Source organism: Phytohabitans kaempferiae (assembly GCF_042433955.1).
In the GTDB taxonomy this organism is placed as follows: Bacteria; Actinomycetota; Actinomycetes; order Mycobacteriales; family Micromonosporaceae; genus Phytohabitans; species Phytohabitans kaempferiae.
Window position 1 is genome coordinate 1 of sequence record NZ_JBHLUH010000081.1, and the last position, 57,671, is coordinate 57,671.

48 protein-coding genes, 2 tRNA genes and 3 pseudogenes are annotated in these 57,671 nt (G+C 69.5%); 33 read left to right on the plus strand and 20 right to left on the minus strand.

Annotation, left to right across the window (positions count from 1 at the left end; translation table 11 throughout):
• From ACFFIA_RS37455 to ACFFIA_RS42555, 5 genes and pseudogenes are all read left to right on the plus strand, one after another.
• Window positions 1-348, plus strand: a 348-nt coding sequence (locus ACFFIA_RS37455) for a histidine phosphatase family protein (RefSeq protein WP_377260758.1), incomplete at its 5' end; no start/stop codon positions are given.
• A 158-nt stretch (window positions 349-506) separates the two neighbouring features.
• Window positions 507-740 (plus strand): annotated as a pseudogene (locus tag ACFFIA_RS37460) (DUF2637 domain-containing protein); the annotation flags it as partial.
• A 104-nt stretch (window positions 741-844) separates the two neighbouring features.
• Window positions 845-1,021 carry a hypothetical protein gene (locus ACFFIA_RS37465; protein ID WP_377260896.1) on the plus strand — a complete coding sequence of 59 codons (177 nt, stop codon included), beginning with the start codon at window positions 845-847 and terminating at the stop codon, window positions 1,019-1,021.
• Between the two features lie 177 nt (window positions 1,022-1,198).
• Window positions 1,199-2,800, plus strand: a complete 1,602-nt coding sequence (locus tag ACFFIA_RS37470; protein ID WP_377260761.1) for a replication-relaxation family protein — start codon at window positions 1,199-1,201, stop codon at window positions 2,798-2,800.
• A 173-nt stretch (window positions 2,801-2,973) separates the two neighbouring features.
• Window positions 2,974-3,141 (plus strand): DUF7662 domain-containing protein, encoded by a 168-nt coding sequence (locus ACFFIA_RS42555; protein WP_446686994.1) that lies wholly within the window; start codon window positions 2,974-2,976, stop codon window positions 3,139-3,141.
• Window positions 3,142-3,229: 88 nt separating this feature from the next.
• On the opposite strand, the gene ACFFIA_RS37475 is transcribed toward ACFFIA_RS42555, so the two are convergent.
• The 3 genes and pseudogenes from ACFFIA_RS37475 to ACFFIA_RS37485 all read right to left on the minus strand — a co-directional run.
• Window positions 3,230-3,439, minus strand: a complete 210-nt coding sequence (locus ACFFIA_RS37475; RefSeq protein WP_377260763.1) for a hypothetical protein — start codon at window positions 3,437-3,439, stop codon at window positions 3,230-3,232.
• A gap of 20 nt (window positions 3,440-3,459) precedes the next feature.
• On the minus strand, window positions 3,460-3,915 hold the full coding sequence (locus ACFFIA_RS37480; RefSeq protein ID WP_377260892.1) for a DUF5753 domain-containing protein: 456 nt from the start codon (window positions 3,913-3,915) through the stop codon (window positions 3,460-3,462).
• A 206-nt stretch (window positions 3,916-4,121) separates the two neighbouring features.
• Window positions 4,122-4,346: pseudogene (locus ACFFIA_RS37485) on the minus strand (helix-turn-helix domain-containing protein); the annotation flags it as partial.
• Window positions 4,347-4,575: 229 nt separating this feature from the next.
• On the opposite strand from ACFFIA_RS37485, the gene ACFFIA_RS37490 reads away from it, so the two are divergent.
• The 3 genes from ACFFIA_RS37490 to ACFFIA_RS37500 are packed head-to-tail and all read left to right on the plus strand — an operon-like array spanning window position 4,576 to window position 6,256.
• Window positions 4,576-4,908, plus strand: coding sequence for a hypothetical protein (locus ACFFIA_RS37490; protein WP_377260766.1), 333 nt, complete (start codon window positions 4,576-4,578; stop codon window positions 4,906-4,908).
• Window positions 4,886-5,407, plus strand: a complete 522-nt coding sequence (locus ACFFIA_RS37495) for a DUF6879 family protein (RefSeq protein ID WP_377260769.1) — start codon at window positions 4,886-4,888, stop codon at window positions 5,405-5,407. Before ACFFIA_RS37490 ends, ACFFIA_RS37495 begins: the two co-directional genes overlap by 23 nt.
• Before the next feature lie 9 nt (window positions 5,408-5,416).
• Window positions 5,417-6,256 (plus strand): helix-turn-helix domain-containing protein, encoded by an 840-nt coding sequence (locus tag ACFFIA_RS37500; protein ID WP_377260771.1) that lies wholly within the window; start codon window positions 5,417-5,419, stop codon window positions 6,254-6,256.
• A gap of 28 nt (window positions 6,257-6,284) precedes the next feature.
• Here ACFFIA_RS37500 and ACFFIA_RS37505 read toward each other — a convergent pair whose 3' ends face one another.
• Window positions 6,285-6,896: a hypothetical protein gene (locus ACFFIA_RS37505; RefSeq protein WP_377260774.1), complete on the minus strand. Its 612-nt coding sequence runs from the start codon at window positions 6,894-6,896 to the stop codon at window positions 6,285-6,287.
• A 539-nt stretch (window positions 6,897-7,435) separates the two neighbouring features.
• The gene (locus tag ACFFIA_RS37510) at window positions 7,436-8,476 is read right to left on the minus strand and encodes a toll/interleukin-1 receptor domain-containing protein (RefSeq protein ID WP_377260776.1); all 1,041 of its coding nucleotides are present in this window, start codon (window positions 8,474-8,476) and stop codon (window positions 7,436-7,438) included.
• 862 nt (window positions 8,477-9,338) lie between these two features.
• Between ACFFIA_RS37510 and ACFFIA_RS37515 the strand changes: the two are divergent.
• The 10 genes and pseudogenes from ACFFIA_RS37515 to ACFFIA_RS37560 form a co-directional block, all read left to right on the plus strand.
• A pseudogene (locus tag ACFFIA_RS37515) lies at window positions 9,339-10,199 on the plus strand (recombinase family protein); the annotation flags it as partial.
• Window positions 10,150-11,208 (plus strand): recombinase zinc ribbon domain-containing protein, encoded by a 1,059-nt coding sequence (locus tag ACFFIA_RS37520; RefSeq protein ID WP_377260779.1) that lies wholly within the window; start codon window positions 10,150-10,152, stop codon window positions 11,206-11,208. The pseudogene ACFFIA_RS37515 and the gene ACFFIA_RS37520, both read left to right, overlap by 50 nt.
• Before the next feature lie 458 nt (window positions 11,209-11,666).
• Window positions 11,667-11,804: a hypothetical protein gene (locus ACFFIA_RS37525; RefSeq protein WP_377260782.1), complete on the plus strand. Its 138-nt coding sequence runs from the start codon at window positions 11,667-11,669 to the stop codon at window positions 11,802-11,804.
• Entirely contained in the window at window positions 11,797-12,924 is a 1,128-nt protein-coding gene (locus ACFFIA_RS37530) for a hypothetical protein (RefSeq protein WP_377260785.1), read from the plus strand. The genes ACFFIA_RS37525 and ACFFIA_RS37530 overlap by 8 nt, the downstream gene beginning before the upstream one ends.
• Window positions 12,925-13,330: 406 nt before the next feature.
• The gene (locus ACFFIA_RS37535; protein WP_377260788.1) at window positions 13,331-14,548 is read left to right on the plus strand and encodes a toll/interleukin-1 receptor domain-containing protein; all 1,218 of its coding nucleotides are present in this window, start codon (window positions 13,331-13,333) and stop codon (window positions 14,546-14,548) included.
• A 62-nt stretch (window positions 14,549-14,610) separates the two neighbouring features.
• Window positions 14,611-16,815 (plus strand): hypothetical protein, encoded by a 2,205-nt coding sequence (locus tag ACFFIA_RS37540; protein WP_377260790.1) that lies wholly within the window; start codon window positions 14,611-14,613, stop codon window positions 16,813-16,815.
• Window positions 16,816-16,823: 8 nt separating this feature from the next.
• Complete coding sequence (locus tag ACFFIA_RS37545) at window positions 16,824-18,509, plus strand: hypothetical protein (protein ID WP_377260792.1); 1,686 nt, start codon at window positions 16,824-16,826, stop codon at window positions 18,507-18,509.
• Between the two features lie 6 nt (window positions 18,510-18,515).
• The gene (locus tag ACFFIA_RS37550; RefSeq protein WP_377260795.1) at window positions 18,516-19,193 is read left to right on the plus strand and encodes a vWA domain-containing protein; all 678 of its coding nucleotides are present in this window, start codon (window positions 18,516-18,518) and stop codon (window positions 19,191-19,193) included.
• A gap of 2 nt (window positions 19,194-19,195) precedes the next feature.
• On the plus strand, window positions 19,196-20,071 hold the full coding sequence (locus ACFFIA_RS37555; protein WP_377260797.1) for a protein phosphatase 2C domain-containing protein: 876 nt from the start codon (window positions 19,196-19,198) through the stop codon (window positions 20,069-20,071).
• Window positions 20,072-20,123: 52 nt separating this feature from the next.
• On the plus strand, window positions 20,124-21,710 hold the full coding sequence (locus ACFFIA_RS37560; protein WP_377260800.1) for a hypothetical protein: 1,587 nt from the start codon (window positions 20,124-20,126) through the stop codon (window positions 21,708-21,710).
• Here the strand turns inward: ACFFIA_RS37560 and ACFFIA_RS37565 are convergent.
• Window positions 21,698-23,035 (minus strand): helix-turn-helix domain-containing protein, encoded by a 1,338-nt coding sequence (locus ACFFIA_RS37565; RefSeq protein WP_377260803.1) that lies wholly within the window; start codon window positions 23,033-23,035, stop codon window positions 21,698-21,700. The two genes, ACFFIA_RS37560 and ACFFIA_RS37565, sit on opposite strands and share 13 nt — an antisense overlap.
• A gap of 452 nt (window positions 23,036-23,487) precedes the next feature.
• Between ACFFIA_RS37565 and ACFFIA_RS37570 the strand changes: the two genes are divergently transcribed.
• The gene (locus tag ACFFIA_RS37570; protein WP_377260805.1) at window positions 23,488-23,739 is read left to right on the plus strand and encodes a hypothetical protein; all 252 of its coding nucleotides are present in this window, start codon (window positions 23,488-23,490) and stop codon (window positions 23,737-23,739) included.
• An 822-nt stretch (window positions 23,740-24,561) separates the two neighbouring features.
• On the opposite strand, the gene ACFFIA_RS37575 is transcribed toward ACFFIA_RS37570, so the two are convergent.
• Complete coding sequence (locus ACFFIA_RS37575) at window positions 24,562-24,879, minus strand: hypothetical protein (protein WP_377260807.1); 318 nt, start codon at window positions 24,877-24,879, stop codon at window positions 24,562-24,564.
• Window positions 24,880-24,930: 51 nt separating this feature from the next.
• On the opposite strand from ACFFIA_RS37575, the gene ACFFIA_RS37580 reads away from it, so the two are divergent.
• Window positions 24,931-25,572, plus strand: a complete 642-nt coding sequence (locus tag ACFFIA_RS37580) for a hotdog fold domain-containing protein (protein ID WP_377260809.1) — start codon at window positions 24,931-24,933, stop codon at window positions 25,570-25,572.
• A gap of 189 nt (window positions 25,573-25,761) precedes the next feature.
• On the opposite strand, the gene ACFFIA_RS37585 is transcribed toward ACFFIA_RS37580, so the two are convergent.
• Complete coding sequence (locus tag ACFFIA_RS37585) at window positions 25,762-26,841, minus strand: glycoside hydrolase family 19 protein (RefSeq protein ID WP_377260811.1); 1,080 nt, start codon at window positions 26,839-26,841, stop codon at window positions 25,762-25,764.
• 266 nt (window positions 26,842-27,107) lie between these two features.
• Between ACFFIA_RS37585 and ACFFIA_RS37590 the strand changes: the two genes are divergently transcribed.
• Window positions 27,108-28,316: an MFS transporter gene (locus tag ACFFIA_RS37590; protein ID WP_377260813.1), complete on the plus strand. Its 1,209-nt coding sequence runs from the start codon at window positions 27,108-27,110 to the stop codon at window positions 28,314-28,316.
• Between the two features lie 176 nt (window positions 28,317-28,492).
• On the plus strand, window positions 28,493-29,944 hold the full coding sequence (locus ACFFIA_RS37595; RefSeq protein WP_377260894.1) for a M20/M25/M40 family metallo-hydrolase: 1,452 nt from the start codon (window positions 28,493-28,495) through the stop codon (window positions 29,942-29,944).
• A gap of 95 nt (window positions 29,945-30,039) precedes the next feature.
• On the opposite strand, the gene ACFFIA_RS37600 is transcribed toward ACFFIA_RS37595, so the two are convergent.
• Together ACFFIA_RS37600 and ACFFIA_RS37605 are read right to left on the minus strand one after the other, a co-directional pair.
• On the minus strand, window positions 30,040-30,441 hold the full coding sequence (locus ACFFIA_RS37600; protein WP_377260815.1) for a PPOX class F420-dependent oxidoreductase: 402 nt from the start codon (window positions 30,439-30,441) through the stop codon (window positions 30,040-30,042).
• Window positions 30,442-30,476: 35 nt separating this feature from the next.
• Window positions 30,477-31,781: a DUF1906 domain-containing protein gene (locus ACFFIA_RS37605; protein WP_377260817.1), complete on the minus strand. Its 1,305-nt coding sequence runs from the start codon at window positions 31,779-31,781 to the stop codon at window positions 30,477-30,479.
• Between the two features lie 145 nt (window positions 31,782-31,926).
• Here ACFFIA_RS37605 and ACFFIA_RS37610 point away from each other — a divergent pair, with 145 nt between their 5' ends.
• The 3 genes from ACFFIA_RS37610 to ACFFIA_RS37620 all read left to right on the plus strand — a co-directional run bounded on the left by ACFFIA_RS37610 (window position 31,927) and on the right by ACFFIA_RS37620 (window position 36,177).
• The gene (locus ACFFIA_RS37610) at window positions 31,927-32,877 is read left to right on the plus strand and encodes a DUF8832 domain-containing protein (protein WP_377260819.1); all 951 of its coding nucleotides are present in this window, start codon (window positions 31,927-31,929) and stop codon (window positions 32,875-32,877) included.
• Window positions 32,870-35,098 (plus strand): heavy metal translocating P-type ATPase, encoded by a 2,229-nt coding sequence (locus tag ACFFIA_RS37615; RefSeq protein WP_377260821.1) that lies wholly within the window; start codon window positions 32,870-32,872, stop codon window positions 35,096-35,098. The genes ACFFIA_RS37610 and ACFFIA_RS37615 overlap by 8 nt, the downstream gene beginning before the upstream one ends.
• A gap of 413 nt (window positions 35,099-35,511) precedes the next feature.
• Complete coding sequence (locus tag ACFFIA_RS37620; protein WP_377260823.1) at window positions 35,512-36,177, plus strand: slipin family protein; 666 nt, start codon at window positions 35,512-35,514, stop codon at window positions 36,175-36,177.
• A 679-nt stretch (window positions 36,178-36,856) separates the two neighbouring features.
• Here the strand turns inward: ACFFIA_RS37620 and ACFFIA_RS37625 are convergent.
• The 3 genes from ACFFIA_RS37625 to ACFFIA_RS37635 all read right to left on the minus strand — a co-directional run bounded on the left by ACFFIA_RS37625 (window position 36,857) and on the right by ACFFIA_RS37635 (window position 43,218).
• The gene (locus ACFFIA_RS37625) at window positions 36,857-38,524 is read right to left on the minus strand and encodes a hypothetical protein (RefSeq protein WP_377260826.1); all 1,668 of its coding nucleotides are present in this window, start codon (window positions 38,522-38,524) and stop codon (window positions 36,857-36,859) included.
• 142 nt (window positions 38,525-38,666) lie between these two features.
• The gene (locus ACFFIA_RS37630; protein WP_377260829.1) at window positions 38,667-42,062 is read right to left on the minus strand and encodes a beta-L-arabinofuranosidase domain-containing protein; all 3,396 of its coding nucleotides are present in this window, start codon (window positions 42,060-42,062) and stop codon (window positions 38,667-38,669) included.
• 223 nt (window positions 42,063-42,285) lie between these two features.
• The gene (locus ACFFIA_RS37635; protein WP_377260831.1) at window positions 42,286-43,218 is read right to left on the minus strand and encodes a serine protein kinase RIO; all 933 of its coding nucleotides are present in this window, start codon (window positions 43,216-43,218) and stop codon (window positions 42,286-42,288) included.
• A gap of 211 nt (window positions 43,219-43,429) precedes the next feature.
• Between ACFFIA_RS37635 and ACFFIA_RS37640 the strand changes: the two genes are divergently transcribed.
• From ACFFIA_RS37640 to ACFFIA_RS37660, 5 genes are all read left to right on the plus strand, one after another.
• Window positions 43,430-43,870, plus strand: coding sequence for a dihydrofolate reductase family protein (locus ACFFIA_RS37640; protein ID WP_377260834.1), 441 nt, complete (start codon window positions 43,430-43,432; stop codon window positions 43,868-43,870).
• A 363-nt stretch (window positions 43,871-44,233) separates the two neighbouring features.
• Complete coding sequence (locus ACFFIA_RS37645) at window positions 44,234-45,058, plus strand: hypothetical protein (protein WP_377260837.1); 825 nt, start codon at window positions 44,234-44,236, stop codon at window positions 45,056-45,058.
• A gap of 5 nt (window positions 45,059-45,063) precedes the next feature.
• The gene (locus ACFFIA_RS37650) at window positions 45,064-45,459 is read left to right on the plus strand and encodes a GntR family transcriptional regulator (protein WP_377260839.1); all 396 of its coding nucleotides are present in this window, start codon (window positions 45,064-45,066) and stop codon (window positions 45,457-45,459) included.
• Between the two features lies 1 nt (window position 45,460).
• Window positions 45,461-46,084, plus strand: coding sequence for a GOLPH3/VPS74 family protein (locus tag ACFFIA_RS37655; protein ID WP_377260841.1), 624 nt, complete (start codon window positions 45,461-45,463; stop codon window positions 46,082-46,084).
• A 251-nt stretch (window positions 46,085-46,335) separates the two neighbouring features.
• Window positions 46,336-46,749, plus strand: a complete 414-nt coding sequence (locus tag ACFFIA_RS37660) for a hypothetical protein (RefSeq protein WP_377260843.1) — start codon at window positions 46,336-46,338, stop codon at window positions 46,747-46,749.
• 8 nt (window positions 46,750-46,757) lie between these two features.
• Here the strand turns inward: ACFFIA_RS37660 and ACFFIA_RS37665 are convergent, their stop codons facing one another.
• From ACFFIA_RS37665 to ACFFIA_RS37680, 4 genes are all read right to left on the minus strand, one after another.
• A complete protein-coding gene (locus ACFFIA_RS37665) occupies window positions 46,758-47,648 on the minus strand; it encodes an IS1096 element passenger TnpR family protein (protein ID WP_377260845.1) in 891 nt (296 codons plus the stop codon).
• A gap of 15 nt (window positions 47,649-47,663) precedes the next feature.
• Window positions 47,664-49,136, minus strand: coding sequence for a helicase-associated domain-containing protein (locus ACFFIA_RS37670; RefSeq protein WP_377260847.1), 1,473 nt, complete (start codon window positions 49,134-49,136; stop codon window positions 47,664-47,666).
• A gap of 21 nt (window positions 49,137-49,157) precedes the next feature.
• On the minus strand, window positions 49,158-49,490 hold the full coding sequence (locus ACFFIA_RS37675) for a helix-turn-helix domain-containing protein (protein ID WP_377260850.1): 333 nt from the start codon (window positions 49,488-49,490) through the stop codon (window positions 49,158-49,160).
• A gap of 1,521 nt (window positions 49,491-51,011) precedes the next feature.
• Window positions 51,012-51,084 (minus strand) — tRNA-Lys (locus tag ACFFIA_RS37680).
• A 243-nt stretch (window positions 51,085-51,327) separates the two neighbouring features.
• Between ACFFIA_RS37680 and ACFFIA_RS37685 the strand changes: the two genes are divergently transcribed.
• Both ACFFIA_RS37685 and ACFFIA_RS37690 read left to right on the plus strand, forming a co-directional pair.
• On the plus strand, window positions 51,328-52,560 hold the full coding sequence (locus tag ACFFIA_RS37685; protein WP_377260853.1) for a L,D-transpeptidase: 1,233 nt from the start codon (window positions 51,328-51,330) through the stop codon (window positions 52,558-52,560).
• 137 nt (window positions 52,561-52,697) lie between these two features.
• Complete coding sequence (locus tag ACFFIA_RS37690; RefSeq protein WP_377260855.1) at window positions 52,698-53,936, plus strand: L,D-transpeptidase; 1,239 nt, start codon at window positions 52,698-52,700, stop codon at window positions 53,934-53,936.
• 22 nt (window positions 53,937-53,958) lie between these two features.
• Here the strand turns inward: ACFFIA_RS37690 and ACFFIA_RS37695 are convergent.
• Together ACFFIA_RS37695 and orn are read right to left on the minus strand one after the other, a co-directional pair.
• Window positions 53,959-54,031 (minus strand) — tRNA-His (locus ACFFIA_RS37695).
• A gap of 92 nt (window positions 54,032-54,123) precedes the next feature.
• Window positions 54,124-54,714, minus strand: coding sequence for an oligoribonuclease (gene orn, locus ACFFIA_RS37700; protein ID WP_377260857.1), 591 nt, complete (start codon window positions 54,712-54,714; stop codon window positions 54,124-54,126).
• 64 nt (window positions 54,715-54,778) lie between these two features.
• Between orn and ACFFIA_RS37705 the strand changes: the two genes are divergently transcribed.
• Complete coding sequence (locus ACFFIA_RS37705) at window positions 54,779-56,011, plus strand: glycosyltransferase 87 family protein (protein WP_377260859.1); 1,233 nt, start codon at window positions 54,779-54,781, stop codon at window positions 56,009-56,011.
• Between the two features lie 272 nt (window positions 56,012-56,283).
• Here ACFFIA_RS37705 and ACFFIA_RS37710 read toward each other — a convergent pair whose 3' ends face one another.
• Complete coding sequence (locus tag ACFFIA_RS37710; RefSeq protein ID WP_377260861.1) at window positions 56,284-57,567, minus strand: hypothetical protein; 1,284 nt, start codon at window positions 57,565-57,567, stop codon at window positions 56,284-56,286.
• Between the last annotated feature and the right edge of the window lie 104 nt (window positions 57,568-57,671).

Consider the following 57,671-nt stretch of genomic DNA (forward strand, 5'->3'; position numbering starts at 1 on the left):
GACTTCCTGGCGGACCGCACGCCGGTGCCCTCCAGCGGACAACGCGACCGGTACCCGAGCCGATGGCTTGCCTGGCTCGACGGCGTGCCCGACGATGAGCGCGACGAGGACGCCGTGGCCCTGCGAGCCGCCGTCGAGCACCTCGGTGTCACCGGCGATAGCGACCGGCACGAGCTGTTGATCACGCACAACTTCGTGATTGGCTGGTTCGTCCGCCACGTGCTTGATGCCTCGCTCTGGCGTTGGATCGGGCTCAACCAGGGCAACTGCGCGATCACCATCGTGCAGTGGGACTTCGATCGACCACCGAACCTGGTCAGCTTCAACGACACCGGGCACCTGGCGTAGCGGTACGGCCCGACGGCTACGAGTGGACGCCGACAAGGGCTGCGGCAACGAGTGTAGCGAGCGTGCGCGATGAGCGCCGCCGATCGAGCAATCGCCATCGCGGCCGGGGCCACGGCGTAGTGCTCGCCGGCGTTGCCGGCGCGATCTCGTACTCACACATGGCCGAGCTGGCTCGCCTTCACGGCGAGACCGGCTGGCGGGCGCACGCGTTCCCGATCTCGGTCGACGGGATGGAGATCGTTGCTTCGCTGGTGTTGTTGCGCATCGGCGGGCCGGGACGCGGGCGGGCCGGCTGGTTGCCGTGGGCGGCGCTGGCGGCCGGTACAGCCGCCAGCGTGGCCGCGAACGTCGCCGTTGGGGCGTCCGATCCGGTCGGGCGGTTGGTGGCGGGCTGGCCGGCGGTGGCGTTGCTGGTATCGATCAAGTTGCTGTCCGGGCTGCTGGATGCCCGGTCCCCTGGTCCCGCTGATCCCGGACCATCCTCACCGGCGGGACCGTGCCGGAGTCGCTGGAGGAAGCCGCCCGCGTGGTCCGGGACCAGTTGGTCGCATCCGGGACCACGGTCAACCGTCGCAACCTGGCGGCCGGTCTGCGGGCTGCCGGTCACCGCGTCCGCAACGACCGGCTCGGTCATCTGATGCGCGTGGTGGATGGGGGTGGTGACCATGACTGATCTGTCAGCCGCGTTTCCCGCTCCTTGCCGTTTGCTCTGGGACCCGAACGGCAAGGTCGGGGCGCCTGTCAGCGCTGGTTGGCGCCGTTGTCCGGCCTGCGGGCGGACCGGCGACTGACACTTGTTGTGTCACCAGAAGTACCCCTTATGGGCCTGCGGCGGGTTGGCGGTGGCGCCATGCCTGACCGCTCGTACCTCACCCGGCTGCGGGCCTCCGGCGGCCCGTCGCACGAGCTGCTCGTCCTGCTCCACCAGCACCGGGTGATGACCACCGACCAGCTCGCCCGCGCGACCGGGACGCCAGAGCGGACCGTTCGGTACCGGCTGGACCAGCTTCACGACGCTCGCCTGGTCGAGTGTGTCCGCCCGGGACGGGAGGCCGGCTCGGCGCCTCGGCACTGGTGGTTGCGCCCGGCCGGTGCTCGGCTCGTATCCGGTACGGCGGCTGCCGATGGGCGTCCCTCGGGGATGTTCGTCGCGCACGCCGCGGCTATCACCGAGGTCTGGTTGGCAATGAAGGAGCAGGTCGAGGTGACGGGCTGGCTCACCGACCGCGCGGGGTGGCAGGAGTGGGAACGGGCCGGCCTATGGTCATCGAGCCGCTTTCGCCTCACCCCCGATGCCGTCGCGCGCGTCACGCTGCACGACGCGGCCAACGTAGTCGCCTTCATCGAGGTGGACCTGGCCACGATGACCCAGACCCTGCTGAAGCAGAAGCTCGCCCGATACCTTGCGTACGTCGAAGACCGTGCCTGGGAAGGCGTATATCCGCATTGCCCTCCCTTGCTGCTGCTCACCACGACGGCGACACGGGCGGCGACGTTCGCCCGCACTGCGACGCAGGTCATCGGCGAACCCTTCGCGCCCGACGATCCGGCGGCCGGGCTTGTGGTGGCCGCCTGCGGCCTCGTCCGCCAGCCGGCTCGTGCTGTGATCGAGCCGTGCTGGATGCTGCCCGAGGCGGCAGCCGCGGAGCTGACACTGGCCGAGATTTTCGCCGAGCGCGTTGACGCCTTGGACGCCTCGGAGAGGTGGCATCGGCATCAGGAGACAGTGGTCCGCCGCCGGGCTGACATTGAGGCGCTGCGGGACGTGCAGTCCTTCACCGCGCTGGCCGACTGGCTCGGCAGTGGTCTTGCTGCGGAAGCCCTCAAGACGCTGATTGGCACCGAACCGTCAGAATTCCTCGACAGCGACCCGGACCTGGCCTTGCGGGCAGTCGACTGGGCCGAGCAGCGGCGTCGTGTCGACCGCTTCACGGCGCGGGAACGGGCTCGTCCGCTGGTCTCCACATTGGAGTCCTTGCACACCGGGGTGCTGCGGGACCAGGCTCGCCGGCTGCTGGCCGCCGAGGAACACCTGGCCGAGGGCGATCCGCGGGTGTACCGACTCGCGACCACCCTGGCCGGCGGAAAGCTCGCCTCGAAGGAGGAGATCGCCCTGCTGAATCTGCCACCGGCTCGCAGGCGCGAGGAGCTGCAACGTGAACTCTTCGGCGAGTACCTGATCCGCCGGACCGCCGTCGTCGATCGCAAGTGGAGCGGCTTCAGCCGGCGAGACCGTCGACGCATCACGCGCGAGCAGCTTGCTGCCGCCTACGACGACGATCACCTGCTCGTCTGCGAGACCTGCGAACTCATGTATCCGCAGGACGAGCCCGACGTGCCATACGTCGCCTGGTGCCGCTATTGCGATGGCGCCCTGCTCGACTGGCCTGACCGAGACAGGGTGGTTCCCGTGTCTCAGCGCGTGGCTTCGATCCGGAGTTTTCTCGACTGATGCGCTGCTCTCCTATGCTCGGACTGCCGTCGTCGTGAATGCCTACGCATCCGATGCGAACCACGACGGCGAGGCCAGGAGCGACTCTGCCATGGCGAAGTACGGTCCCCTTACCGCATTCCTTCAACGGCAGTCGGACGACAAGGACATGATCCGTATGTCCTTCCAGCGTCTTGAGGAGATCATCGCCGCTGCCGCCGAGTGCCCACTACCTCCGCACCTGGTGGGGCAACACCGTAAACGAGACCCGCGTCCAGGCTCACGCCTGGCTGACTGCGTCGTGGCGCGTGGAATCGGTCGACCTCGCACGCAAGCTTGTGACCTTCACCCGCAGTGCCTGATCTATAGCTCGTGACCCGCCGCCGTCCCCGAGGTGCCTTCGCGGCGCCGAACACGGACGGCGGCGGGTGGTTCCTGCTTGGTCGTCACCTACCGGTTGGCCGCGCGGTAACCGGTGATGAAGGCGTACGTGAAGTCGATCAAGATCTCTGCCAGCTCTTCGCACTGCTCGGGGGTGACGGTGGTGTTGTGCTTGTCCGCCCACGCCGCCACGCGTTGGGCGACGGCCGCAATGGCCACCTTGGACGCGTCCGTGCTGGGTAGCGGCGTGACGGACGCGCCAGGGATGTCGAGGCTCACGAAGCGAATCCCTTCTTCGGTCAGGCGATGTGTTCGGCGGTCTTGGTGATCAGTTCGAGGGACTGGGCAGGGTCGAGGGCGAGGCTCTTGAGGTTGTCGAAGGCGGTGTCGTACCGTTCGGCCGCGCTCGCTTCGACAACCGCGCGGCCAGCGAGCTGGTCGAGCAAGGCGACCGGCGGGTTGGGGCGCTGCATCCGGCAGACCGTGAACGGCCCGTCCATGCCCTGGTGTGGCCCGCTCTGGCTGGGCAGGACCAGTACGGTGAGGTGGGGCAAGGCAACGAGGCGGGTGAGCTGTTCGAGCTGGGCCTGTAGCACCATCGGGCCGCCGATTGGCCGCGAAAGTACGGACTCTTCGAGGATCGCGGTGTAGCGGATCGGGGGCTTGTCGTTGAGCACGAGCTGCCGTGTCGCGTGTTCGCGTAGCAGGTTGTCGATGCGCAGCATCGGCGTCTGTTCACCCTCCATGTGCCGGATGACCCCTCGGCGTAGTCCCGGCTGCGCAGCAGGTCAGGGATCAGGCTGGTGGCGTAGGCGCACAGTTCGGCGGCGCGGGACTGTAGCCACCAGTGGTCGATGACTGGCCGGTCGTTGAAGCCAACGGTGGTGGAGTCCTTGACCCCGTCCAGCTCCCACTGGCCCAGCCGCCAGGCGTTGCGTGCCAGGTTGACCAGCTCGTCGCGTTCGGACTCGTCATAGATGCCGTAGACGTCGAGGAGGGCGCTCACGTGGTCGCGGCGAAACGGCCACTCGGCCCGTTCGTATCTGGCGAGGGTGCTGAACTCGACGCCCACGTACTCTGCGATGTACTTGAGCGTCAGGCCGCGCTCCTCGCGCAGCTTGCGCATGCGCTCGCCGAGAAACTGGGCGCGCATGGTGGGCAGGAACTGCTTTCTCTCGGTTGGCATGCTGAATCTCCTAACGTGCAAGGGATGAGGCAAGTCGACGCGGTTCCCGGGCGCCTCGGTGACCCACGTCCGTTCGCTTGGCCACGACGCTAGGACCGTTGGGAACGCCCGGCCAAGATGTTTGCTCCAGTTTGCTCAGCCCTGGATGGCTTGACTGGTAGCGGATTCCTACCGCACCATCGCAACCACCAAAGCAAATGCGAGCAACAGACCAAGGGGAGGCCCGACCATGCAACTCAGGTTCCTCGGCAAGCAAACGCAGGGTGGTGGCTCACCAACCCTGTTCGCCACCGATCGAGACACCTACGTCGTCCAAGGCTGGAAGGTCCCCGACGACGCCACCAGCATCGAGATCCCAGCCGGCCTGCTCCGGCACCTGGAGCACGGCACACGACTGGGCGTGCCCCTGCACGACACCGGCCGTGACAGCTACATACTGTCCGGGGCAGCCGTAACCGACCCCGAGGCGCTGTCCCAGATGGACATCCCCGGCCACGAGTCCTGCGTGGAGGTCGGCAAGGAACGAGAAGGTGACCGTCATGAAGCTCTTCCCCACGGGTGAGGCGTTCGACAACCTCTTCCGCGGCTTCCGGCACACCGCGTTCCACCTAGAGGTCGAGGACACGTACCACACCCCGGAGGAGAGCGGCCCTTTCAAGCTGTTTCTCGACGGCCAACCGGACGACTTCGCCTGGCACCGGCCCTGGCTCGACCTCATCGAGGACGTCACCCAAGCCGGCCGCAGCGTCTCACGCGTCAGGGTGGTCACCGTGCCACACGTCGACTACACCCGCTGGGGCCTCACCGTGGCACCGCTCAACATCGCGGCCGGCGAAGACATCCGCTGGCTGCCTCGCAGCCTCACCACAGACGTCGAACTACCACCCGACGACTTCTGGCTCTTCGATGACGAACGAGTGGTCTTCACCGTCTTCGAGGAGGACGGCCGCTTCGCCGGCGGGGCCGAAACCACCGACCGACACATCGTCGACAGATGCCGCGAGGTCCGCGACAAGGTGTGGGCGCGCGCCATCCCGCACGACACGTACGTCGCGAGCTGAGCGCGATCCTTGTCCAGCTCGATCCATCAGGCCAGAGAGGCCCTGGGCAGCCGGCTCCGGGACCTCCGCAAGGACGCTGGGCTAACCGGCATGCAGCTCGCACTGCTTGCCGGTTGGCACAGCTCCAAGGTCTCAAAGATCGAGTACGGGAAGCAGGCGCCCTCGGAGGACGACATCCGCGTCTGGGCCCGCCACTGCGAAGCCCCAGACCAGGTCCCCGACCTGCTGGCCACGGTCCGCAATATCGAAGCGATGTACGTCGAGTGGCGCCGCATGCTCAACACGGGCACTCGCCGGCGCCAGGAGGCCTCGATCGCCCTTGAGGCTGAGACCAAGCTGTTCCGCTGGTACGAGCCGGTTCTCGTACCCGGAATCCTCCACACCGCCGAGTACGCCGCTGCCGTCCTTTCTCGCGTGATCGACTTCTACGGCATCCCCGACGACTTGGAGGCCGGCGTCGCCGCCCGAATGGAGCGGCAGCAGATCCTCTACCGCGGCGACCACCGCTTTCACTTCATCCTCGCGGAGCAAGCTCTGCACACGATCGTCGGCGACACCAACGTCATGATCGGCCAACTCGACCGGCTGATCACGATCCTCTCCATGCCCCGTGTGAGCCTAGGAATCCTGCCGGCCCGGCACACCTACCAGGTGCCGACCAACCAGTTCATCCTGTTCGACGAGCGTCTCGTCCACGTCGAAGCCATCTCCGCCGAGATAGCGGTCACGCAGCCGCGGGAGATCGCCCTCTACGCGAAGGCTTTCCGTGACCTATCGCAAGCAGCAGTCCACGGTCGGACCGCCAGGGACCTGATTGCGGGAGAACTGGCCACTTTAAACCCCACATAGCAGTTCTCGAGGCTCTGAGCGACTACTACTACGGCTGCGGAGCTGACTGCGACATGATCGTGAACACCTGAGGGAAGACCACGGTCACGACCTGCTGGTGCCATCTGGTCATGAGATCAACCACGTCATCAGTAGCTCCCTCGCGTGGCCTGAAACCTGGATCGTCCGTCAGAGTGAGATCGAACTCATGGCTCACCTCGTCGCCCATACCGTCGTCGCGGCCATTTATACGAAACAGGACTGAGCCGTCGGCAACGGTGCCGTCGCCAGGCAGCAGGCGACGCTTGGACGGGCCGTTGCTACCCCAATAGATCAGCTCTGGCCACCACCCCATGATCGCGAGCCTGCGATGCTTGTCGATATTCCACAAGCCGTCGAGCCTAAATAGGTCGTGCCATTGAGCGCGGTCCTCGTAGGAGCCGTTAAGGACAACCCAGGACCGAGTGGCCATCTCGTCGTCGAAGAACGGTTGAACCTGACGGACGGCTTGCCGGGCGCGATGGTCGTACAGCGCAGATCGCTTGCCCTTGAAGAACGCGTTGAAGTCGCTCGGCGTGGCTTTGATCGGAAAGGTGGAGGCTTGCTCCTGGTCACGCGTGAGACTTCCGGCCTGGGTACGCTTGGCCACCTCGAATGCCAAGCTCTCCAGGGCGGCTCAGGTTGCTGAGGATGTCGCCGACCGTTGTGTTCATCGAGATCGGGATAGGCCGCTGAAACTTGAGGCGATACGCCAAACGTTCGGGCACGTCCGTCGGCTCCGGCGTAAGGGAGTATGGCTTAGTGGCGCGGAATCGGCGACAAGAGCGCGTAGGGACTCTACGTGCTCGCCCGCACGGTTGGCTTTCGCCCACCATGACGACGCTGGATCACTCCAGGTTCGACCGAAGGTCACGATCACTCGCTCATCATGCCACCAGGAGCTGCGGAAGACTCGCGACCTCACCGTCGGCTGTCGGACCCCTCCTCGCCACGATCACGGCGTCCTGGGCTGCGGGCGCCCGAACGCCAGGTTCATGCTGGCCGCCCCGAACCCCGCTTTCGGGTCGCCCCGGTAGCAAGGTCCTCAGGCCACCATCGCTCCTTGGTGGATGTACCGAAGCCTCGCGACAAGGCTTAGAAGCACGCCTCCAGACGACCTGCGGAAACGAGATTCGGGCTGTGGTTGCACGGTAGCGCGTATTAGTCGACGCGCGGAGCTTCGCTAGCCTGCATGTTGGACAGGCGTTCGACAAGGCGCGTCGCCAACTCAGGCGATATGCGGTCATCGAAGTTCTCGATATGAACATTCCCCAAATCCTCAGACGCCACATCGCCGAATTCGTCCTCGTCCGGCGGCGGTATTTCGAGCACAGGGAAATTTGAGTCGAAGGTGGCCCTCAGAAGATCACGATGCTCCTCAAGCGACTCCGGCAATTCAGGATCTTGTTCCATGTCCGTCGAAAGCAGCAAGTACAAGCGAAAAACAGATTGCAATTCCTCATTAGTTAAAGGCAAATACTGGGCTATCTCAAGACAAGCAGACGATATACGCTCCCAAAGCTCGACCTCTCTGGTGGGATGGGCATCTCGCTTGAATCCATCCAGCCATTGATCCATCGTCAAGGGGTGCACCGCGAGGAGGGCAGCTCGTATCAGGCGAATTCGTCCGACGAGATCTCTCGGAAGGGTATCATGGCGATGCGGCGCAGCCATGAGCTCGGTGATTTGAACCGTTTTCTTGGTGGCCCGTCGTCGAGCTAGCTCATATGCCGCCCGTCGATGGAGACGAGTGAGCAACTCCGGGTTCACGACTTCCAGAATCTCAACACACGCCTCAAGTATGTGCGTGGCAACGGGGGGCGAAGAAATAGCTATAGCCTTCTTGTCGGCAAGCGGCGGACTGTAGGCCAGAATATCGTCGACTTCGACACCAAACCACGCCGGCAAGACGACCTTCGGACCAGCCAACTCTCGTGCGGTAAGGCCTCGTAATTCATACTCGGTCCATCGCTTTTGCAGGAAAGCTTGAGATATTATGACCACGCCAAACCGAGATCTAGCGAGGCCCTTGTCGATAGTTCTAGTGAGACTATCGCCCGCCTTTAATTCAAACTGATCCCACCATACACGTAGGCCGAACTCCGAAAGAGTGTCGACCAAGGGCTTCACCAGTCCATTTCGATCCTCACTCGCATACGAGATGAAGAGGTCCCATTGGAACTTGGAATCGTCAGATGACATCGAGACTCCTTATCATCATCGCCGCTGTCACTCAGGCATGAGGTTCCGGATTAAAGAGCGCTTCCCGTTCTCGATCCACTTTCAACCGAGCCTGGTAATAGACCTTACCAACCGAAGACCAGGCCAGCGGCAACGTCACCGCCCGTGGCGGGTTGATTGATCAACTGCACTCCATGCCCCCACAGAACACGAACTCGCCGTGTTGTAGCGCAATCGATGGCATCCCAGTCTCCTGCCCAGTGCGCTGTAGCACCGACGGCGCGGTGCCGGCTCGTCCACGCAGACAACCAGCGTCGCCGATCGTGATCACCGCCCGTGGCGGCCCTCGTAAGCTTGCCAGCCCGATTACCCTCAGCGCACCCGGCTTCCTCCGGTGATACCTGAAGAGGCTCCACGCGCCTTGACAAACGGCCCGGATGGAGCGTTCATCGAGTGGCGGGGGTCGATCGGTTGCGACAGGCACCGACCGTGACCAGCCCGAACATCTGGGCTGTACCGCCGCGACCGAGAGATCCGTCGAGTCGCATGGAGGCGTATCGCGGCAGCCGAGGATGAGCAGGAGCTGCCGGTTGGGAAGACCGTGGCTCACCGCTCACCCCGGTCGCGATCCCGCCGGCTGACCAGCTCGGTCGAGATCGTCCGCGTCCGAGGCCCGGACGCGGCACATCTGGCCGAGGTCCAACTCGAAGCGATCAAGGAGGTTCTGTCATGGGCGCGAAGCCAACAACGCACGGAAAGGCCGCACGACGAGGACTGGGCGGCGTGATCACCGCCGAGCCGGCATGCCAGCTCGACGCTAGGCCGCCCGGCCTCCATACCCGCACACCACACCCAGCGATACCACCTTGACCAAGGAGCGTTTATGCACCCGCCAGAACCTGGCAAGGCCAGGCACCCAGCAGCCAACGTCCACCGCCAGGACCCGACCCGGCCCAGGGTCGCCGTAGCGTTCCTGGCCCGAGTCTCCACCGACGACCAGCAAGACCCGACCCTCTCCCTGCCCCGCCAGCTCGCCAACTGCGAAGGCGCGCTCCCCGAGGGCTGGGAGATCTCTGCCTACTTCTGGGACATCGAGTCCGGCCGCACCGCCCTGGAACGCCGAGGCCGCGGACGCGCCCACGAGCACATTGACGTCCCGCTCCCCCGCGACGGCGGCCTGCAAGACCTCCTCGCCGAGGCCGAACACCCACGCCGCCGCTTCGACGCCGTCATCTGCGAGTCCATCGACCGGCTCGCCCGCCGCACCTACATCGGCACCCGCATCGAGCACGACCTGGAACAGGCGGGCGTCCGCCTCTACGCCGCCGACGAGCCCATCGACCCGCGCGGCAAGCGGTCGACCGGGCTGCTGACCCGCCGGGTCAAGCAGGGCGTGGCCGAGTGGTACGTCACCGACATGCTCGAACGCGCCTGGGACGGCTTCAAGGTCCACACCGGCCAGGGCTGGAACATCGGCAAGCCGCCATACGGCTACGCCGCCGACAAGATCCAGCACCCGGTCCCGGCCAAGGCCGCCGAAGGGCAGACCAAGACCCGCCTCATCCCCGACCCGCAACGCGCGCCCGTCGTCGGCTACATCTTCCGGCTCCGAGTCGTGGAGCGGCTCGGCTACGACGCCATCGCCGCCCGCCTCAACGCCGACCCCGGCCAATACCCAGTGCCGGAGCCGACGAGTGCCAAGCGACGGCGAGGCACCTGGTCCGGCTCCGCCGTACGGGAGATCCTGCACAACCCCAAGTACACCGGCTTCATGGTCTGGAACCGCCGCGCCACCAAGCAAGGCGGCAGGGTCAAACCCGCCCTCGGCGTGGGTCTGGTCCGCCGAGCCCACCCACGAGGCGCTCGTCAGCCGCGAAACGTTCGAACAAGCGGCCCTGGTCTCGCAGACCAAGCGCAACTCCCGCGCCGCAGCCGGACCGAACACCGCCCACCGGCAGACCAAGCGCGGCTACCTGCTTCGCTCGTATGTCCGATGTGGAGTCTGCGACCAGCGCATGTTCGGCAAGACCCGGCACGGCCGCGCCTACTACAACTGCTACCCGGCCAACAACAACGCCGACCGGCTCAGCCTCTACCCCGCCGACCACCCCAAGGCCATCTACGTACGCGAGGACGCCCTCACCGAAGCCCTCGACCACGTGATCGCCACCCGCGTCTTCGGGGCAGACCGCCGCGCCTTTATCCGCGACGGGCTCGCGAGGAAGAAGCCCGACACCGGCAGCCGGCGCAAGGCGCTCCTCCGAGCGCAGATCGATGACCTGACCGCACGCCAGGACCGGCTCATCACCGAGTTGGAGACCGCGGACGACCGGGCCTTCCGCGACCGGCTACGCCAGCGCTTCGACGTCCTCGAAGCCGAGCGCGCCGACAAGACCGCCCAGCTCCACGACCTGGAGACCACGGCGAAGCCAGAACCCGCCCAGGAGATTGACCTGCTCGACGGTCTGCCCATCCTCGACGACATCGCCATCACCCAGGCGCCCGAGGCGATCCAGCGCAAGCTCTACGACGCCTTCCAACTCCAGATCCACTACGACCGCCCCGACCAGGCCCGCTTCCGGCTCGTCCTCACCGACGACACCGCCGACGCGCTGGCCGCCGCCACGACCGGCGGGATCGTCACCGACCTGGCCACGGCCCGTGCCCATAAGGATCGGACCCCGCCGGGGGCACATCTGACAACCGCATTTCCGCTGGTCAGCGCGTTCCCTTGCGCTTGCCTACGCGACTGACAACGCATAATGTCTGGTCAGCGGACCGGTCTGCGCGCAGGTTCGAACCCCGGTACGCGAGGTGTCAGGCGGAACGCGGCGGACGACACAGGCAATGCTCGGACGCCCCAAGCCGACTAACAGGCGGCTACCGACGAGCCGACGGATGCTCCTCTGGCCTGCACTGTTAGCTGTTGTCAGGTACTGACAGGTGCGGACCGCGTTCGAACCGCCTGACCACCACCGTCTGAGTAGCAGCCGTGCAGTACAAGTGCTGGTATCTCTCCAGGTCCGACAGCGAGAGGCTCACACGACGTCTCGCGATGAGCACGTCGGCGAGGCCCGTGCCGATGCGGCGCAGCCCAACCATCGAGGTTCGATTCGTGAACGTCTGGCTGACCACCTCGGCCTGCGGCACGGGTGCATGAGCTGCAACGCCGCCTGCCCGGCCCCGCGGGGTGCTGGAGAGCGAGCATTACTTGCCGGTACGCGGCCCGGTGCTGCCCGGCCACCCCTGGGACAACAACAGCCCGCTGGACCGCAAGGAGTACCTGCTACGCGTGCTCCGCCGCGTGCCGGGAATGATCGGAGGCATGGACTTCCGCGCGCATGCGTAAGCGCGGCCGGGGTGAGGGGGGTGACTATATTGGTAGCCGCCCTCACCCAGCGCCGGGGAGTATTATGCGACCGCTTATCGCCGTAATCGGAAGTATGGAACCCGGGCGGGTGTACGACCCGCCTGCGGAAGACGCCGTTCAGGTGGACGAGGCAGCCGCCGCGATGGGGCGGGAATTGGCGGCGAAGAACTGTCGGATTGTTGTCTTTTCGAGCCGCCCCCAATATGTAGAGCGCGCCGTGGTGCGCGGTTTCGTCGAATCTGGCCAGGCGCGCCCCGGCTCGGTGGAGGTACGCGCGCGGTTCGGCGCCGATACCGCGTTCGAGGAGATGAACCGGCACCCTGAGGCGTTCGCGGTCCGCCCTGAGCCGGCCGGCGACTGGGAGGTGGCGTTCTATCGGTCGCTGCTCACTGTCGACGGCGTGCTGCTGGTCGGCGGCGGCCGGGCCACGTTCGCGGCCGGGCTCATCGCCCTGTCCCGGCGCGTCGCCATCGCGCCGGTGGCCGTCTTCGGCGGTGCCGCGCTTCGGATCTGGCGCCGGTTGGAGGGCAGCGGCACGTACGCAGCTGAGGACGATATCGCGGCGCTGGCACAGCCCTGGGCAGCCGACAGCGCCGCCGGTGTGGTCGCCGTGCTCCTCGCTCAGCACCAGCGGCGGGTGGCCGCTGAGGCACTCAGCCGCCGGGGCGAGGCGTCTGCCCGGCGGCGCACGGTGGCGGCGCTGGTCGCCGCCTTGGTGCTGCTTCTGCTGGCCCTGGCGACCATCCCGTTGGCCTTCGCCCTGCCCATAGGCATGTGGACCGGCCTGACGGTGCTGGTCACAGCCGCGCTCGTGGCGTCTATCTGGGGCGCGGTGATCCGTAACGCCTACGACGGCGGCGCTGAGTGGCTGCGCGCTGCGGCGCTCGGTTCGGCGGCCGGCAGTATCGCGTTCCTGCTTTTTGTCGCGGCGCAGATGGCCACGAATCCAAACCTCCTCACGGGGGACGGCGCACGGCGGCTGATCTTCTTCGTCCTCGCGATCGGCTTCATCGGTGGCTTCACCTCCGAGGTGGTCTACCGCAAGCTGCGTGACCAGGACGTGACGCAGACGCCGGTGCTGCCGCCGCCCGGCGTGTGACCAGCCAATGTTGCTCGCCGGTGATCGCTCCGACAGAACAGCTCGGCCCGTGGAGGTGACCGCGACCGTCGTCCACCTGGCGGCTGCCATTGATCAACGGCGGAGGCTTCGTCCCATGATCGGCGGAGTGGAGCGGGTCATCCGATCCGCCGACCACGAATGGGCACGCACGGTGAGAGAATAGGCACGAGGCGCATCAATGATCGGCATTTCCCGCCGTCCTGCACGCGCGGTTTCCCGTTGTCCATCGCGCCGGCACCGATACCCACTTGTTCCGCTTTCTTGACTTTGAGACGATGGGCATCGCTCCGGCGGCTACGGCCGGTGAAGTCGCGCGTTAAAGCGCGCCAAAGGGCGCGCTCATCACAACGATCGAGCCGAGTGCAATCAATGTGAGGACTTCCAGGTGTCGGACATCTTTGTCAGTTACCGGACCGACGACGAGACGGGCGTCGCGATTCTCCTCGACGAGAAGCTGTGCGAGCGGTTCGGCCCGGAGAGGGTCTTTCGGGACAACCGTTCCATCGGGCTGGGTCGCGACTTTCGGCCGGAGCTGTGGGGCCACCTCGCGAAGAGCACAGTGTTTCTCGTGGTCGCCGGACCGAGCTGGCTTGCCCGGGACGAACAGGGCCGGCGCCGCATCGACGACCCCGACGACTTCGTCCGCCGCGAGATCGGTTGGGCGCTGAAGATCGGCCTGCGGGTGGTGCCGGTCCTCGTCGGCGATACGCCCCAGCTCCGCGCCGACCAGCTTCCCGACGATATCGCCGAGCTAGCCCACCGGCAGTACCGCCGGCTCAGCAGCCGGGGCATGCAGCGCGAGATTCCGCTGCTGATCGACGACCTCGCCGCCATTCTCGACGCCGAGGCGGCCACCTTACCGCCCAGACCCCGCCCGACCGACCCGGGCGCGGAGGCACCACGGCGCGGCACCGTGGCCGTGCTCCGCCCCGACTCCCTCGACCCGGCCGCCGCGGCGGCGCATGTGTCGGCCTTGCGCGACGCGATCGACCTCGCCGCCGACGACGCCAACATCCCCGGGGTGGAGACGGCCGAGCGACCATTCGGGCTCACCATGTTCGTCCCTATGGCGGTAGCCCCGATCCGCGTGATCTCCGGGTTCCTGATGTCGCTGGAGGCGGCGCTCACCGCAGGGCGCGCGCCGGACGGCGGTCCGCTGCGGGTAACGGCCGCAGTGGGGCACGGAACCGTCGGCCCCGGCCACGCCGACCTCCGCGACCAGCTCGCCCTGCTGCTGGGCCAGCCGGAGGTCGCCGCCGTGCGCCGCCGGGCCACGCGGGCCGGCCTGGTCCTGGTCGTATCGGACGAGTTCTACGACGGGGTGGTGCGGGCGCACCCTGAGGCCGCGGACCCCGCCACCTACCTGCCCGTGCCGGGGCCGGACGGTGAGCACCGCTCGTGGGTGCACGTGCCCGGTTACCCGTCCCCGCCGGGGATACGCACCGCACCGCAGGGCGGTATCCCGGCACCAACTCCGGGTAGTGGGGTCAGCTTCGTCAACTACGGACCGGTCAACGGCCCACAGGTCGGCCGTGACCTGCACGTCCACGGCGACTGGGTGAACCGCGACAAGTACGTCAACGGCGAGGCGGAACGCCGATGACCGCCCCCGCCGCACCCAGCGCCCCGGCCGGACCCGCGCAGGCGGCTCCCGCAGGCGGACCGGTGTCCGCCCCCTCCGCCCAGGCGGCTCCCGAGGCCGGTGGCGCAGCCGCCCCGCCCGCCACCGACGCTCCTGCCACCGAACCGGGCCAGGCCAGTGCACCAGCCGGCGACTCAGGCGGGCACGGCCCGGGAAAGGTCGGCGGCGCCGAAGCCGCGCACATCGATGCCGAACAGCCGGGCCGGGGCTCCAACCGCCACATGCACGAGCTCGGGGCCGACAGGCGCTTCGCCGGCGACGCGGTCGCCGGCGACAAGACCGTCTACAACCTCTTCGACGGGCAGAAGAGCGCACCACTGCGGCCGCTGTCGCCGTCGCAAGAAGGCTTCGTCCGCTTCACGTTCGTCGCCCCCAACGGGTGGGACGACCTCCGCGTGGACTTCCGCGACCGCCGTACGGTGCTGCTCTGCGGCGCACCCGGTCACGGGCGGAAGACGATGGCGATCCGGCTGCTGCAGACCGTCGAGGCTGCCGTCATCTACGAGCTGGACCCTCGCGTCGATCTCGCCCGCATGGCGGAGCGCCTCGCCGGCCAGCCGTTCGCGCGCGGGACGGCATTCCTGCTGTGCCAGCCGGAGGACATCACCCGCCTCGACGCGTACACGTTCCAGAGCATCGAGGCAGCGCTGACCGCCGCCGACGCCCGCCTGGTCGTCACGATCGGTCCCGAGGCCCAACTCCGCGACGACGGTCTGCTCCGCTACCAGCTGCAGCTGCCCGAGGCACCCGCCCGGCGGGAGATCCTGCTCCGGCACCTGACCTACCGGCTGGAGGACGACGAGGACCGCGCCGCGGAGATCCTCGAGCCCGAGGAGGTGGAGGCGCTGGTGGCCGAGACGCTCGAGCGAGACGGCATCACCTGCGAGGTCACCGCGCACCTGGCGACACTGCTCAGCCGCGAGGGCGACCGCGTGGACGCCGCCCGGATCCGCGCCCAACTGCGGCGCCGGCACACCGACGAGTTCGAGATGTGGTTCGACGGTCTCGCCGACCTGGAGCTTCGCTGCTTCGCGATCGCCCTAGCGGCGCTACACGGGCTGCCCTACGAGGAGGTGGCCCGGGCAGCCCGCCTGCTTTACGACCGGCTCTGCGACGGCGGGCCGGTGACGCTGGACGACGATTCGACGCTCCGGGTCACCGGCACTGACCCGTTCCACAACGCCCCGGCCCGGCTGCTGCGTGCGCTGCAGGCGCGAACGACCGAGACCACCGTGGTCACCGACTACGGGCGCGCGCCGGCGACCACGATCTCCTACCTCGACCCGGAGTACGCCAAGCGGGTGATCGAGCGGGCGTGGCGGAGCCACCGGATCCAGGATCACCTCCTCGACTGGCTCCGCGACCTGGTCACCTCCCGGTCCGATCAGGTACGTGTCTACGCCGGCACGACGGTCGGCGCGATCGCATGCGTCGCCTTCGAGTACGTGCGCCGTAGCGTCCTGCAGCCGTGGGCGGACAGCGACGAGCTGCACGACCGGGAGGCGGTGGCCGACGCGCTCCGGGTGGCGTCCGGCGTGCCGGCGCTGCGGCCGGCGGCCGTCTGGCTCGTCGACGGCTGGTACCGGAGCGGCAACGTCAACATGCAGTCGACGGCGGCGATCGCGCTCGGCACCCGGCTCGGCGAGACCGACACCACCCGGTCGGTCCGCGCGCTGGAGCGGCTCACCAAGGTGGACGACTTCGCCGTCCGGCTGGGTATCTGTCGTGGCTTCAGCTCGCTGCTGGTCAAGGACCCCGAAGGGCTCGTCCCGCTTTTTTACGGGGTGGTCGAGCGGTGCCTGGCCGACCCGAGGCGAGCGGTCACCGCGCAGCTAACGTTCCTGCTGGTCGCCGGCGACCTGCTCACCGACGTGCACCATCCCGACGGCACCATCGTTCGCCACCCCACACTCCTGCACCTCGCCCAGCGCCACGCGCACCTGCGGCGACCGCTGTTTCTTTTCTGGGCCCGCGCGCTCGCCGGCGGCAGCTGGATCAACGTGGCCCACATAGTGCTGCGCTACTGGGCGGCGTACGCGGAGTCCAACCCGGACATCCTGGATGCCCTCATCCGGATGGTCCGGGCGGTCAACCAGATCGACCCCATGGCCGGAGCCGCGATCCAACGCCTGGCCCGCAAGTGGAACGGCGACGAGGAGCTGATCCCGATGCCGAACGTCGGGCGGGCGGTGGGCGGCGTGCTCAACCCAGAACCCCTCGAGAGGTGAGCCAGCCCGTGACAGTTCCGCTGATCCTCAGGTCCGGGCCGGTGACCCGGCTCGACCGGAACCAGCGCACCCGTGACCCCAACATCGCCGTCGTCTACGCCACGGCGGACGGCCGGCTCGAGCTGCTGGACGACGGGCGGCCGGTAGGCCTCGCCGACCAGGTGACCGGCCGCTTCCGCAAGCGGTACGAGGTCGACATCGGCGACCACCAGCACACCGTCGAGCTGCGCACATCCCCGCCCCCGGCACAGGGTGGCGTCTACTACTTCCAGACCTTCGTGAACATCGGTTTCCGGGTGACGGATCCGATGCAGGTGGTGCGCCGGAACGTCGACGACGGGCTCAAGGTCGTCACCGACTACCTCATGGCCGCCTTGCGCGACATCACGGCCGCGTTCCCGATCGAGGCGGCCAAGGAGGCCGAGGACGCGGTCAACGCCCGCTTTCGACACGGCGTGACGATCGAGGGCTACCTTGAGCTGTACCTCTGCCGGACCCGACTCCAGGCCGACCCGGCGGCGGTCGAGTACCTGCGGCGCGAACAGGACGCCAAGTGGGACAACCAGGCGAAGGTCGCCGAGCACGACCGCGACGCCGACGACGCCCAGCGGCAGAACAGCCTCGACCTGATCCGCCAGGGCGGCTCCCTGGAGCAGCGCGCACGCGAGCGGGATGCGCTGGCCGGCCGCCCGTTCAGCATGCAGGACCTGCTCGCGCTCCACATCGAGAGCAATCCCGGTGACACCGCACGGGTAATCGAGATGGCGGTCGACATCGAGGCGCGCCAAGCGGCGTACCGCGAGGAGGCCGAGAAGCGCAACTGGGAGCGGTTCCGGTACCTCGCCGACAAGAACCTGGTGCAGCCGCCGGAGATGGGACAGGTCCGCGAGGGAGTGCTGAGCGGCGTGGCGCAGCCACCACCGATCGCGGCGACCTCGTCCGGCAACGGCTGGGACGACCCGCTCCCCGACCCGCACCATCCCGGCGCCGCACCCGGCCCGGCCGACCTGCCCGGCCTCATCCCGGTATACCTGGTCGTTGACGAGTCCTCGGCGATGGCCGCCAGCATCGAGGCGCTCAACGCCGGCCTGCAGTCGCTGTACGGCGCGGTTACCGGAGACCCGGAGATCGCGGAGGTGGTCCGGCTCGCCGTCGTGAGCTACGCCGACGATGCCGCAGTACGGATGGCTCCGCATGCAGCGCGCAGTCGCGCTCAGCTGCCGGCCTTCACCGTCGGGCCCGGCCCGGCCCGGCTGAGCGCGGCGTTCGAGCTGCTGCGGGAGTGCGTATCCCGCGACGCCACCGCCCTCAAGCGGGAGACCTCGTCCCTGCGCCGCCCCCAGGTACTGCTGCTCTGCGGAGGCCAACCCGCCGACGATCCGCAGTGGATGAGCAGTCATAACGCGCTCGTCGACCGTGCCAGCCAGCGGTACGCCCCCGAGGTGACCGCTTGCGGGGTCGGCTCCGCGCCACCGGCGACCGTGCTCGGCATCGCCACCCAGCCCGAGCTGGCGTTCGTCGACCAGACCGGCGACCTCGTCGGCGCGGTCGACCGGTTCTGGGCGTTCGCGCGGCGCCGCGTCGCCGAGTACGGCCGCGCCGTCCTCGACGGCGACCAGAACCCCCTCGTCACCAGCCCGGACGGCTTCCGCCCCGCCGCCGAGCCGGCCGCCACACCGACCCGGGGGGAGTGACCCACCATGCCGGACGTACGCGGGCAACTGCTACCCATCTACGTGCTCGCCGACGAGTCGGGATCGATGCGGGACCTGATCGGCGAGCTGAACACCGGACTCAAGGCCCTGCACGCCGCCCTGCTCGCCGAGCCGATGGCCGCGGCAAAGGTGCGCTTCACCCTCATTGGCTTCTCCGACACCGCGGTGCTGCGGATGCACCTCGCCGACCTGCGCCACGCCGCCGAGCTCCCCACCCTCGGGTGCCGCGCCGCGACCAGCTACGGCGCGGCCTTCCATGCGCTCCAGGAGCAGATCCCCGCCGACATCCAGCACCTCAAGGGGCAGGGGTACGAGGTGCACCGCCCGGCCGTCTTCTTCCTCAGCGACGGGCAGCCCAGCGACGGCAACCGCTGGTTTCCGATCCACGACCGGCTCGTCGATCGCGCGCAAACCATCGGCGCGCCGAACATCATCGCGTGCGGCATCGGCGAAGCGAAGCCGCCAACCATCCTGCGGGTGGCGACAAGGCCCGAGTACGCGTTCGTGTCCATCGCGGGTGCCGACGTTGGGCAACCGATCGCGAGGTTCTGCGCGGCGCTGACCCGCAGCATCGTCAAGTCGAGCAGGTCGATGGCGGACGGCAGGGCCGAGCTGTACGTCGACCGGCCCGAGGGCTTCCACATGGCGATCGACGTGGTCTGAGCATGAGTTTGATCCACAATCCGCCAGGACCTGACCACTGGGCACCGATCGTGGTCGACGAACCCACCTACCCGTACGACCCGCGCCCCGCCCCCGGGCGGCAGCCAGACACGATCTGCGACGGCTGGACCACGCCCGACCTCGTGGTGCGCATGGCCTCGGTACGTGGCAACAGCCACCGGCACGCCGGGCAGTACCGGCAGGACGACGCAGGCGTCGTGCCGCACCCACCGTCCGGGGCGGTGCTCTTCGCGGTGATGGACGGGGTGTCCAGCGCGCCCCTGGCGCACTTCGGTGCCCGCATCGCCGGACAGGCCGCCCTCGAAACGCTCGCGCACCTGCTGGATGGGGGCGGCGGCCGGGTCGACTGGGGCGAGGTGCTGAGGGCCGCCGCCGACGCGCTGCTGCACCACCCCCTCCACGGCCTGCGCCCAGGCGAGACGCCCACCGACGTGGAACGCCGGCTCGGCACCACGATCGTCACCGGAGTCGTCCGCCCCACCCGGTCCGGCCTCGTCGCCACCATGGTCCGGGCCGGCGACTCCGGGGCCTGGCTGCTGCACGGCTCCCGGTACGTGTGCCTCTTTGACCCCAAGGGCGCCGGCCGGGCGACGGTTAGCTCCGCAGTCGCCGCTCTGCCGCGGATCCCGGCCCGGATAGAACGAGTCGAGGCGCCGGTGGCGCCCGGGTCTGTATTGCTGGTCGGCACAGACGGCATCGGCGACCCGCTCGGCGACGGCACTGGGCTGATCGGCGCGCTTTTCGCCCAGGTGCTCCAGCGGCCGCCGCCGCTGCTGGGCCTCGCCCACGCGGTCGACTTCTCCCGCGACACGTTCGACGACGACCGCACGCTGGTCGCGATCTGGCCCCGCCCCTGACCGGCCACGCCGGCCCGTACACACACGCCGGCCCGTACACATTGGACAGCGAATGAGCGTATCCATCGGCGCACCAGTCAGCGCGCCACGCCTAACCACCGTCCGCGAGCTGGGCGTGGGCGGGCAGGGCACGGTCACGCTGGTCGAGGCGCCGGAGCTCTTCCCGGGGCAGCTGGCCTTCAAGGAGTACCCACGGGCGACGCTCGAGGAGGCGGACGTCGCACTACTGGGCCGGCTGGTGGGCCTGCCCGCGCGGGCCGGCGACGAGCTGCGCACCCTCCTGGACGAGCGCGCCGCTTGGCCGGTCGCCACGGTGCATCGCGGTGACGCCGTGTGCGGGTTCCTGATGCGGCCGGCGCCGGCGGAGTACCTCGCTGAGCTGAGGCTGCCGGATGGGCGCCGGCCTCACCTGCTTGCGATGGAGTTCCTGCTCAACCCGCCCGAGTACATGTGGAGCATCGACCTCCAGGTCACCGAGCGCATGCGGCTGGGACTGCTGCGCGAGCTGGCGGGGATGCTCGCCGTACTGCATCGGGAGCGGATCATCGTCGGTGACCTGTCCCCCAAGAACATCCTCGTCGCGCTGCGGCCACCCCGCTGCTTCCTGCTCGATTGCGACGCTATGCGGGTCGCCGGCGAGTCAGTGCTTCCCCAGTTCGAGACGCCTGACTGGCGGCTGCCGGCGGGCGAGGAACTAGCCACGCCGGCCAGCGACCGCTACAAGTTCGGCCTGCTCGCAGTACGGCTGCTGTTGGCCGACCAGGCCGCGGGCGATCCCGGGCCGCTGCGCGCCATTCCCGCGCTCGTCCCACTTGCCGACCTGGCCGCGCGCAGCCTCGCCGCGCCACCTGTACGGCCAGACTGGAATGAGTGGCTCACCGCGCTGGACGCCGCCCTGCCGCTGGCAAGCGATGCCCTTCCCGCCCCGCCAGCGCTACCGGTATCCGCCCCTCCTACCACTACGCCGCCGATGCCGCCGTTCGGACCGCGGCCTGCGCCGCCGCGTCCCGCTGGCACCGGATGGACGGGAGCCAAGACATTCGCCCTGGTGATGGCGGTCACCGCAGTGCTGGTGCTCCTCCTGTGCGTCGCTGCCAACGGCGGCGGGGAGAGCGAGGCCGGCCCCACCGGTAGAACGGACCAGTTCACAACGGGCGAAGGCACGCCCGGGTACCAAGGCGACACCGGGTCCGGCGCCCCCGCTGGGCCAACCCCTGAGCGGCCGGATGGCGTCGGCATCGTCGGCGTACACACAGCCAACGACGATCCTAATCTCATCGCCGTGGCGGGGTTCTTCGACAGGTACTTCCGAGCGATCAACGACAAGGATTGGGCGGCCGTGCTTTCGCTCTACGCCCCAGAGGGGGTGATCGACCCCGGCGACGAGCGGCACCGCGCGTCGTTCATCAAGGCGATGTCCACGACGCGAGACGAAGACATCCACGTGGTGTCGGTGGACTCCACCGTCGACCCGGTCATCGCCCGGGTTAGATTCGTCAGCAACCAGAGCCGTGGGTACGGGCCCAAGAACCGGCCGGACGAGACCTGCACCCGCTGGGACGTCACCTACGCCCTGACCCGGCACGGCGACGACTACCGGGTCTACCGTCCGCAGCGCGCCAGGAATCAGCCCTGCTGAGCACCGGACCTCGGGCGCACCGCTCCCCACCGGCTCTCGTGGAGGCGCAACGACAGCCTGGCCGCGACCGGATCGCCGGGGCGGCGTCGCAGCACCGCCGCCAGCCGGCGCAGGTCGGCCGCGACCGTCGCGGACCGGACCACCGCCTGCGCGTCCAGCACCTGATCCGTCAGCTCGCCGGCCTCCTGCATGCGCCCGCATGTGGCGAGTGCCAAGGCTTGGCGGGCCGCGAAGCGGGCGCGGGCCCGGGTAGCGTGCGCCGGGATCCGGCTCACCGTGTCGCGCAGCACCTCCGCCGCCCCAGCCGCGTCGCCGAGTTCGTACAGCGACCAGCCGGCCGCCGCCTGCGCGTGGTCAGTGACGTTGGCGCTGCCGATGACGGCCTCCCGCTCGCCCGGCGGGTCAGCCGCGAGCAGCTCGCGAGCCACGTCGAGCGCACGGAAGCAGTCGTCTCGACGGTTGGCAAGCGCGTGGCCCTGCGCCTCACGCTGCTCGGCCAGGCCACGGATGCGCGGGCGGCACCGGGCCCGCCGCGCACGCTGGGCCGCGCTGATGGTCTCGTCCGCTTTCCCCTGGTACATCGCGATCAGCGCGTAGCGGACCAGCGCGTACGCGGCCATGTCGCCCTCGTCGCCGGCCGCCGCCGCGTAGCGCACTGCCTGCCTGGTCCACCAGCGCGCACCGTCGTCGTCGCCGCACTCCTGCGCCATCCACCCGGTGTACTCGGCGTAATCAGCGACCAGCGACAGGGCGCGCCGGCGGTCGGCACCTCGGCATTCGCCGGCGAACAGGCTGAGGGTGTGCGCGTGCGAAACCAGGGTGGGCATCAGCATCCGCGCGTCCATGACCTGCCCGAGCGCCCGGGCTTGCGCGTACCACGACCGGAACGTCTCCAGCACCGAGCGGCCCGGGGCGGCGTGACCCTCGCCCGCCGGCTGGAACGGCCGCTCGGCCGCGCCGGCCAGGCCGGCCGCGCTCAACAGGCCGGTGGCGAACAGTTCGCGCCGGCTGGCCATGAGGAACCGTGCCTTGTTGTCGTCGTACCGGCCCAGGTCGTACACCAGCACCTCGCTCGCCTCATCACGGGACGGGCCGGAGGCCTCGTCCTCGCCATCGGCCACGAGCGAGGCCAGCGCGCCGTCGCACCCGAGAGCCGCGTCGCAGAGACGGGCGAGGTCTGGACTTGCCCCCTTCACGCCGTTCTCGACCTTGCTCAGGTGGCTCTTGCTGTAGTGCACGAGCTTCGCGAAGGCGTCGAGGGAGTATCCTGCCTCGACCCTCCGGCGACGCAGTTCCACGCCGAACAGCTTGCTTCTCCGCTCCACGAACCTCACCACGTTTCCCGTTGTCGCCTCGCACCATCCTCATGCGACAGACAACCTCTCTACCACGACGCCCGTCGTCAGATATCCGATCGCGGCACCGCCAGCCCCGCCGCACCGCCCTCGGGCGCGATCGAGCGGGAGCGATCAGGCGGTCGGCGGCTGGCGGTGCGTCGGCGGCGGGCCGGACCCGCCGGTTGCCTTCATCGTGGAATCTTTGGATGGGCCTACAAGGGGTCCGGGGACTGTGCCGATGGAGGGTGTGCGGGGTCGGCATGTGCATACGCGAAGGTGACACGCTGGTCACACACACCCGGTCGCGCTTGCCCACCCAGGTGCGCGTGGCCACTACCCGGTGGCGCATCGAAAGCGTTCCAGACTAGCAAGACGCCACCAGGGTTGGATGAGCACCCCGTCCGCCGCAGGGACTCCTGGACCGACACACCACCCTGGTCATGCTCGCCCACGCCATCCTGGCCATGATCGCCGCCCGTGGACGCACCCGGACCCGTCCCAGCGACCAGAAGCTGATCCCATTGACCGTCAACGAGATCCGCCGCCTGTTCGCCAAACGCTTCGCCGCCACACCGCACACCATCACCCACTGGCTGGCTGGTCCCGCTGGCGCTGCCTATACCAAAGGCCCGCGCCAAACCAGCCACTATCGACGCCGCGGCCAACTCGCTGATCGACCAGCACCTGCATGACGAACTCCGGCTGGAGTGTTCGCTAGGACGTCCTCATCGGATACGACGCGATCGCGATCAAGTCGGCGACGACCTGGTCGAGCGGTCGGCTGGCATCCAACTCATGCATGCAGTTCGCTCTGAGTACCGGCTCGATCCTGGCGGGACCTCCAAGATCATCGCTCGTTCCACCGGCGCCTTCCCGAACGGGTCGACACGGCCACCCGAACGAGCACTTCCGGGCCGGCCACGGTCGTCCAAATGGCGTACCGGTCTTGCCCAGGGAACACGCCTACTAATCCCATAGAGCCAGGGCCAAGCCGCATCCGAAAGGAGGCCCCGGCCGCGCGCCGGCCCGTCGCTCACCCTAAGCCGGATAGGCGCCTGAGTAGGCTTGGAGGCGCCTCCTCTAGTTGGGCCGAGAAGACGGGCTCAGGCTCCCCGCGGCGGCAGCGGCCACGTGCCGTCCAGCACGACGAACGTCGGATCGCTGCTGGTCATGCCGCGTTCCCATGTTGTACGGGACCCGCCGGGGGCACCACCCATCCGACCAGCGCAAACAGCGCCGCTGATCAGCCCGACCCACACCTGCGTTGCTGCGGCGGCGGACTGCCTTACCCGCCAGTAAGCCGAGGTGGTGTAGCTCACGGGCGATTCTTCAGCGCCCCCCGCAACGCGGAATCCAGGGATCCATCGCCGATGCGTTAGTCGCGCGCGGCATCAGGAGAGGGCCAGGCCACGGACCGGTACCTCGATGTACGGCCAGGCCGACGTCGCTGCCGTGCTAAAGAGCCTCGAACCCGGGGCAAGCGCCAAGCGGCGGACGCAGCCGAAGCGGGCGGTTCAGCCGCGCAAGGCTGGCCGACGGCGCGGGCGAGCGGAGCCGGTGGTGCAGCCACGTTCCGAGATCTGCCCCTCGTGCGGCATCGCAGTGCCGTTACAGGGCCAGTGCGGCTGTTCGTGAGAGGCCAGCGTGCCGCCGCACAGCACCGCGGCGCTCACCATCAGGTACAGGCCGAGGGGCTTGATGTTCGTCCACAATGCTGTGTCTTTCTTGGACAGTGCGCGGGAGACGACCGCTGCGCCCCAGGTGCGCGTCGAAGAAGGCGGCGCCATCAGGTCGCCGCCTGGCCCGTCGAAGTACCTTGTTGTGGTGCGCACGGCGCGGCGGCCGGGCTCGTCGCTCCGGCGGAGAGACTTCTGGGGGCACAGATGATCATCGCGGGGCGCTTCAACGGGCCGCCTGGGTCGGGAAACGGCGGCTACAGTGCGGGCACGTTCGGTGGAGGCACGGCGCGGGAGGTGACGTTGCGGATGCCGCCGCCGCTCGACACGCCGCTCACCGTGGTCGGCGACCGGATCCAGACCTCCGAGGGCGCCGTGGTGGCTGAGCTCGCGCCGGCCGGCCCCATCACCGTCGTGGTCCCACCGATCGGGTACGCCGACGCGGTGGACGCCGCCACGCGCTACGCCGGCTTCGCCGAGCATCCCTTCCCCACCTGCTACGTCTGCGGCCCCGAGCGTCCCGACGGCCTGCGCATCTTCCCCGGCGCGCTCGACGACGGCACCACCGCTGCCCCGTGGACCGTCCCCGATGACGTGTCCGAGCCGGTGGTCTGGGCGGCCCTCGACTGCCCCGGCGGCTGGGCGGTCATCCAGGGCGGCCGGCCGTACGTGCTGGGTCGCATCGCCGCCCACGTGGCCCACCTGCCCGCCCCGGGCGAGCGGTGCGTGGTGCGCGGCGCGCTCGCCGAGACCGAGGGGCGCAAGGCACTGGTGCACACGACGCTGTACGGCCCGGACGGCGACGAACTCGCCCGCGCCCGCGCCACCTGGATCGCCATCGCCCGTTGAGGCCCTGGCGGGGAGGGCCCGCGAGCCACCAACCACGCCGCAAGCCACCGAGCACAGGGAAGGTCACGAGCCACCGAGCACACCGCGAGCCACCAAGCACGGGGAAGGCCGCGAGCCAAAAAAGCGAGCCAGAAACACGGGAAGGCCGGGCGGCACCACCGCGCCGCCCGGCCTTTCGGAGATACCTCGTCAGCAGCTCAGGTTGCCGCCTGGGGTGGTGCCGAGGATCTGGACGAACCGCTGGTAGTTGTTGATGCGGCTCTGCACCTGGGCGGGGTTGCCGCCGTTGCACTCGATGGAGCCGTTGATGCTCCGGATCGTCTCACCGAAGCCGGCGCCGGTGACCATCGCGTTGTGCGGGGTCATCCGGCCGGGGCCGGTCTGCGTGTTCCAGTACCAGAGGGCCGTGCGCCAGGCGACCGACGCGTCGTTCTGCACCAGCCACGGGTTGGTGAGCAGCGGCAGGCCCAGCGCGTCGCCCGCGGCCTTGTAGTTGAAGTTCCAGCTCAGCTGGACCGGACCGCGGCCGTAGTACGCGGCCTGGCCGGCCGGGCAACCGTACGGCTGCGAGTAGTCGCAGTAGTGCGGGTAGTTGGCGGTGTTCTGCTCGACGATGTGCACCAGCCCGCCCGTCTCGTGGCTGGCGTTGGCGAGGAAGGCGGCCGCCTCCTGGCGCCGCACGGTGTCGGAGCCGGTGCGTGCGAAGGCGGGGAAGGCGCTCAGCGCGGCGACCAGGCCGGAGTACGTGTAGAACGAGTTCCGGTTCGGGAACATCTGGTTGAACTGCGCCTGGCTCACCACGAAGCCGTTCCCACCGGGGGGCGGCGTGGTCCCGGGCGGCTGGCCGCTACAGGTGTACGGGTCCCAGTACCAGGTGCTGATCGTGGGGTCGTAGCCCGGGTTGCCGTGCTCGGCGATGTAGTACTGGCCGTTGGTGTACCGGACGATCGCGCCGGCGTTGTACCACTGGCCGGCGACCCAGTTGGGGTGGTTGCAGCTACCGGACGGGGGCGGGGTGGTGCCGCCGCCGCATGTGCCCTGGTCGGCCCAGACGCCGGTGGTGCCAGGCGGGGCCTCGCCCTGGGTCCACCACTTCGCCTGCCAGTTGCGGCCGTTGTGGGAGGCCGTCATCCCTCCGGTGTAGACGGACGACGCCTGCCACGGCGCCGCGCAGGCGGCCGCGGACGCGGTGGTCATCGGCACGATCGCCGCCAGAGCACCACCGATCACCAGCGCCGCGACCGTCGCGATCGTGCGCACTCTGAACACGTGGTCACCTCCTCGATGTGTGGTCGTGACGTTCATCGATGAGGTGAGAGCGTAGCACGATAAATAAACTTTCCTAACAATTACCGTCAACGCGAGCCGACATCCGCCAGGCCCGAGACGAGCACGGGCAGCGATGGAGCATACGGAAGGATCGAGTTTCCGGAAGGGCAGTAGCCGAAAAGGACGCTTCGAGCGAACACACCGAGGGCCATAGACCGCTATAGTGACCTGACTATCGAAAAGTTTGCGGTAGTTAGTGAGGCAGCATGCGCCACCGCCACACCTCGGTCGCCGTCGCCTACATCGCCTTCGTTCTCGTCGGGATCAGCGCCGGCGTCAACGGCGTGCTGCTGGTCGCGCAGATGGACGACTACGGCGTCTCCCGCGCCACCATCGGCATCACCTTCTTCACCGGGTCGGCCGGTTTCGTGCTCGCCGGCGCCACCGCAGGCTGGCTCATCCACCGCTACGGCACGCGCCTCGCCCTCGCGGTCGGCGGCACGGCGTACGTGCTGGCCGCCCTCTACACCGCCACGCGGCCGCCGTTCGTGGCGTTCGTCGTGCTCCAGGTCGCCACCGGCTACGCGATGGGCACGCTCGAATCGGTGCTCAACGCGTACCTCGCCGCGCTGCCCAACGCGACCACGCTGCTCAACCGCCTGCACGGCTTCTTCGGCGTGGGCGCGCTGATCGGCCCACCGCTGGCCACCTGGATCACCGGATTCAACACCTGGCCCGCGGTGTGGCTGGCGCTCGCACTGGTGGCGGCGCCGATCACGGTGGGCTTTCTGGCCACCTACCCCCGGCATGGCGACGACCCCACGAAACAAGAGCAGACCACGAGGGAACGGTGGCTGCGCACCACACTCCGCCAGTGGGGCGTGCTGCTCGGCGCGATCCTGCTCGCCGTCTACGTCGGGCTGGAGATCGGCGTGGGCAACTGGGGCTTCAGCTACCTGGTCGAGGCACGCGACCAGGGCGAGGTGCTCGCCGGATACGGCGTGAGCGGATACTGGCTGGGGCTCACCGCCGGCCGCTTCCTGCTCAGCCCGATCGTGACGCGGCTCGGGCTGACCGCGGTGGGGCTGATGTACACCTGCCTGGTCGGCGTCACCGCCGCCGCGCTCTTCACCTGGCTGCTGCCCGGCACCGGCCCGGCCGTGGTCGGCCTCGTCCTGCTCGGCTTCTTCCTCGGGCCGATCTTCCCGACCGCGATGGCGGTGGTGCCGCGAGTCACCAGCGCCCGCCTGGTGCCCTCCGCGATCGGCGTGATGAACGCGGGCTCGGTGGTCGGCGGCTCCGCCCTCCCCTGGCTCGCCGGGGTCGTCGCGCAGAGGGCGGGCGTGTGGACACTCCTCCCGTTCACGCTGGTCCTCGCCCTTCTCCAGCTCGCCGTGTGGTGGCCGATGGCGCGGCTGGTCAAGGCCCGGCGGGCACCGGTCTCCCAGCCGGTTCACGCCGAGACGCTCGCGTGAGGGCGACCGCCGCCGTGCCGGTCGCCCTCACTGCGGGCTGGTCATAACCTCGACCCGAGTACGTTATTGAGCTGTTTCTATCCGTCCGCGCCCGCCATATCCTGCGGCTGCCGGTAATCCCGGCGCTCCCCTCGGTCCTAGGAGGTCGCGTGAGACCCTCGTCGATCCTGCGCGGGATGCTCGCCATCCCGCTCGTGGCGGCCGCGGTGGCCGTGCCCGCGTCGCCAGCAGTGGCCGCCGCCCCGGACATCTCGCTCGCCAACGTCAAGGCCCACCTCCAGCAGTTCCAGTCGATCGCCACGGCCAACGGCGGCAACCGGCGCGCCAACACCGCCGGGTACACCGCCTCGGTGAACTACGTGGCCAACCGGCTCACCGCCGCCGGATACACCGTCGTGCGGCAGAACTGCACCTCCGGCTGCACCTCCGGGGCCGGGCCAAACGTGATCGCGGACTGGCCGGGCGGCGACCCGAACAGCGTGTACATGTTCGGCGCGCACCTCGACGGCGTGGCCGCCGGCCCGGGCATCAACGACAACGCCTCCGGCTCGGCGATGCTGCTGGAGCTGGCGCTCACGCTCGCCGCCAGCAGTCCCAGCCTCACCAGCCACGTGCGCTTCGCCTTCTGGACCGACGAGGAGCAGGGGCTCAATGGGTCGGAGTTCTACGCCAACACGCTGCCCACCGCCGAGCGGGCGCGGATCCGCGGCTACTTCAACTTCGACATGATCGCCTCCACCAACGGCGGCTACTTCATCAACCGCATCACCTCCGGCGTGGGGCAGGTGCTGAAGGCGTACTACGACTCGATCGGCGTGCCGACCGAGGAGAACACCGAGGGCGCCGGCCGCTCCGACGACGCCTCGTTCAACGCGATCGGCGTGCAGACCTCGGGCGTGGCCGCCGGCGCCTCGCGCGTGAAGACGGCGGCGCAGGTAACGAAGTGGGGCGGCACGCAGAGCGCCTTCGACCCGTGCTACCACCGCGCCTGCGACACGTACCCGAGCAACATCTCGGACACGGTGCTGGACCGGGCCAGCGACGCCGCCGCGTACGCACTGTGGACACTCGCCACCGGCACGCCACCGGTGACCGTGTGGTCGGACACCTTCGAGACCGCGACCGGCTGGACCGCGAACGCCTCCGGCACCGACACCGCCACCGCCGGCCCGTGGGAGCGGGCCGACCCGGCCGCCACCAACTCCAGCGGCGCCAAGCAGCTCGGCACCACCGTCTCCGGCGTCTACGACCTGGTCACCGGCCCGCTGGCGGGCACCGACGCGGGCACGTACGACGTCGACGGCGGCACCACGAGTATCCGCTCACCAGCCGTCACGCTGCCCACCGGCGGCACGCTGGCGCTCTCGCTCTCGTGGTACCTGGCGCACGGCAGCAACTCCTCCAGCGCCGACTTCTTCCGCGTCTCGATCGTCCACAGTGGCGGTACGACAGCGCTCTTCACGCAGCCCGGCGCGGCTACCAACCGCAACGGCGCCTGGGCCACCGGGAGCTGGAACATCTCCGCGTACGCCGGCCAGCAGGTGCGCTTCCTGGTCGAGGCGGCGGACGCGTCCGGCGCGAGCCTGGTCGAGGCGGGCGTCGACGACGTACGCGTCACCCGGACCTGAGGGTCCAGCCCGCGACGAGCGCTCCCCCGGGGCGCTCGCCGCGGAGCAAGGGATGCGGCCCGACCAGACCCACGACGTATCGCCGCCCGGGAGGGCTAGCTGGGGCCGGCGCGCGTGATCGTGACGCGCAGCAGGACCCGCTCGTCGCGCTCCATCGTCGCGCGGTAGTCGTCCCAGTCTGGATGCTCGCCGGAGATGCGGCGGTAGTAGTCGACGAGCGGCTCCATCGCCTCGGGCAGGTGAACGATCTCCGCCGTGCCCTCGACGTAGACCCATTCGCCGTAGAACGCGTCGGTCATGACGCAGAGCACGACGCGCGGGTCGCGCGCGATGTTGCGGGTCTTGACCAGCCGCTCGCGCGCGCTGATCACGACGTGCCCGGCGCTGTCGACGCCGACGGTCACCGGCGACATCTGCGCCCGCCCGTCGGCGTGGTAGGTGGTCAGCACGGCCCGGTGGTTGCGCTGGATGAACTCGCGCGCCTTCTCGATCTCCACGCGTGCCAAGGCTACGCGCCGGCCGGCGCGTCGCGTCATCGCCGCCAGGGGGTGCGGGGCGGCTGGCTGCACTGGCCGCTGAAGCAGGTGACCATCCGGTGCCGGGTCACGTCGAGCTGGTTGCTGTCGATGTTGATGGCGACGCCGCCGTGCGTCTCGACGTGGTCGCCGCGGTACTGCTTGATCCGCCGGCCCGGCATCCAGAAGCTGGCCGGGATCGCGGCGTCCTCGACCGTGGCGACCCCGTCCCACCGGGCGAAGTCGATGTAGTCCGGGCGGGCGTACGCGGTGTTGTTGTAGTTGTCGACCAGGTCGGCGATGGCCGCGCTGACGCTGCTGTAGACCGACGAGCGGTAGCCCTGTGCGTGCAGCGCCCTGGTCCATCCGGAAAGGAACTCCAGCACTGCCTGGCTGCACGTGCCGCCGCGCGGGTAGTACTCGATGTCGGCGATGATCACGCTCTCCCGCGCCAGGCCCAGCGCCGCCGCCTTGCTCGCCGCGTCGTCACCGGCCGCCCGCCCCTGCGCGGTCGCCTGGGCCGGGTCGATGCGGTTCCGGTACGTGGTGCAGGGCGCCTGCAACCCCACGTAGATCGGGAAGATGTGCCAGCCGTTGGCGGCCTGGCGGGCGACCCACTCGGCGGTGAGGTTGGGCTGTGCACAGCCCCGGGAGACGCCGCCGATGTAGACGCCGATCGCGCGGTACGGCGAGGAGAGCCAGGCGTCCATCGCGGCGGACGAGGGGGCGGTGCAGGCGTCGAAGCCCAGCCCGGTGAAATCGCCGGGCACCTCGACGGGGGCCGCCGCGAACGTGCCGGGGCCGCGCGCCACGCCAGCCAGCGTCGCGGCCTTCGCGCCGGGCCGCACGCGAGCGCCGCGCAGGATCCCCTCGACCGCTGTCGGTGCCGTGCGGTAGGTGGCGGTGACGAGCACGCCCGCGCCCTCGACCGCCACCGCGACGCGGTGATCCACGGTGGACGAGAGCTTGGCCGGTGAACGGTGCCCGGCCGGCACGCGCAGCACCGGGCCACCGGCCGAGCGGGCGGACACGGCGTCGAGCGGCTCGATCAGCAGCGCGTCGGTCGTGCCGACCAGGCGGGCTGGGCAGTCCTGCCGGGCGCCCGGCCGCCCCAGGTAGACGGCGTTGCGGTCGAAGCGCACGCAGGCCCGCGGCTGTTTCGCCAGGTCGACCACCGGCCACGCGGCGGGCACCGTCACCGCGTATCCCCGATAGGTCACGGTCTTCGTCGGCGCGGGCCGGGCGGAGGCGGTCGGGATGACGGCGACCGCGATGCCTCCGGCGAGTGCGACGGTGGCGGCGCCCAGCAGGGCCTTACGCAAGCGAGCGTGCATGACCTGGCCGTTCTCTCTCGTGGGGCAGCCCCCGCCGCCTGCCCGCCGGACCATATCAGCGAAACGGCGCGCACGAGGGCCCGGACAACCAGCCGACTTGATACCCCCTGGGGGTATGGGTATGCTGGGCGGCATGAAGACGCCAACCAGGATGGCCGGCTACGCCCTCGGGCTGGCGGCGGTTTTCGCCGCCGCACTGGGCACCGGTCGCGTGGTCGGGGGCCCGGAGCCGGTGCCCCCACCGGCCGCCCACGACGGGGGCGGGCACGCCGAGAGCGGCGACGGGCACGACAGCGCCGCGCCCGAGGTGCCCGGTGGGCTGCTTGTCGCGCAGGATGGCTATCGGCTCGTCCCGGTCAGCGGCGGGCTGCCGGTGGGGCGGGCGGAGCCGTTCCGCTTCCGGGTCGTGGGGCCCGACGGCCAGGCGGTGACCGACTACACACCGACCCACGACAAGGATCTCCACCTCATCGCGGTGCGCCGCGACCTGAGCGGCTTCCAGCACGTTCACCCCACGATGGCGGCGGACGGCACGTGGTCGATACCGCTCGCGGCGGCGGCGCCCGGGCAGCACCGGATCTTCGCGGACTTCCAGCCGGCGGCCCGCGACGAAGGGCTCACGCTGGGCGTGGACGTGCCGGCGAGCGGCGACTACCGGCCCACTCCCCTGCCCGCGCCGGCACGGGAGGCGACCGTCGACGGCTACACCGTGCGGCTCACCGGCGACCTCGTCCCCGGCACCGCGTCGAAGCTCACACTCAGCATCAGCCGGGACGGCGCGCCGGTCACCGACCTCCAGCCTTACCTCGCGGCATACGGGCACCTGGTGGCCCTGCGCGAGGGTGACCTGGCCTACCTGCACGTGCACCCGGAGGGCGAGCCCGGCGACGGGAAGACGGCCGCGGGACCCGACATCACGTTCTACGCCGAGGTGCCGTCGGCCGGCGCCTACCGGCTGTTCCTGGACTTCCAGCATGCTGGGAAGGTGCGGACGGCCGAGTTCACGGCGGTGGCGGGCGACGCCGAGCTGCCGCCGGCGCCGCCGACGCCGGGCCACGACGACGACGGGCACGGCCATGACTGAGGGAGGAGGACGCGCGATGCACCTCATCGAGCTGGAGATCGGCGGTATGACCTGCGCGTCCTGCGCCTCCCGCATCGAGAAGAAGCTCAACCGGATGGACGGGGTCACCGCCAGCGTCAACTACGCCACCGAGCGGGCGGCGGTGACGGTGGCCGACCCGGCGGTGAGTGTGGCCGACCTGATCGCCACGGTGGAGAAGACCGGATACACGGCGGCGGTGCCCACGCCCGAGCCGACCGCCGAGCCGGCCCCGGAGCGCGACGAGCTGCGTACGCGGCTGCTCGTCTCGCTGGTGCTGACCATCCCGGTGATCGCGCTGGCGATGGTGCCCGCCTGGCAGTTCGACTACTGGCAGTGGCTCTCGCTGACCCTGGCCGCGCCGGTCGTGGTCTACGGCGGGCTGCCCTTCCACCGGGCCGCCTGGATCAACCTGCGGCACGGCGCGGCGACGATGGACACGCTGGTGTCACTCGGCACGCTGGCCGCGTTCGGCTGGTCGGTGTGGGCGCTCTTCTTCGGCACCGCGGGCGAGCCGGGCATGACCCATCCGTTCCGGTTCGCGATCGAGCGGGGCGACGGCTCGGGCAACATCTACCTCGAGGCGGCCGCCGGGGTGACGCTGTTCATCCTCGCCGGCAGATACTTCGAGACCCGCGCCAAGCGCCGCGCCGGCGCCGCGCTGCGGGCGCTGCTGGAGCTGGGCGCCAAGGACGTCGGCGTGCTGCGCGGCGGCACCGAGGTGCGCATCCCGGCCGACCAGCTCGCGGTCGGCGACCGGTTCGTCGTACGGCCCGGGGAGAAGATCGCCACCGACGGCGTGGTCGAGGAGGGCTCATCCGCCGTCGACGCGAGCATGCTGACCGGCGAGTCGGTGCCGGTCGAGGTGGGCGCGGGCGACACGGTGGTGGGCGCGACGGTCAACGCGGGCGGCCGCCTGGTCGTGCGCGCGACGCGGGTCGGCGCCGACACGCAGCTCGCCCAGATGGCCGCGCTCGTAGAGCAGGCGCAGACCGGCAAGGCGCAGGTGCAGCGGCTCGCCGACCGGATCTCCGGGGTCTTCGTGCCCATCGTGATCGCGATCGCGGTCGGCACGCTCGGCTACTGGCTCGGCACGGGCAACGGCACGACGGCCGCGTTCACGGCCGCGGTGGCCGTGCTGATCATCGCCTGCCCGTGCGCGCTCGGCCTCGCCACGCCCACCGCGCTGCTGGTCGGCACCGGGCGCGGCGCCCAGCTCGGCGTCCTCATCAAGGGGCCCGAGGTGCTGGAGTCGACGCGCACCGTGGACACGGTCGTGCTGGACAAGACCGGCACGGTGACCACCGGGCAGATGACGCTTGCCGACGTGGTGACGGGTGCGGGCGAAGACCGCGACGAGGTGCTGCGGCTGGCCGGCGCGGTCGAGGCGGGCTCCGAGCACCCCATCGCCCGCGCGATCGCCAAGGCGGCCGCCGAGCGGAGGGAGCTGCCTGCCGTCGACGCCTTCGCGAGCAGCCACGGCGTGGGGGTGCACGGCACGGTCGACGGGCGGCGGGTCAGTGTCGGTCGACCGTCGGAGGCGGAGCCCGTACCAGATGATCTCGCGGCGGCGATGCGGGCGGCGGAGGCCGCTGGGCGGACGGCCGTGGTGGTGGCCTGGGAGGGGTGTGCCCGTGGCGTGCTCGCGGTGGCCGACGCGGTCAAGCCCACCAGCCGGGAGGCGGTGGCCGCGCTGCGGCGACTCGGCCTCACCCCGGTGCTGCTCACCGGCGACAACGCCACGGTGGCGAAGGCCGTGGCCGCGGAGGTCGGCATCGACGAGGTCATCGCCGGCGTGCTCCCGGCCGGCAAGGTCGACGTGGTCAAGCGCCTCCAGGACGAGGGCAAGGTCGTCGCGATGGTCGGCGACGGGGTCAACGACGCCGCAGCGCTCGCCCAGGCCGACCTCGGGCTGGCGATGGGCACCGGCACCGACGTCGCGATCGAGGCTTCCGACCTGACGCTGGTGCGCGGCGACCTCACCGCCGCCGTCGACGCGATCCGCCTCTCCAGGCGCACGCTCCGGACCATCAAGTCCAACCTGTTCTGGGCCTTCGCCTACAACGTCGCCGCCATCCCGCTGGCCGCCGCCGGCCTGCTCAACCCGATGATCGCGGGCGGGGCGATGGCGCTGTCGTCGGTCTTCGTGGTCTCCAACAGCCTGCGCCTGCGCGGCTTCACCGGGTCGGCTCCACAGTCGTAGAGGGCTGCTCCAGCAGGCCGATGGTTCCCGGACCGGAGCACTTCGCCCCCTTCGACCTACCGCCCACCTTCACGGAGCCTGACCCAGCGGTGCACTCCACGATGGACAGTCCGGCGGAAAATCGTGTGCGGGCCGGTGGCCTGCTGCCGTAACGTCTTTGTGGGGACACGCCAAGCGGCGCGCCGGCATCGCCGACCGCGTTCCGCGCATCGGGGTCTCTACTAATGGCATGAGCCGAAAGGCCGAGGTTCGAATCCTCATTCACCAAAAGGGCGACCCCGCGCGACCCGACCCGTCGAGGTGACGGTGGTGCGGCTATGCGGGCTTGCGACCACGGTCGCAGACGCCCCCGCCGCACGGCCGTGGGTCGCGCGGGGTCCGCTCCGTCCTCAATGGACTCGCGGAGGTGAGTCGTGGCAAAGGTTACCGTGATGGACTGGGAGCGCCGCCTCCTCTTCACCGACGGCAGGTTCGTGCGCGTGCTGGAGCCCGGGCGCCACCGCTACCAGCGCCGCCGCTCCCGCCTGCTCACCGTCGACATGCGCAAGCGCGCCACGCTCGTGCCCGGCCAGGAGCTGCTCACCGCCGACGGCGTCACCGTCAAGGTCTCGGTGCTGGTGGCCTGGCGGGTCACCGATCCGCACGCCTTCCTCACCGCGTCGGCCAACGCCGAGGGCGACCTCTACGTCGCGGCCCAGATCGCCGTCCGCGACGCGGTCGCCGCCATGTCCTTCGACGACGTGCTGGCCGACCGCGCCGGCCTATCCACCGGCCTCGCCGATGCGGTCACCGCCCAGCTCGACGGGCTCGGCATCGAGCTGGTCGCGGCCACGGTCAAGGACCTGATGCTCCCCGGCGAGCTGCGCCGTGCCCAGACCGAGACGCTGCTCGCCCGCGAGCGCGGCAAGGCGGAGCTGGAGCACGCCCGCGCCGAGGCGGCGTCGCTGCGTACGCTCGCCAACGCCGCGCGGCTGCTCCAGGAGCATCCCGCGCTGCTCCAGCTCCGCACCATCCAGGCGGCCGCGAGCCCGGGCACGACGGTGGTGCTCACGCCGGATCCGAGCTACGCGCCCCGCTGACCCTCGCCCGCCGGGCTCCCCGGCGTCAGCCTTTGACGCCCGCTGCCTCCACGGCCCGCTCCAGCAGCGGCAGGTAGAACTCGTCGTCCGCGCGTTCCAGCAGCCGCCGCAGCCGGGTCTCCAGGTCGCCGCCGTTGACCACCTGGAGGCTGGTGGTGACCGCCGGCTGGCCGGTCGTGGTGTCGGCCGTGCCGGTGTTCTGGAGCGCCGGCCGGACGCGCCGCTCGGCAGCGGCTGCGTGCCGTCCTTGGCGAGCAGGTCGCGCAGGTAGTCGACGTCGGCCCGGTGCACGTTGCGGTGGAACAGGTGCACGGCACAGTCGGCCCGCAGTCCGGCGTTGCCGCCGGTGTCGTTGACCGGGCTGCCCAGGCCGGGCGTGTCGATCAGCCGGAGGTCGGCAGGCAGCGCCGCCGCGACCGTGCTGACGAGGTGCGCCGGGGTGCGGCGGCGCAGCGGCGACCGGGACCGCGTGGCCGGCGCCGCCGGCAGCAGCTCGGCCATCGCCCGTAGTCGGTCGACAGCCGGCGATGTGGGCATGCGCGAATCTCTCCCATGTGGACTTTGCCTCTCCGCCCGAGTATCGGCGAGCCGCAGGGCGGGGACAAGGCAGGCGGTCTACGCGTACATCACATGTCCACCGAACGGTGGGGCGCCCCCGTCGGCAGGCCAGACCTCCGCGTTACGCCAGCGTCAGGATGTCGTAGTAGTCGAGCCGGTCGACGGTCACCTTCAGCTTCCCGTGGCGGCAGGAGAAAGCCGGCGACCTCGACCCCGCGAAGTCGGGCGAGACCAGCTCGACCCGGCGCGGGCAGGACGCCAGGTCGGCCTCCACCGTGAAGCCGGTCTGCGGCACGATCCCCTGGCTGTAGTTGTGGTTGACCAGGTGCAGCGTGCGGGCGCCGGTGCCCCGCCGCACGAGCAGGCTGGCCGACACGCTGTCCGCTCCGACCCGGACCGCCGCCGCCCCGATGGTGTTTTCCCGGAAGAGCGAGGCGTGGGTCTTGTAGAACCGCGTGTGCGTCCGGAAGAACTCCAGCATCCCCAACTGCTCGGCGGTCGGGCTGCCCACCGTGTCCTTGAGGTGGAAGGCGGGGAAGATGCCGTTGGCGTACGCCTCCGCGCCGAAGATCCGCCAGTAGTCCTTCTTCTCCGCCAGCGGCAGGTTGAGGTAGTTGGTCATCATGTCGTTCGGCCAGTCGATGAAGACCACCACCGGCACGTCGCCCGCGATCCGCGCGCTCTGCTCCTTCAGGTACCGGTACTGCGACTGGAGCGACTTGGCGCCGTTGAGGTGGCCGTCGACGACCGGCACGTAGTCGGCACCGCGGAAGTCGGGGGTCTGCTCGTCGGGGTTCCACGGGTACATCCCGACGCTGTTGAAGTCGACGTACGGCCAGAGCCCGTTGGAGGAGACGAGGATCCGGCGGTGGGCGGTGCGCCAGGCGTACGCCCGCACCTCGTCGACCATCTCCTTCCAGTACCGGCGGATGTACGTGGCGGTGAACGAGGTGTCCTCGGCGTACATCCGGTTGGCGACCACGCGTCCCCACTCTGGGGCCATGGGGTTGGCGGCGTTGAGCGGATCGAGGTTCCAGCCGCCCGCCTGGAGGTACTCCCGGTAGTTGAAGTTGCGCGCCAGGTCGCCCGCCGGCACGTCGCGGCGCACGATGTTGTCGTCGGTCATGGCGAAGCGCGACTTCCAGTCGGCGGCGGTGAAGGACGGATACTTCGCCAGGAGGTAGCGGTTGAAGTCGGCGATGGCATAGTCGTCAAAGCCCTCGTTGCCGTTGAAGCCGTACTTCAGGCCACCGCTGAAGCCCGCGTTGATCTCGTCGAGGTTGAGACCGTCGACGCCACCGTCGATCTGGATCTTCGCCCAGCCCAGCAGGTACTCCCGGTATCTCGGATTGAAGATGTTGCCCCGGCGCGCGGGGACCGGAAAACCAAACTCGTCATGGGGTACGGGGTTGCCGTCGGCGTCCCGTGTGGACATGTCGTCGAAGATCTCGGTGGTGACGAAGTCGTGCGGGAAAATGACGCTGGCCGTGCCGCTGCCCATGAACGTGATGCCCTTGGCGCGGTAGCGACCGATCTGGGCGAAGTTGTAGTCACTGGCCTCGTCGCCGTTGGTGGACCACTTCCCGATCGCGCGGATGTTGATGTCCGGGTCGAGCGCGTAGACCTGCGGATCCTCCTGCTCCACGTCGGACTGGCTGAACCCGTACACCGTGAACTCGCCGGGCCGGACCGGAGCGGCGATGGCGCCCGTGGCCGGCTGACCCGAGACCGCGAGCGCCACCGCGACGATGCCCGCTGACCAGCGCACTACCTCAGATCGCCGTGGCATCGCATCCCCCTGGCCGTTGCTCGGCACTGCCTCTCGGCGGACTCCGGAAGCATATGCCGGCGCCATCCATATAGGAAGGCGTCGATACTCTTTCGGGTCTGCCAGACGCGGTGTGTTTCAGCTGCCGTTTGTCGTCAGATGGTCAGCCGGTGCAGCTGCCGCCGTCGTACGGCGTCTCGGTCTCCGTGGTCACGGATGCTCCCTCGACCGTCCCGGTGACCTTCACCGTCACGGCGCCGGCCGGGATCGTCGCGCGACGAGTGTTGAACGACTGGTAGGCGGACCTGCCCGGGGCGACGCCGGTGACCGCACGCGAGCCGTACGGTGTGATCATCTCGATGGTGAGCGGCACCTCGTCGGCGTTGCGCACATTGACCGACAGGTAGGCGTTGCTGCCGATGCACTGCGTCCGGGCCTGGACCTCGATGTCCCAGGTGGACTCCGGCTGGAGTTCGCCGGCCGCGCTGACCGCGCGCGAGACGACGAGATCGCGCTCCGCCGACGTGAAGACGCCCGCCTGGACGAACGCGTCCGCGGTGCTGGTCACGACCGCGACGAACGCACCGTGGCTGGCGAAGGGCGCCTGGTCCCACACCAGGTCGAGGAAGGTCGGGCCGTCGGTGCCGGGCGAGGGGATGCCCGTCACCGGTACGTCGTAGTGGGGCAGGCCGTCGTCGCGCTTGCGGTTGGGCACGCCGGTGTCGATGGAGCCGAACACGATCGTCGGCTCGACCCGGCGGAAGTACGAGGAGACCGGCTGCGTGTCGCTGATGTAGTACGGCCGCAGGGTGAAGCCGTGCGTCGTGAACAACGGGTCGCCGGCCGCCGTGGTGCTCTGGTGCGTGATCGCCGCTCGGGCGTAGTCACCGTCGCGCTTCAGGTGGCGGTAGAGGGTCAGCTCGCGGAAGTTGCCGCTGCCCGGATTGCCCAGGACCTGGAGGAGCACCGGACCCCAGAAGACCGCCTGAGTGTCGGGGCGGTCCAGCGCCCGCTCGATCCGGATGCTGAACGGCATCCGGATCTCGATGGTGTCGCCCGGCTGCCAGGTGCGACTCAGCGTGAGGTAGCTGCCCGGCTCGGCGTCGACGCCCTGCGCGGCCCCGTTGACGGTGACGAAGAAGCCCTTCCGCGCCCAGCCCGGTACGCGCAGCTTGATGTCGAGCGGGCCGGTGCCGTCGACGGTCAACCTGGTGTGGTCCTCCCGCGGGTACGCCGTCTGCTGAGTGACGGTGAAGCCCTTCTCGGCCCAGGTCAGCGTCGAGGACGCGTAGAGGTTGACCCACAGCGTCGAGCCGTCGGCCGACCTGAGGTAGATCGTCTCCTGATACTTCGTGTGGTTTTCCAGGCCCGTGCCGCCACAGCAGGTGCCGGTGTTGCCGTAGCTGCGGTTGGCTCCCGGCGTCAGCGGCTGGAAGTAGGTGACCTGCGGGTCGTTCGTGGTCGAGGTGTCGGCCCGCGACCCCGTGATCATGTTGAGCAGGCCCCGCTCGTAGTAGTCCATGTACGCCGGGTCGTGCTCGTGCAGGAACAGGTTGCGGGCCAGCTTGACGAGGTTGTACGTGGTGCAGGTCTCCGCCCCGCCCTGCCCGATCGCGTTGGCGATGTTGCCCCGGTTCTGGAACAGCTCGACGTTGTTGTTCGAGCCCGGGTAGTTGCCGCCCGTCCCGCCGCTGGCGAACATCCGGTGCGGGACGACCATGCCGTAGAAGTTCTTGGCCGCCGTGAAGTACTCCTCGTCGCCGGTGTGCTCGAAAACGCGCAGGTAGCCGATGAACTGCGGGACGTGCGTGTTGGCGTGCAGGCGCTCCGGGCGGCGCCGGCCGGGCCTCGTCTGCGGCGTGGTCACGAGGATGTCCCGGTTTTCCACACAGGCGTCGAAGAGCGACTCGCGGTTGTCGAAGCACTTGGCGGTCTCCAGGTGCTTCGCGTCGCCGGTGAGCGCGTAGATCTCCGGAAACACCTCGTTGGCGCCGCCGAACTCGCCGGCGATGTAGAGGTCCCACATGTAGTTGAGGTTGTCGCGGGTGATGGGGCCGGCGTAGTCGGGATGGTTCTTGTCGCCGACGGTCAGCGCGAGGTGGGCCCAGTCCGCCATCTTGACGACGACGTCACGGGCCTGCGTGTTGCCGGTGTGGTAGTAGGCGTCGAGCAGGCCGCGCATGATCTTGTGTTGCGTGTACCACGGCGCCCACGTGTTGGTGTCGAGGTTTCCGCCGTAGACCGCCCAGCGCGGCGGGCCGAGCCGCAGCACCGCGTCTTCCGGGATCGCGCCGAGGTAGCCGGGATGGGTCGGAATCCAGTCGCTGGCCCCGCCTTCCTGGGCCGCCACGATGCCGGCGTCCCGGCCGTTGGGCGAGGCGTCCAGGAGCGTGGTGCCGCCGTCCTCGTCGAACCGGTACCAGGCGATGCTCCCGCCGCCCGTGCTGCCGGCCGGCGACTCCTGCATCGACAGCAGCTCCTGCTGGCTCAGCGCCCGATCGAAGATATGGAACTCGTCGAGGGTCGCGTCGAGGTACGGGTCGCCGTACTGCGACCGCCCGATCCACCGGTTGCCGGGGTTGCCCAGGCTCGACGGGTCGAGCGTCATGTTGGTGTTCGTGCCGACCGGCTGGCCGTTGACGTACATCGTCCCGGTGGTCTGCGACAGCGTGACGGCGATGTGGACCCACTGGTTGGTTGGCAGCGCGGTGGTGCCGTTGATCCGCTGCTCCTGGCCGGACCCGCCGATGGTGATGGCGAAGCGGGGCGTGTTGCCGGTCACGCCGGCCCTCGGGGTCAGAAACATGTTGACCGTGGTGTTCTGACCGAAGTCGAACAACCGGCTCCAGCTCTGCGTGGACGCGAGGTTGACCCACGTCGCGATCGTGAAGTCGGTGAGCTGGTTGATCGCCTCCTGGGGCAGCGTCACGTACTGCGCCTTGCTCGGCCCGTTGAGCCGCAAGGCGTTGCCGTGGCGCCCCGGGACCCGGTCGATCTCCGGCTCCGGCGGGTCTTCGCCGCCCGGGCCGCCGGTGCCCATCCGGGCGGTGATCGCGGCCTGGCACGCGGCGAGCTCATCGACCATCCAGTCGAGCTTGCCCTTGAAGACCACCTCGCCCTGGTCGGCGTACGCCTGCGCGAGCGCCGTCATGTAGTGGCCCGCCCAGTGACCGCTCAGCAGCCCGCCGTCCTCCCAGCCGCCCGGCACCGAGACGCCCGCTGGGTTGGGCCGGCCGGCCTGGTTGTTGAACAGGACCAGGAAGCGGCGCTCGTCGTACTGGCGCAGGAAGTTCTTCATGCGGTCGCGCTTTTCCTGCAACAGGCCGTCGCCCAGCCGCACCTGGCCCAGCGGGAACGGCCGGACCGGCGCGGTGCCGCCGGGGCCGGGATCGGCGGCCAGCTCGAGCGCGCGCGGGCCGACCGCGGCCGGCCCACCGGCGGGCGCCGCCTGAGCGGCAGTCACCCCCAACACGCTGGTGCCGGCGACCGTGCCCGCGCCGATGGCGGATGCCTGGAGGAGTTGACGTCGGTTGAACCTGACCTCGTCGAATTGGGCCACTGAGGGTCGTCCTTCCACGCGTGCAGCAGGCCGAAAACCTTTTCGGGAATGGTGGCAGCGTGTTACGGCAATGTCAACGGTCTACTTCCGCAAAAGCGGCTGGCCAGCGGCGGCGTAGGTCAAACTGGCCGAGGCGGTCGCCGAAAAGTTTTCGGCGACCGCCTCCGACCTTCTGTCCACATTGGAGATGGTGGCCGCACTCCCCGCCCCGCGGCGCGGCGACTCAGGCGAGCCCGGCCTCTTTCCGGAGCAGCGCCGGCAGCTCGTCGGGCGCGACCGTTTCCCCGGCCAGGTCGTGCCCGGTGAACCACTTCCCCACGTTCAGCGCGTCGCGGTCCAGGAAGTACGCCCCACGTGGATTGGCCACCACGTCGACCACCTGCGGCAGATCGATCATGACGACCCGACCACGGTGGACCAGCAGGTTGTAGGCGGACAGGTCGCCGTGGGCCAGCCCGAAGCGGGCCAGCGTCACGAGCGTCTCCACGACCTGGTCCCACAGTGGAGCCAGCTCGGCGCCCCGCGTACGGATCTCGGCGAGCCGGGGCGCCGCCGTCCCATCGGGCTCCCCGACGAACTCCAGCAGGATCTCGGTGCCGAGGATCTGCACCGGGTACGGCACCGGCAGTCCCGCCTCGTACAACCGGCACAGCGTGCTGAACTCGGCATCCGCCCACTGCGCGGCGACCACCTGCCGACCGAACGCCGTGCGGTTGGCCATCGCCCGGTTCGTGCGGGACTCCTTGACCCGGCGCCCCTCCAGATACCCGGCGTCCCGGTGGAAGAGCCTGTGCTCGGCGCTGCGGTAGCGTTTCGCCGCGAGCAGGCAGGACTGGTCGGTCTGTGGGATGCCTCGCCGCAGCAGGAAGACGTCGGCCTCCTTGCCGGTCTTCAGCACGCCCAGCTCGGTATCGACCGCGGCGAGCGCCGTCACCAGCCAGTCAGGATATGGTCGCGGCCCGCGCTGCCCAGCCGTGGACTGGTCCCAGGTGGACCAGCGGTCGCCCTCGGGCAGACCGTCGACGGCGTCGTAGGCGTCCTCGCTGGGGAGCGCGGCGCGGCCGGGGCGGCGCTCGGCGAAAGATGGTGCTTCGTAGCGTGAATCGTCGTCGTCAAAGCGCCGTTTGCCACGGCGTCGCGGTGTGAAGTCGCGCAAGGAAGGTGCTCCTCGGGAAGAAAGCGGAAAGGGCAGGCGGCATCGCGCCCACGACGGGCTTCAACACTCGGCTCGCCTCCCTCCGCTCGACCGGCACACGGCCGGCTCCCGATCGACGTCGCACCAGCCTCACAGGTCCTGTGCGTCCGGCGCAACCGATTAACGCGCTCGACCCTCCGTCCGAAATGGACTGTACGGACGACACCTGATCATGATTGGATTTACCTCCGTCACGAAGCGCATTCGCGCGATCAACGCTGTGCGACACGGGGAGGATCATGTGACCTGTCAGGCGGCTCGCTGGTCACCTGCTGTCTCGTCGTGTTGTCGGGCGAGGTTGGTTGCTGGCGATGCGGTCGAGGACGCGGTGGTGGCGGTGGCGCCGTTCTCGATCGGTGTCGTTGGTGTGGGTCGCTTCGGCGAGTGCCGCGAGTATGTCGGCGACGGCGATGTCGCGATCATGGGCGGCGCGACCACCATCAACCAGTACCTCGCCGCCGGCCTGATCGACGAGTTGCGACTGCACATCGTGCCGCTCACGCTCGGCGCCGGCACGCGGCTGTTCGAGGGCGTCCCGCCGCTGAAACTCGAGCAGGTGAAGTCGCGGCCGGCAAGCTTGGTCACGCACGTGACCTACCGCGTGCTGCCCTGACGGCGCCACGCGACGAGGCATGACGTCTGATCCCGTTTTATGCCGTTGTAGCTGGTGAGGTAGCCGGTGGTGTGCCACCGGCTACGTCACCGCATCGGGACGGATGGGATCCCCTGGCCCGGCTGGTCGCGGCGACGAATGTGCGTAGTGGGCTGAGGTCAGCGTCGGCGACGTAGCGGAAGCTTTGCGGTGGTGTTGTGCCGCGGTGGGTTGGCTGGTGGCCTGGCGACACCGCGGGTCCAGACGATCCTCCCCGACGCCACCGTGCTCACCGCCCTCGCCGTGCGGATTGCCGTTCCGGATTGACTTGTCGCAAAGCTTGACGCACCATGTTGAGACAAGAACTGAGACATCGGAGGCGTCATGCCGAATGGAACGTTGCCGGATGTCTACCCGCCGGTGCGTCCGGCGGACCTTGAGCGGGCCGGCGTGTGGTTGGCCGGGCACGGCCTGGCCGACGTCCGGCCGACACCGTTGCTGGCGACGCGGCTGGCGGCCCGGCGACGTGCCCGGCTGGCCGGTTCCGTCCTGCTGGCCGTGTTCATCATCGCGGTTGCCCTCACCTACCTCGGCGGCATGGTTGACGGATCCGGGTACCGGCGCTGGTTGCTGCTGGTGTTGACGGCGCTGGTGGTCGGGTTGGTGCTGGCCCAGTCGCTGCTGGACTGGCGGGTGCGGCGGGTCGACCGGCGCGCCGGTGCGACGTTGCCGCGACGGGCGGCCTACCCGGTCCGGCTCGGCTGGCGTACCGTGCTCGGCTGGCCGCGTGCCGCGTTCGCGGCTGCCACGTTCGCGGGCGCGACGGCGCTGGCGATCGGCGCCCTGACGCTGCACGACTCCACCACGAGGTACGCGGCGGTCATCCTGCTCATCGGGCTGTGCGGGCTCGCGGTCGGCATTGCCGTCCAGCTGCGCCATGTTCTGACGCACCCGGTCGTCGCCGACGACGAGGTCTCGCTGACCGCCGATGTCATCATGCGGGTCGAGGACGCCCGAGTCGGCGCCGTGCCGACGTCGGTGTGGTCGGTGTGGTCGCTGCCGGTGGTGTCGGTGTTCAGTACCGCATTCGGATGGTGGAACGCTGCCTGGCTCGTCTTCATCGTCCTGAGCGTCATCGCGCAGGCCCTGATCGAGGCGCGGACCGCGCGGAGTGCCATGGTGGCGCGGCACGTCATGAGCGCACCGTGAACCGAATGATCGTCATCGACTCGGCCTCGCCCGTCCCGCCGTTCGAGCAACTCCGTGCCCAGCTCGCCCGGCAGATCCAAGACCACACGCTCGCCGTGGGCACCCGGCTGCCGACCATCCGCCGTCTGGCCGCCGACCTTGGCTTGGCCGTCAACACCGTCGGCCGGGCCTACCGGGAGCTGGAGGAGGCAGGGTTGATCGAGACCCGCGGCTCAGCAGGCTCGTTCGTTTCCGCGGCCGGCGAGAAGGGACGCGAACAGGCCAGTCGCGCCGCCGCCGAGTACGCCGCCGTCATCGCCAGCGTCGGCATCGACACCAACGAGGCCATCCGCATCGTCCAAGCGGCGCTGACCAGGGGCATCGCGGTATCCCCAGCCACACGCGACCCGAAAGAAGCATGACATGGCCGTACCCGACAGCCTCCCCCAGCGCATCTTCCTGCTGGCCTACAACCCGGAGAAGGGCAGGGTCGGCCTGGACACCTACCTGGGCGCCATGCTCCGCGCCGCGGCCCTCGCCGACCTCTACCAGGGCGGCCACCTCACCGACGAACGCGGCCGCCCCGCCATCGACGTCCGGCACCCCTGCCGCGATCCCGTCCTTGACGCGCTCCTCGAAGAGATCGCCGGCTCCAAGCCACACTCATGGCAGTCCTGGATCGGCCACAGGCAGCGCGCCACCGTCCGCGCGGTACGCCAGCAGCTCAACGATGGCGGCTGGGTACACCTCCAACCCCACAAAATTCTCGGGCTGTTCCCCACCACCGAGGTGACCATCCGCGACCCCCGCGTCCGCGAGGAACTCCTCGACCGGGTCAACACCACCCTGCACAAACCCATCGGCGGCATCGACCCCGCCGATGCCGCACTCGTGGCCATCATTGCCGCCGGCGACCTCAATCTCGTCCTCGACCGTAAGACCAAACGCGCCAACAAACAGCGCATCCAGGAACTCACCAAGCTGAGCGGACCGATCGGCCCCGCCCTCCACAAATCGATCCAGGCCGCTGCGACCGGTGAGGTTTAGTCGTCATCCGCCTGGTCCAACTCTCCGGGGCCACCACCGGTACGCCCGCACGACCTACGGCACGGCGCGGCCAGCCTCGCCCACTGCGCCGCGCCGACCTCAAAACCGTGCGGGAACGCCCGGCTGGTCCTGGCCGCAGCCGCCCGCGACCCCGGCCAACCCCAACGTCGTCGGAACGCTCCGCCGAAACCGCCGCGCCCGAACCCACGCGCCGGCCCAAACAGCGACGCCGCAAGCGATCCGGCAGGAAAGTGGCCACAGCCAGGCGTCCCACATACGCCCAACCGACGCCCTCGCAAAAAGATCAAAGCCGTATAACCAAGGGCTATACGGCCTACTTCTTCTCCATCGATGTCGCCGATTACGCCCTTGTGCACAACCTCGAGCTAACCGACACGCGCACCTGGAGCGAACTGGTGGATGCGTATGAGCAGGTCGATCCGCTCGGCGTGCTTCCGGTGTTACGCGACCTCGTCTTGACCGACCTGCGCGACGCCGACGCCCGCGGCTACCAGCAGGCGGCCCGCCGCCTGCGCCGGATGCGAAACCTGGCCGCGGGCACGGACCGGACGAGTGAGGTCGACGAGATGATCGGCGAGCTGCGGGAGGAACACCGCCGCCGGCCCCGACTCCAGCGCGAGTTCGACAAGGCCGGCCTTCCCTGACAGGGCGGCTACCGTGCTCTGGCCGGCTGGAAGTCGGCGCCGAGCCGGTCGACCGCCTCGTCGTGGTCCGGGCTGGACGGGTCGGCCAGCGCCTCGAGCAGGTACTGGTATCGGGCCGCGCCGCCGGTGTCTTCGGGCGGGCAGGCACCTTCGCCGCCGAGGACGGTGAACGTGTTGTCGGCGCCGCCGGGGCGGATCTCCTCGACGGTGATCGTGTGCGTCCAGTGGTCGCCGAAGTCGTACACGTAGGTGAATGTGGCGCCTGGCTGGGTGGCGATGGAGACCAGGCGTTCACCGTCGGCGGTGGCGTCGCCCGAGTCGGAGCGGGGGTCGATGATGGTGTGTTCGTCGGTTTCGAACGCGTACATGTGCTGGTCGTGCCAGCCCATCGCGGCCTGGAACATCCGGTGTACGTGGTCCAGCGGCGTGTTGGACGGGATCGCGATCTGCCGCCATACGCGGGGTGTGATGCCGTCGAGTTCGATGCGTAGTACGAGCGAGGCCGGGTCGGCAGGTTCGATCGCGAGGAAGCCGGCGTTGCCGCAGCATTTCTTGTACTTGCCGCCCGAGGCGCACCAGCAAGGCGCGTTGCGTTCCGGCGGCCACAGGTCGCCGGTGTGGCCGGTCTTGTGCAGCCAGCCGGCGAAGTCCAACCGGGTCTGCCGGCTCGCCGGGTCCTGACCCTCCCGCTGCGCGTAGGCGACCAGGTCGGCCACGTCCAAACGCATGACCCGGATCGACGTCGTGGACCGTGCCGCCAGAGCTCGCATCGTCTGCTCGCTTTCGCGGCGGTAGTCACCGTGGTCGCGGTAGCTGGTGGCGTTCAACAGGCCCCGCTCCCACGCTGCCTCGTATTGTTCCGGCAGGAAGTACGCCATCTGGTGCACCATCGCGGACATGAGCTGATCCCTTCCTCAGACCGGAGTCTCCGCCGGCAGTGTGTAGCCCAGCGTGCGCAGCTTCTTGCGGAACTCCGGCTCCCGGTCGATGGCTACCGCGAGGTGCCGATCGCCAACGAGCTGGCACTGGCCGCGCAGCCGCCGGTCACCGGCGATCAACACGGCCAGCGCCGGGTCGGCGCACTCCACGAGGCGGACGACACCGAGGTCGCGCAGCCGCCCGGTCCGGCCGACGATGTCGGCCAGCAGGGTGGTCACCGCGTTGGGCAGTTCGTGATCGGCTCGGGAGGACAGGAAGTCGCGCAGCTGATCGAGGCTACGGCCGGCGTCCACCGCAGCCAGCAGCGTCGCTTCCCGCAACGCCCAGACCCGGTCCGCAGTGCGGTGCGCATACGCGTCAAGCGTCAGCCGATCGGCCGCCGACAGTTCGCCGGTGACCACAACATCGAGGTTGGGCAGCACCTTCAGCACCCCGGCCGTGGCCGTGTCCACTGACGGCGCCTGGTAGTCGCCGGTCAGCCCGAACACGTAGGCGCCCAAGGCGTTGAGGCGCACCGCGCGCAGCCCGTCGTAGCGGCTCAGATAGTCCAGGTCGTCGGCACCCCAGTTGTTGTGGTAATCCGTCCGGGCACCGGCCGGGTCGGTGTAGTCCAGATCGAACAGACCCAACGTGCCGGCGTACTCGAACAGCACCGCCAGCGTGTAGCGCCCCTCCAGGATCGGCCAGTCGGCGAACCCTGAGTAGCCGAGACTGCCGTACTCCGGATCGACCAGATACAGCCGCCACAACCCCCGCTCGCTACGCGCCACCGTCGGCGACAGGTTGCCACGCCGCATCCTGTCGAACAGGTCATCCACCGCCAGCCATTCGCCGACCGGGCAGCGGGTGAGCGCTGTCGCGACCGTCTGCCGACGGGTTCTCGCCGAGGTGAGCGTGTTGGCGGTGCGCTGACCCTTGATGTGCTCGACCCGGCTCAACTCGTCGATCGGCGCCTTACCCACCCAGGAACGCCACAACGCACGCATCGTCTCAGCCGGCGGCCGACCCAACGCGGCATGACCCTTCGCCGTCAGCCGCAGGCGGCCACCAGCCAACTCGGCCAGCCCACCAGCCTGGACCAGCAACGGCCACGCGAACGCCGCGATCGGCTCCACCGGATAGAAATCACCAGCGACCAGCACCTCAGCCACCGCCGCGACAGTCCCCGCGGCCGGCCGCTGAGTCTTCTCGCTGACCCGCAGCTTTCCAGCACCTACAACCTGCAAAACGGCCAGCACGTTGGTCAACGCCTCGACCTCGGTCGAGCGGACCGTCGCCTCATCGGCGTCCGAACTGAGCGCACCACGCACAGCCGACCACAATAGGGCAACGATCGCCGACATCCATCTTCCGACTACTGTGGTTAGAGAGGTCCGCCGGCGACAGCCGGCCAAAATCCTGCTGCGCTTCGTCAACTTTCCCGCCAGTAGCCCGAACTCCCCCAGCACGCGGGTGTGCCGGGGTCGAGTTCAGTTGGTGGGTGTTGCCTGGTCGCGTTGGTGGCGGGCGTTGATTTCGAGGGCTTCGGCGAGTTGGTCTTCGAGGATGACGATGCGGCAGGCGGCGTCGATCCCGGTGCCCTGGTCGGCGATCTCACGAACCCGGGCGGCCAGGCGCAGCTGGTAGCGGCTGTAGCGGCGATGTCCGCCATCGGAGCGGGTCGCCTCGAACAGGCGGGCCTGCTCCACCGCGCGCAGGAAGCTGGGGGTGGCGCCGATCATCTCGGCGGCCCGGCCCATGGTGTAGGCGGGGTAGTGCTCGTCTTCGAACTTGTCGGTCGAACCGTTGGGACCAGAGGTCATATACGCCTTTCCGGTAAACGCGGGCGAGGATCCCGGCGCCGTGGGGACACCGGGATCCTCGGGAGAGTGTTTTGTTACATACCATCACCGGCTGGCTACCGGTTCATCGTCGTCCCGCCCACCCGCTACGGGGAGGGTGCGGGCCGGCGGGAATTCGGCTGGATGTGACCGTGGACCACCTTCCGTTCTTGGGGGTCTGCGGCTCCTGCCGGGCATCGTCACGCCGGGCAGGGATCCGATGGCATCGACTCCTCTCGTCGTACATACCTTCAGAACCGGGTCTTGCTGGTCCTGCGTGAACCTGGTGGTGCTCGGTGGTGCATGACGCCCGCGATAGTCCGGGTCGGGCGTTGAGCCCGGGTCCGGCCCCGTTACGCCGGGCTCACCTTTCGTGAGCGGGTCGGGGCCGGACCACGCGGGCCGTTTACCTCTGTGCGCCAGGTCGGCTGTCGCACTGAATCTCTCTTCGCAACACCCGAAACCATACACACACTCACGCCGCATGTCTACCTTCGCCGAAGAAGATTTCCTCGCGTCCAAGCTAGTGGATTAGTGATGCGGCGACCGATGCCGCTAGGTACCGTGGCGGCTCAGCGACGCGACCGGCGGATGGCTCAGCGACGCGACCGGCGGATTCAGTCGGCAACCGACCGCGGGACCAGGCGTGCCGCGGTCACGGCTACCGGCGCCCATCGTGGACAACGCGATGGAGCCCGATATTCCGGAGTGCGCCGCCTGCGCCGGCGTCGTCGCCACGGTGCGAACCTGCCCGCATCCCAGCGGCGTCACCGTCGAGTATGGCCGCTGCCTACGCTGCGGTACCGTGCTACGCCGCCTGCGCCATCCCGACGGTGATGCGCCAGCAGGCGAAGTTGGACCCTGGATCGCCATGGGTGTCGACGCTCCAGCCTTCGTCGCGGGCCGAGCGATGCGGCCCCGGCCGCCGCGGTCGGCTTCTACCAGGCCACCTCAACAACGCGATTCGCGCCGGCCAGCCTGATGAAGCTGCGGGCAACGACGGTGCCCAGCGCGAGTGCTGCGTCGCTGAGGCGCTCTGGCCGTTGCCGCGCCGGCGGATCGGTGACCACGCCGCAGCGACGTCCCGCGCCGTCTCACCCGCGAACCTGGGCGGCTACCGCCTCCGTGGCGGCCAGGCAAGCGGCGACCGCCTGCGACCCGGATCGCCCACAACGGTCGAGGAAGCGCACGCAGACAATGCTGCCAGACTCGTGCGGCGTTTTCGACCGCTGGCCGCTTACGGTGGGCGACCACCACGAGGCTGCGCAGGTGACCGACGGATGTACGGTTCGGGCCGGGTGAGTCGATCCCGGGTGGCGTTTCCAGGCTGGTCGCGATTCGGCGGCGATTGGCTGGGTCGTGGCCGTTCCGATTGCGTCTTCGGCCGGTGCCGGGTGCTACCGAAAGCTACAGATCACCCCATCGATCACCCGAACATCCACAGTAGACATGAAAAAGACTCCGATCCGGCGAGAAGCGCCAGGTCAGAGCCTTGATCAAATGTGCGCCGCCAGGGACTCGAACCCCGAACCCGCGGATTAAGAGTCCGCTGCTCTGCCAGTTGAGCTAGCGGCGCTCGCTGACAACGGCAGCAACATTAGCACGCACCTCGGCGCCGACTCCAACCGGTTCGGTGTGGCACGCCGGGCCGACTGGCGGAAGCGACACACGCCCTGATCTGGCAGCGTGCTGGACTGGCCACCAGTGACTGCCCTGGTGGTGCACCATAAGCCCAGCGCGCGCCGAGCGCACGCTGACTACAGTCGCACCGAGCCGGGCGCGGGGCCGAGGCCGGGGGCACAAACCGAACGGGGTCGACATGAGCAGGGGCACACGGGGGTTGGTGAAGGCCGCCGTGCTGGCGGTGTTGGCGCCGCTGGCTCTCGCCGCCTGTGGCGAGGGCGACGACAGTCCCCGGTTCGTCACGGGCACCACGCCCGGGCCGGTGGCCAGTGCCGAGGCCACGCCGAGCGCCAGTGCGGCGCCGGCGGCGTTCGCCTTCTCGGTCACGCCGGCGGCCAACGCGAAGAACCTGCCGGTCAGCTCGGAGATCGGGGTGAAGCTCGACGGTGGCGAGGTCACCTCGGTCACGCTCACCGAGTCGGGCGGTGGCACGGTCTCCGGCTCGATGCGGGAGGACGGCACGGCGTGGGTGCCGAGCGGCCCGCTGAAGTACGGCAAGACGTACACCGCTTCGGTGACCGCCACCAAGGACGGCGGCACGGCGACCGAGACCACGACCTTCACCACGATGGGGCAGCCGGGGAAGCGGGTCGGCACGGGGCTGTACCTGTTCGACGACAAGACGTACGGCGTGGCGATGCCGGTGGTCGTCGAGTTCCATCCGGGCATCGCGAAGAAGGACCGGGCAAGCGTGCAGAAGCGCATGTTCGTGAGCACCGACCCGCCGCAGCCGGGGGCGTGGCACTGGGTCTCCAACGGCACGCAGGCGTACTACCGCGCGCCGGAGTATTGGCAGTCGGGCACGAAGATCACCGTGCGGATCGGGCTGGGCGGGCATCCGATGGGTCAGGGGCGCTACGGCGACACCGACCGGAAGGCGACCGCGAAGATCGGTGAGCGGTTCGAGATGAAGGTCGACAACCGCACCAAGCAGATGACCGTGCTGAAGAACGGCAAGGTCGTGAAGACCATGCCGGTGAGCCTGGGCAAGAAGGCCACTCCCTCGGCGAGCGGGACGATGGTGGTGATGGAGAAGAAGGAGCAGACCGTCTTCGACACCACCGACGACCCCAACCCCGCCAACCGATACCGCGTGGACATCGCGTTCGCACAGCGGCTTACCTGGAGCGGGCAGTACATCCACGCGGCGCCCTGGTCGGTGCAGCACCAGGGTCAGCGCAACGTGTCGCACGGCTGTGTCAACGTGTCGACCGAAAACGCGCGGTGGCTCTTCGGGCAGACCAAGATCGGCGATCCGGTGACCGTGACCGGCACCGAGGAGAAGCTCGGCGCGGGCAATGGCTGGACCGCGTGGAACATGAGCTGGAAAGAATTCATCAAGGGCAGTGCACTCCCCGTAACGCTATAAACACCATAAATCCGGGCAAAGCCGAGTGTTCAACACCACGGCATGAAACCGGGATTTGGCGAAGCGCGTCATAAGAGGAGGATTGACCCCTGCTCCTGGGTAGTGAGTGGGGGCGCCTAAACACTTGCGAGGGGATCATGCCAGCGAGCCGAGTGCACCGACGTACGCCGAGCCGGAAGGCGGCGTGGCGAGCGCTCTCCGCCGCCGCGCTCGCCGGCATCCTCGCCCTCACCGCCTGCGGCAGCGACTCCCCCGGCGCCTCGTGGAACGACGGCAAGAAGGATGGCGGGCAGCAGGCCGACAGCGGCCCCAAGCAGGGCGGCACCATCACCAGCCCGGCCGCGGACGCCAAGGACGTGCCCGCCTCGACCACGATCGCCTTCACGCTGGAAAACGCGAGCGACCCGAGCATCGAGCTGAAGAGCGCGAGCGGCGAGACGGTCGAGGGCGAGTTGCAGGAGGACGGCAAGTCGTGGCTGCCGGAGGGGGCGCTGGAGTACGCCACCACCTACACGGCGACCATCAACGCGACCGGTGCGGACGGTAAGCCGACGACCAGCACCAGCACCTTCACGACCATGGCCAAGCCCAGCAAGGTGGTGCGGGTCTCCAGCTTCCTCGGCGACGGCCAGGTGGTGGGCGTGGGCATGCCACTGATCGTGCGCTTCGGCCGCGCCGTGCCCAAGGACTACCGCGACGACGTGCAGGCCCGCCTCTTCGTGCGGTCCACGCCCCACCAGGAGGGCATCTGGCACTGGGCCAGCCCCACCGAGGTGCGCTTCCGGCCCAAGGAGTACTGGCAGGCGGGCACCCAGATCCGGTACAAGCTGCAGACCGGCGGGCTGCCGATGGGCGATGGCTACTACGGGCGCGCCGACGTCAATGTGGACGTCAAGATCGGGCCGTCGCTCATCATGACCGTCGACAACAAGACCAAGAAGATGACCGTCACCAAGGACGGCAAGGTCGTCAAGACCATCCCGGTGAGCCTGGGCAAGAAGAGCACGCCCTCGTCGAGCGGCACGATGGTGGTCATCGAGAAGCAGCGCAAGACCATCTTCGACACGATGGACGATCCCAACCCGGAAAACCGCTACCGCACGCCGATCGACTTCGCGCAGCGACTCACCTGGAGCGGACAGTTCATCCACGCGGCGCCCTGGTCCGAGGGGCAGCAGGGGCGGGTCAACGTCTCGCACGGCTGCGTCAACGTGTCGATGGCGATGGGCGAGTGGCTCTTCGGGCAGACCCGGATCGGTGACGTGATCACGGTCAAGAACACCGAGGAGAAGCTCCAGAACGGCAATGGCTGGACCGACTGGAACATGAGCTGGGAGCAATACGTGAAGGGAAGCGCCATCCCCTACAACGGATAGGGGATGGCCGCTGCTGCGAGAGGGTGACTGAGGGGATTTGAACCCCCGACACCCGGGACCACAACCCGGTGCTCTGCCAACTGAGCTACAGCCACCACGTCAGCCGCGCCGGACATGCCGGTGCGGTGCGCCGACCAATGATAGCCATACCCTGCCCCACTCCGTCGACAGGGTAACGGTGGAGAAATCAGAGCGTCGCCGCGATCGCCTTGGCCGCCTCCACATCGGGCCCCGGCAGTGGCACGAAGATGGTGCGGCGGTAGTACTCGAGCTCGCGGATGCTCTCCCGGATGTCCGCCAGGGCGCGGTGGGCGAGACCCTTGGCGGGCTGGCCGAAGTACACGCGGGGGTACCAGCGGCGGCACAGCTCCTTGATCGACGAGACGTCGATCATCCGGTAGTGCAGGTGGGCGTCGAGCCTCGGCATGTCCCGCGCCACGAAGCCGCGGTCGGTCGCGATCGAGTTGCCACACAGGGGCGCGGTACGCGGGTCTCGCACCCACTGGGTGATGTACTCCATGATCATGTCTTCGGCCTCGCGAAGGGTGACCGCCGACCGGCGGACCTCCTCCGTCAGGCCGGACTTCTCGTGCATCTCGCGGACAACATCGGGCATCGCGGACAGTGCCGCCTCGTCCGCGTGGATGACAACGTCAACCCCCTCGCCGAGTACGCGCAGGTCAGGGTCGGTGACCAGCGCGGCCACCTCGATCAGCGCGTCCTTGCCGAGGTCGAGCCCGGTCATCTCACAGTCGATCCAGACCAGAAGATCAGCCACGGGGTCAGCCTACGCGTCGGCGGTCCTCCATCACTCGGGCCGAAGCGCCGTTACGCTGCTGAACATGCCGAAAGCCATCCGGATCGCCACGGTCACGGCACTCGCCGCCGCGGTCGCCGCCTTCCTCGGGTGGTACGGCAACCGGCACGACTTCTTTGACCTGCGCATTTACGTGAGCGCGATGCGGTGGTGGGCGGACGGGCACCCGCTCTACGAGTACGCGCAGCCCGACCGGGTGCAAGGTGAGCTGTACTTCACCTATCCCCCGTTCGCGGCGGCGCTGCTCCGGCCGCTCGCCGAGATCCCGATGGGCGCCACCATCACGATCTTCCTGATCGGCACCGCGGTGGCCATCGGCATCACCACGTGGTGGCTGGTCACGCCCGTCGCCCTCCGCCACCGGCAGCCGCCGTGGTTCGCCGCCGGGCTGGCCATCCCGCTGGTCTTCGCGATCGAGCCGACGCGTGAGACGTTCACCTTTGGTCAGATCAACATGCTGCTGGTGCTGCTGATCCTCGGCGACCTGCTGCTGCTCGTCACCAGAAACTCGCGCTGGGCCGGGGTGGGCGTGGGGCTGGCGACCGCGCTCAAGCTGTACCCGGGGATCTTCATCGTCTATCTCCTGGCCACGCGGCGCTGGCGCGCGGCGATCACCGCGAGCGCGACGGCGGCCGGCGCGACCCTGCTCGCGGCCGCGTTGGCGCCGCGCGACTCGTGGCAGTTCTGGACGCACGAACTGTGGGCGACCGACCGCGTGGGGCGCACCGACTACACGGGCAACCAGTCGCTGCTCGGGCTGATCGGCCGCGCCGCCATCCCCGACGAACCGAGCCGCCTGGTGTGGCTGGGGCTGGTGGCGCTCATCGCCGTGTACGGCCTGCGCCGCGCCGCCCAGGCCGCCCGTGGCGGCGACGAGGTCGCGGGGCTCGCGCTGGCCGGGCTGGTGGGCGCGCTGGTCAGCCCGATCGCGTGGACCCATCACGTGTACTGGTACGTGCCCGCCTTCGTCGTGCTGGTCGACGCCGCCCTGCGCGAACGCGACCTGCGACCCCGGCTGGCCCTGCTCGGCGTGGCCGCCGTGGGCTACCTGGTGCTGCTGCGCGGCGTGGTCTCGTTTGACGACTGGGGCATCGCGCCGCTGCCGACCGACACGGTGGGCGAGTTCCTGCGGCGCAACGCGTATGCGCTGCTCGCGCTGGTCTTGATCGCGGTTCTCCCGGTACGTACCGGGGTGCTCGATTATCGCAGACGAGGGGCGAAATGGACAGACCTACCTACTCACGCCCGAGTCGGCTAATCTTTCCTTAACAGACAAGCTCCCCCGTGTTACACCGTTTCCCCCGGTGAGAGTGGCCCTCCGCAAACGGCATGCGGAGGGCCACTCGCCATTCCTACCCGCTGCGGGCCCCGGCCAGGTGGGAGGCACGCCGTGGTTGGGCTCGGGGTCACCCGACGGCGTTGAGCACCGAGGCCAGATGGGCTACCGCGATGCCCGCCGTGGGCCAGACCGCCGCTCCCGCGGCCTCGCCCTCCGCCGCCCCGTGCCAGAAAGACCTCCACCGCAAGGCCCTAGTCGCGGCGGGCGCGGCGGGCGGTGGACGGGGATGCGGCGGCTGCGGGGCTGGCGTCGGTGGGGAGGCCGGCTGCGGTCTTGCGGCGACGCGTTGAGCGGGACTTGGCGCCGAGCGATCCCAGCGCGCTCGCGAGGTCCGCGGAGCCGGGCAGGTCCGGCCCGGTCACCTCGGCGCGCTCGAACTCGGGCAGCTCGGCATCGCCCGGCCCCGCACCGTCGCCCGCGCCAGCATCGCGCAGGTCGGCGACGTCGCCCGCGCCGGCATTGCCCAGGTCCGCGTCGCCGTCCGTGCCAGCGCTTCGCGGGTCGGCGCCGTGGATGTCGGTGTCGCCCAGGTCCGCGTCGCGGAGGTGGGCAGCGCGCGTGTCACCAGCGGCCAGGCCAGCGCCGCGCGGGGCGGCGACGCCCGAGGCCACGAGCACACCGGGCGCCTGCTCGCGCGCCGGCGCGGAAGGCGAAGACGGCGCCGGCAACGGGGCGGGCGTGACGCCAACGCTCGGATGGGGCGGCCAGGTCAGGATCGGCTGTACCGGCATCGGTGTGGGAGCGGCCCAGCCTGGCCGTACCTGCTGTGGCGTGACCACCTGCGGCGGCGCCGGCGGCGGGAGGACGTCGGCGAGCGTGGCGGGCCTCGGGGCGGCCGGGCGGCGTACGGGCCAGGCGAGCGTCGCCATGCCCAGCACGATCAGCACCGCACCTGCCACGAGCAGGCCCCAGGTCGCCGGGGCGAGCCAGCCGGGGCGTACCTCGACGCGCAGGTCCACCGTCATCCCGGCCTGGCCGTCGGGGTGCATGACGACCAGGGCCAGGTGCTGGCCGCGCACCTGGGCGGAGTCCCAGGCTACGGCGCCGGTACCGGCTGCCTGCCAGGCTGGCTGCGCGGCGGGTACGGCCGTGCCCTCGACGGGCGTGACCCGCACCGGCAGCGGGCCGCTGGTGAGGCTGACCCGGTCGACCTGGGCGTACGCGACGCCGGCGAGGTAGCGGGCCACATCCGTCGCGGGCGCGATGCCCACCAGCGCCGGGCCGGCCTCGGTCTCGGCCGTGACCCGCAGGCGCGTGTCGCGGGCGCGCGTGAACGGGGCCTCGCGGCGCAGGAGGGCGTCCAGGTCGGGTACGACGACGGCGTGACCGGGGGTGGTGATCCGCTCGACCCGGCCGCTGAACGCGCCGTCGCCGTCGCGGTGTTGCATGGCCGTCCACAGTGCACCGCCGACCAGCAGCACCGGCAATCCGATGGTGAGCAGCAGCATCCCCGCCGCTGTGCGCACGATCCGCATGTCCCCGTCCCCCTCCAGCGACGCCCCGAAGGGCGCCCGACAAGGGACGCCAGCAGAACCGACAAGACGTCCCTTATGAGGTGAAACGAGGCTACGGCCGTCAG

What these genes read in the sequence shown, in the direction of transcription:
- ACFFIA_RS37470 (WP_377260761.1), top strand. Translation starts at nt 1,199, where the DNA reads ATGCCTGACCGCTCGTACCTCACCCGGCTGCGGGCCTCCGGCGGCCCG.
- ACFFIA_RS37490 (WP_377260766.1), top strand. Translation starts at nt 4,576, where the DNA reads ATGCAACTCAGGTTCCTCGGCAAGCAAACGCAGGGTGGTGGCTCACCA.
- ACFFIA_RS37495 (WP_377260769.1), top strand. Translation starts at nt 4,886, where the DNA reads ATGAAGCTCTTCCCCACGGGTGAGGCGTTCGACAACCTCTTCCGCGGC.
- ACFFIA_RS37510 (WP_377260776.1), bottom strand. Translation starts at nt 8,476, where the DNA reads ATGTCATCTGACGATTCCAAGTTCCAATGGGACCTCTTCATCTCGTAT.
- ACFFIA_RS37530 (WP_377260785.1), top strand. Translation starts at nt 11,797, where the DNA reads ATGCGTAAGCGCGGCCGGGGTGAGGGGGGTGACTATATTGGTAGCCGC.
- ACFFIA_RS37550 (WP_377260795.1), top strand. Translation starts at nt 18,516, where the DNA reads ATGCCGGACGTACGCGGGCAACTGCTACCCATCTACGTGCTCGCCGAC.
- ACFFIA_RS37555 (WP_377260797.1), top strand. Translation starts at nt 19,196, where the DNA reads ATGAGTTTGATCCACAATCCGCCAGGACCTGACCACTGGGCACCGATC.
- ACFFIA_RS37560 (WP_377260800.1), top strand. Translation starts at nt 20,124, where the DNA reads ATGAGCGTATCCATCGGCGCACCAGTCAGCGCGCCACGCCTAACCACC.
- ACFFIA_RS37570 (WP_377260805.1), top strand. Translation starts at nt 23,488, where the DNA reads ATGCTCGCCCACGCCATCCTGGCCATGATCGCCGCCCGTGGACGCACC.
- ACFFIA_RS37580 (WP_377260809.1), top strand. Translation starts at nt 24,931, where the DNA reads ATGATCATCGCGGGGCGCTTCAACGGGCCGCCTGGGTCGGGAAACGGC.
- ACFFIA_RS37590 (WP_377260813.1), top strand. Translation starts at nt 27,108, where the DNA reads ATGCGCCACCGCCACACCTCGGTCGCCGTCGCCTACATCGCCTTCGTT.
- ACFFIA_RS37595 (WP_377260894.1), top strand. Translation starts at nt 28,493, where the DNA reads ATGCTCGCCATCCCGCTCGTGGCGGCCGCGGTGGCCGTGCCCGCGTCG.
- ACFFIA_RS37610 (WP_377260819.1), top strand. Translation starts at nt 31,927, where the DNA reads ATGAAGACGCCAACCAGGATGGCCGGCTACGCCCTCGGGCTGGCGGCG.
- ACFFIA_RS37615 (WP_377260821.1), top strand. Translation starts at nt 32,870, where the DNA reads ATGACTGAGGGAGGAGGACGCGCGATGCACCTCATCGAGCTGGAGATC.
- ACFFIA_RS37625 (WP_377260826.1), bottom strand. Translation starts at nt 38,524, where the DNA reads ATGCCACGGCGATCTGAGGTAGTGCGCTGGTCAGCGGGCATCGTCGCG.
- ACFFIA_RS37640 (WP_377260834.1), top strand. Translation starts at nt 43,430, where the DNA reads ATGATTGGATTTACCTCCGTCACGAAGCGCATTCGCGCGATCAACGCT.
- ACFFIA_RS37645 (WP_377260837.1), top strand. Translation starts at nt 44,234, where the DNA reads ATGCCGAATGGAACGTTGCCGGATGTCTACCCGCCGGTGCGTCCGGCG.
- ACFFIA_RS37650 (WP_377260839.1), top strand. Translation starts at nt 45,064, where the DNA reads ATGATCGTCATCGACTCGGCCTCGCCCGTCCCGCCGTTCGAGCAACTC.
- ACFFIA_RS37655 (WP_377260841.1), top strand. Translation starts at nt 45,461, where the DNA reads ATGGCCGTACCCGACAGCCTCCCCCAGCGCATCTTCCTGCTGGCCTAC.
- ACFFIA_RS37665 (WP_377260845.1), bottom strand. Translation starts at nt 47,648, where the DNA reads ATGTCCGCGATGGTGCACCAGATGGCGTACTTCCTGCCGGAACAATAC.
- ACFFIA_RS37675 (WP_377260850.1), bottom strand. Translation starts at nt 49,490, where the DNA reads ATGACCTCTGGTCCCAACGGTTCGACCGACAAGTTCGAAGACGAGCAC.
- ACFFIA_RS37685 (WP_377260853.1), top strand. Translation starts at nt 51,328, where the DNA reads ATGAGCAGGGGCACACGGGGGTTGGTGAAGGCCGCCGTGCTGGCGGTG.
- ACFFIA_RS37690 (WP_377260855.1), top strand. Translation starts at nt 52,698, where the DNA reads ATGCCAGCGAGCCGAGTGCACCGACGTACGCCGAGCCGGAAGGCGGCG.
- ACFFIA_RS37705 (WP_377260859.1), top strand. Translation starts at nt 54,779, where the DNA reads ATGCCGAAAGCCATCCGGATCGCCACGGTCACGGCACTCGCCGCCGCG.
- ACFFIA_RS37710 (WP_377260861.1), bottom strand. Translation starts at nt 57,567, where the DNA reads ATGCGGATCGTGCGCACAGCGGCGGGGATGCTGCTGCTCACCATCGGA.